The organism is Trichocoleus sp. FACHB-90, assembly GCF_014695505.1.
GTDB classification, from domain to species: domain Bacteria; phylum Cyanobacteriota; class Cyanobacteriia; order Cyanobacteriales; family FACHB-T130; genus Funiculus; species Funiculus sociatus.
On sequence record NZ_JACJOK010000028.1, the window covers coordinates 1 to 57,671 of the forward strand.

At 45.9% G+C, this 57,671-nt stretch carries 50 protein-coding genes, 2 tRNA genes and 1 pseudogene; 25 read left to right on the top strand and 28 right to left on the bottom strand.

Annotated features, from left to right (window positions below):
* Positions 1 to 131: 131 nt before the first annotated feature.
* The 3 genes from H6F74_RS08400 to H6F74_RS08410 all read right to left on the bottom strand — a co-directional run bounded on the left by H6F74_RS08400 (position 132) and on the right by H6F74_RS08410 (position 6,180).
* Entirely contained in the window at positions 132 to 1,523 is a 1,392-nt protein-coding gene (locus H6F74_RS08400; protein WP_190439241.1) for a DNA cytosine methyltransferase, read from the bottom strand.
* Between the two features lie 21 nt (positions 1,524 to 1,544).
* Positions 1,545 to 2,120 (bottom strand): Uma2 family endonuclease, encoded by a 576-nt coding sequence (locus H6F74_RS08405; RefSeq protein ID WP_190439042.1) that lies wholly within the window; start codon positions 2,118 to 2,120, stop codon positions 1,545 to 1,547.
* Between the two features lie 85 nt (positions 2,121 to 2,205).
* Positions 2,206 to 6,180, bottom strand: a complete 3,975-nt coding sequence (locus tag H6F74_RS08410) for a magnesium chelatase subunit H (protein ID WP_190439044.1) — start codon at positions 6,178 to 6,180, stop codon at positions 2,206 to 2,208.
* Between the two features lie 578 nt (positions 6,181 to 6,758).
* Here H6F74_RS08410 and H6F74_RS08415 point away from each other — a divergent pair.
* Entirely contained in the window at positions 6,759 to 8,039 is a 1,281-nt protein-coding gene (locus H6F74_RS08415; RefSeq protein WP_190439048.1) for a lipid-A-disaccharide synthase, read from the top strand.
* A gap of 15 nt (positions 8,040 to 8,054) precedes the next feature.
* Here H6F74_RS08415 and H6F74_RS08420 read toward each other — a convergent pair whose 3' ends face one another.
* Positions 8,055 to 8,438, bottom strand: coding sequence for a hypothetical protein (locus H6F74_RS08420; protein ID WP_190439050.1), 384 nt, complete (start codon positions 8,436 to 8,438; stop codon positions 8,055 to 8,057).
* A 194-nt stretch (positions 8,439 to 8,632) separates the two neighbouring features.
* On the opposite strand from H6F74_RS08420, the gene H6F74_RS08425 reads away from it, so the two are divergent.
* A complete protein-coding gene (locus H6F74_RS08425; RefSeq protein WP_190439055.1) occupies positions 8,633 to 9,352 on the top strand; it encodes a M23 family metallopeptidase in 720 nt (239 codons plus the stop codon).
* 204 nt (positions 9,353 to 9,556) lie between these two features.
* Here H6F74_RS08425 and ftsH read toward each other — a convergent pair whose 3' ends face one another.
* On the bottom strand, positions 9,557 to 11,491 hold the full coding sequence (gene ftsH / locus H6F74_RS08430) for an ATP-dependent zinc metalloprotease FtsH (RefSeq protein ID WP_190439066.1): 1,935 nt from the start codon (positions 11,489 to 11,491) through the stop codon (positions 9,557 to 9,559).
* Between the two features lie 335 nt (positions 11,492 to 11,826).
* Here ftsH and H6F74_RS08435 point away from each other — a divergent pair, with 335 nt between their 5' ends.
* Positions 11,827 to 12,372 (top strand): NADPH-dependent FMN reductase, encoded by a 546-nt coding sequence (locus tag H6F74_RS08435; protein WP_190439068.1) that lies wholly within the window; start codon positions 11,827 to 11,829, stop codon positions 12,370 to 12,372.
* Between the two features lie 156 nt (positions 12,373 to 12,528).
* On the opposite strand, the gene H6F74_RS08440 is transcribed toward H6F74_RS08435, so the two are convergent.
* Positions 12,529 to 13,707 (bottom strand): ferrochelatase, encoded by a 1,179-nt coding sequence (locus tag H6F74_RS08440; protein WP_190439244.1) that lies wholly within the window; start codon positions 13,705 to 13,707, stop codon positions 12,529 to 12,531.
* A 203-nt stretch (positions 13,708 to 13,910) separates the two neighbouring features.
* Positions 13,911 to 17,510 (bottom strand): diguanylate cyclase, encoded by a 3,600-nt coding sequence (locus H6F74_RS08445; RefSeq protein ID WP_190439075.1) that lies wholly within the window; start codon positions 17,508 to 17,510, stop codon positions 13,911 to 13,913.
* A gap of 369 nt (positions 17,511 to 17,879) precedes the next feature.
* On the opposite strand from H6F74_RS08445, the gene H6F74_RS08450 reads away from it, so the two are divergent.
* The 5 genes from H6F74_RS08450 to H6F74_RS08470 all read left to right on the top strand — a co-directional run bounded on the left by H6F74_RS08450 (position 17,880) and on the right by H6F74_RS08470 (position 20,997).
* Positions 17,880 to 18,422: a hypothetical protein gene (locus tag H6F74_RS08450; protein WP_190439078.1), complete on the top strand. Its 543-nt coding sequence runs from the start codon at positions 17,880 to 17,882 to the stop codon at positions 18,420 to 18,422.
* Positions 18,423 to 18,551: 129 nt separating this feature from the next.
* Positions 18,552 to 18,755 (top strand): ChaB family protein, encoded by a 204-nt coding sequence (locus H6F74_RS08455; protein ID WP_190439079.1) that lies wholly within the window; start codon positions 18,552 to 18,554, stop codon positions 18,753 to 18,755.
* Positions 18,756 to 18,919: 164 nt separating this feature from the next.
* Positions 18,920 to 19,663, top strand: coding sequence for a Uma2 family endonuclease (locus tag H6F74_RS08460; protein WP_190439247.1), 744 nt, complete (start codon positions 18,920 to 18,922; stop codon positions 19,661 to 19,663).
* Between the two features lie 248 nt (positions 19,664 to 19,911).
* Entirely contained in the window at positions 19,912 to 20,388 is a 477-nt protein-coding gene (locus tag H6F74_RS08465; protein WP_190439081.1) for a deaminase domain-containing protein, read from the top strand.
* Positions 20,389 to 20,523: 135 nt separating this feature from the next.
* Positions 20,524 to 20,997 carry an SMI1/KNR4 family protein gene (locus tag H6F74_RS08470; protein ID WP_190439083.1) on the top strand — a complete coding sequence of 158 codons (474 nt, stop codon included), beginning with the start codon at positions 20,524 to 20,526 and terminating at the stop codon, positions 20,995 to 20,997.
* A 127-nt stretch (positions 20,998 to 21,124) separates the two neighbouring features.
* Here the strand turns inward: H6F74_RS08470 and H6F74_RS08475 are convergent, their stop codons facing one another.
* The 3 genes from H6F74_RS08475 to H6F74_RS08485 all read right to left on the bottom strand — a co-directional run bounded on the left by H6F74_RS08475 (position 21,125) and on the right by H6F74_RS08485 (position 23,615).
* On the bottom strand, positions 21,125 to 21,757 hold the full coding sequence (locus tag H6F74_RS08475) for a hypothetical protein (protein WP_199301001.1): 633 nt from the start codon (positions 21,755 to 21,757) through the stop codon (positions 21,125 to 21,127).
* A 64-nt stretch (positions 21,758 to 21,821) separates the two neighbouring features.
* On the bottom strand, positions 21,822 to 22,226 hold the full coding sequence (locus H6F74_RS08480) for a hypothetical protein (RefSeq protein ID WP_190439086.1): 405 nt from the start codon (positions 22,224 to 22,226) through the stop codon (positions 21,822 to 21,824).
* Positions 22,227 to 22,238: 12 nt separating this feature from the next.
* On the bottom strand, positions 22,239 to 23,615 hold the full coding sequence (locus H6F74_RS08485) for a hypothetical protein (protein WP_190439090.1): 1,377 nt from the start codon (positions 23,613 to 23,615) through the stop codon (positions 22,239 to 22,241).
* A 243-nt stretch (positions 23,616 to 23,858) separates the two neighbouring features.
* On the opposite strand from H6F74_RS08485, the gene H6F74_RS08490 reads away from it, so the two are divergent.
* Both H6F74_RS08490 and H6F74_RS08495 read left to right on the top strand, forming a co-directional pair.
* Complete coding sequence (locus tag H6F74_RS08490; RefSeq protein WP_190439092.1) at positions 23,859 to 25,118, top strand: inorganic phosphate transporter; 1,260 nt, start codon at positions 23,859 to 23,861, stop codon at positions 25,116 to 25,118.
* Positions 25,119 to 25,343: 225 nt separating this feature from the next.
* Positions 25,344 to 27,107, top strand: a complete 1,764-nt coding sequence (locus H6F74_RS08495) for an EamA family transporter (RefSeq protein WP_190439095.1) — start codon at positions 25,344 to 25,346, stop codon at positions 27,105 to 27,107.
* A gap of 209 nt (positions 27,108 to 27,316) precedes the next feature.
* Here H6F74_RS08495 and H6F74_RS08500 read toward each other — a convergent pair.
* Positions 27,317 to 27,401 (bottom strand) — tRNA-Ser (locus tag H6F74_RS08500).
* 81 nt (positions 27,402 to 27,482) lie between these two features.
* Here H6F74_RS08500 and H6F74_RS08505 point away from each other — a divergent pair.
* The 7 genes from H6F74_RS08505 (at position 27,483) to H6F74_RS08535 (ending at position 32,909) form a co-directional block, all read left to right on the top strand.
* Positions 27,483 to 27,851, top strand: a complete 369-nt coding sequence (locus tag H6F74_RS08505; protein WP_190439098.1) for a 2Fe-2S iron-sulfur cluster-binding protein — start codon at positions 27,483 to 27,485, stop codon at positions 27,849 to 27,851.
* Positions 27,852 to 27,915: 64 nt separating this feature from the next.
* Positions 27,916 to 28,389 (top strand): thermonuclease family protein, encoded by a 474-nt coding sequence (locus H6F74_RS08510; protein WP_242021933.1) that lies wholly within the window; start codon positions 27,916 to 27,918, stop codon positions 28,387 to 28,389.
* A 73-nt stretch (positions 28,390 to 28,462) separates the two neighbouring features.
* The gene (locus H6F74_RS08515) at positions 28,463 to 29,311 is read left to right on the top strand and encodes an inositol monophosphatase family protein (protein ID WP_190439103.1); all 849 of its coding nucleotides are present in this window, start codon (positions 28,463 to 28,465) and stop codon (positions 29,309 to 29,311) included.
* A gap of 75 nt (positions 29,312 to 29,386) precedes the next feature.
* Positions 29,387 to 30,385: a J domain-containing protein gene (locus tag H6F74_RS08520; RefSeq protein WP_190439114.1), complete on the top strand. Its 999-nt coding sequence runs from the start codon at positions 29,387 to 29,389 to the stop codon at positions 30,383 to 30,385.
* 137 nt (positions 30,386 to 30,522) lie between these two features.
* Positions 30,523 to 31,731 (top strand): ATP phosphoribosyltransferase regulatory subunit, encoded by a 1,209-nt coding sequence (locus H6F74_RS08525; RefSeq protein ID WP_190439250.1) that lies wholly within the window; start codon positions 30,523 to 30,525, stop codon positions 31,729 to 31,731.
* A gap of 150 nt (positions 31,732 to 31,881) precedes the next feature.
* Positions 31,882 to 32,106, top strand: a complete 225-nt coding sequence (locus H6F74_RS08530) for a 4Fe-4S dicluster domain-containing protein (RefSeq protein ID WP_190439117.1) — start codon at positions 31,882 to 31,884, stop codon at positions 32,104 to 32,106.
* Positions 32,107 to 32,180: 74 nt separating this feature from the next.
* Positions 32,181 to 32,909 carry an ABC transporter ATP-binding protein gene (locus H6F74_RS08535; RefSeq protein ID WP_190439120.1) on the top strand — a complete coding sequence of 243 codons (729 nt, stop codon included), beginning with the start codon at positions 32,181 to 32,183 and terminating at the stop codon, positions 32,907 to 32,909.
* 432 nt (positions 32,910 to 33,341) lie between these two features.
* On the opposite strand, the gene H6F74_RS08540 is transcribed toward H6F74_RS08535, so the two are convergent.
* The 3 genes from H6F74_RS08540 to hisF all read right to left on the bottom strand — a co-directional run bounded on the left by H6F74_RS08540 (position 33,342) and on the right by hisF (position 34,564).
* Positions 33,342 to 33,414, bottom strand: a tRNA-Ala gene (locus H6F74_RS08540).
* Between the two features lie 63 nt (positions 33,415 to 33,477).
* Complete coding sequence (locus tag H6F74_RS08545; protein ID WP_190425742.1) at positions 33,478 to 33,690, bottom strand: hypothetical protein; 213 nt, start codon at positions 33,688 to 33,690, stop codon at positions 33,478 to 33,480.
* A gap of 106 nt (positions 33,691 to 33,796) precedes the next feature.
* Complete coding sequence (gene hisF / locus H6F74_RS08550) at positions 33,797 to 34,564, bottom strand: imidazole glycerol phosphate synthase subunit HisF (RefSeq protein ID WP_190439123.1); 768 nt, start codon at positions 34,562 to 34,564, stop codon at positions 33,797 to 33,799.
* Between the two features lie 98 nt (positions 34,565 to 34,662).
* Here hisF and ruvB point away from each other — a divergent pair, with 98 nt between their 5' ends.
* Together ruvB and H6F74_RS08560 are read left to right on the top strand one after the other, a co-directional pair.
* On the top strand, positions 34,663 to 35,751 hold the full coding sequence (ruvB, locus tag H6F74_RS08555; protein WP_190425736.1) for a Holliday junction branch migration DNA helicase RuvB: 1,089 nt from the start codon (positions 34,663 to 34,665) through the stop codon (positions 35,749 to 35,751).
* 81 nt (positions 35,752 to 35,832) lie between these two features.
* Complete coding sequence (locus tag H6F74_RS08560) at positions 35,833 to 36,654, top strand: tetratricopeptide repeat protein (RefSeq protein ID WP_190439125.1); 822 nt, start codon at positions 35,833 to 35,835, stop codon at positions 36,652 to 36,654.
* A 133-nt stretch (positions 36,655 to 36,787) separates the two neighbouring features.
* Here the strand turns inward: H6F74_RS08560 and H6F74_RS08565 are convergent, their stop codons facing one another.
* Entirely contained in the window at positions 36,788 to 37,072 is a 285-nt protein-coding gene (locus tag H6F74_RS08565) for a peptidoglycan-binding domain-containing protein (protein WP_190439128.1), read from the bottom strand.
* 142 nt (positions 37,073 to 37,214) lie between these two features.
* A complete protein-coding gene (gene cax, locus H6F74_RS08570) occupies positions 37,215 to 38,333 on the bottom strand; it encodes a calcium/proton exchanger (protein WP_190439130.1) in 1,119 nt (372 codons plus the stop codon).
* 556 nt (positions 38,334 to 38,889) lie between these two features.
* Here cax and H6F74_RS08575 point away from each other — a divergent pair.
* Entirely contained in the window at positions 38,890 to 41,526 is a 2,637-nt protein-coding gene (locus H6F74_RS08575; RefSeq protein WP_190439133.1) for a DUF3536 domain-containing protein, read from the top strand.
* Between the two features lie 145 nt (positions 41,527 to 41,671).
* Here H6F74_RS08575 and H6F74_RS08580 read toward each other — a convergent pair whose 3' ends face one another.
* Positions 41,672 to 42,646, bottom strand: coding sequence for a DUF2382 domain-containing protein (locus tag H6F74_RS08580; RefSeq protein ID WP_190439135.1), 975 nt, complete (start codon positions 42,644 to 42,646; stop codon positions 41,672 to 41,674).
* Between the two features lie 455 nt (positions 42,647 to 43,101).
* Between H6F74_RS08580 and H6F74_RS08585 the strand changes: the two genes are divergently transcribed.
* The gene (locus H6F74_RS08585) at positions 43,102 to 43,605 is read left to right on the top strand and encodes an S-layer homology domain-containing protein (protein WP_190439138.1); all 504 of its coding nucleotides are present in this window, start codon (positions 43,102 to 43,104) and stop codon (positions 43,603 to 43,605) included.
* A 254-nt stretch (positions 43,606 to 43,859) separates the two neighbouring features.
* Positions 43,860 to 44,357 carry an S-layer homology domain-containing protein gene (locus H6F74_RS08590; RefSeq protein ID WP_190439141.1) on the top strand — a complete coding sequence of 166 codons (498 nt, stop codon included), beginning with the start codon at positions 43,860 to 43,862 and terminating at the stop codon, positions 44,355 to 44,357.
* Positions 44,358 to 44,488: 131 nt separating this feature from the next.
* On the opposite strand, the gene H6F74_RS08595 is transcribed toward H6F74_RS08590, so the two are convergent.
* Positions 44,489 to 44,677, bottom strand: coding sequence for a hypothetical protein (locus H6F74_RS08595; RefSeq protein WP_190439144.1), 189 nt, complete (start codon positions 44,675 to 44,677; stop codon positions 44,489 to 44,491).
* An 84-nt stretch (positions 44,678 to 44,761) separates the two neighbouring features.
* Between H6F74_RS08595 and H6F74_RS08600 the strand changes: the two genes are divergently transcribed.
* A complete protein-coding gene (locus tag H6F74_RS08600; protein ID WP_190439147.1) occupies positions 44,762 to 44,941 on the top strand; it encodes a hypothetical protein in 180 nt (59 codons plus the stop codon).
* 387 nt (positions 44,942 to 45,328) lie between these two features.
* Positions 45,329 to 46,450, top strand: coding sequence for a helix-turn-helix domain-containing protein (locus H6F74_RS08605; protein ID WP_190439149.1), 1,122 nt, complete (start codon positions 45,329 to 45,331; stop codon positions 46,448 to 46,450).
* 205 nt (positions 46,451 to 46,655) lie between these two features.
* Here H6F74_RS08605 and H6F74_RS08610 read toward each other — a convergent pair whose 3' ends face one another.
* From H6F74_RS08610 to H6F74_RS08635, 6 genes and pseudogenes are all read right to left on the bottom strand, one after another.
* The gene (locus H6F74_RS08610; protein ID WP_190439153.1) at positions 46,656 to 47,921 is read right to left on the bottom strand and encodes an IS701 family transposase; all 1,266 of its coding nucleotides are present in this window, start codon (positions 47,919 to 47,921) and stop codon (positions 46,656 to 46,658) included.
* A gap of 150 nt (positions 47,922 to 48,071) precedes the next feature.
* A complete protein-coding gene (gene proB, locus H6F74_RS08615; RefSeq protein ID WP_190439262.1) occupies positions 48,072 to 49,181 on the bottom strand; it encodes a glutamate 5-kinase in 1,110 nt (369 codons plus the stop codon).
* 287 nt (positions 49,182 to 49,468) lie between these two features.
* Positions 49,469 to 50,017 (bottom strand): YqeG family HAD IIIA-type phosphatase, encoded by a 549-nt coding sequence (locus tag H6F74_RS08620; RefSeq protein ID WP_190439266.1) that lies wholly within the window; start codon positions 50,015 to 50,017, stop codon positions 49,469 to 49,471.
* A 166-nt stretch (positions 50,018 to 50,183) separates the two neighbouring features.
* Entirely contained in the window at positions 50,184 to 51,272 is a 1,089-nt protein-coding gene (mltG, locus tag H6F74_RS08625; RefSeq protein WP_190439155.1) for an endolytic transglycosylase MltG, read from the bottom strand.
* 121 nt (positions 51,273 to 51,393) lie between these two features.
* Positions 51,394 to 51,963: a DUF3727 domain-containing protein gene (locus H6F74_RS08630; protein ID WP_190421305.1), complete on the bottom strand. Its 570-nt coding sequence runs from the start codon at positions 51,961 to 51,963 to the stop codon at positions 51,394 to 51,396.
* A gap of 379 nt (positions 51,964 to 52,342) precedes the next feature.
* Positions 52,343 to 52,978, bottom strand: a pseudogene (locus tag H6F74_RS08635) (alpha-amylase family glycosyl hydrolase); the annotation flags it as partial.
* 484 nt (positions 52,979 to 53,462) lie between these two features.
* Between H6F74_RS08635 and H6F74_RS08640 the strand changes: the two are divergent.
* Positions 53,463 to 53,696, top strand: coding sequence for a hypothetical protein (locus H6F74_RS08640; RefSeq protein ID WP_190439158.1), 234 nt, complete (start codon positions 53,463 to 53,465; stop codon positions 53,694 to 53,696).
* Positions 53,697 to 53,823: 127 nt separating this feature from the next.
* Here the strand turns inward: H6F74_RS08640 and H6F74_RS08645 are convergent, their stop codons facing one another.
* The 4 genes from H6F74_RS08645 to H6F74_RS08660 form a co-directional block, all read right to left on the bottom strand.
* Positions 53,824 to 55,476, bottom strand: a complete 1,653-nt coding sequence (locus H6F74_RS08645; protein WP_190439172.1) for an alpha-amylase family glycosyl hydrolase — start codon at positions 55,474 to 55,476, stop codon at positions 53,824 to 53,826.
* A gap of 278 nt (positions 55,477 to 55,754) precedes the next feature.
* Complete coding sequence (gene ruvA / locus H6F74_RS08650; RefSeq protein WP_190439175.1) at positions 55,755 to 56,378, bottom strand: Holliday junction branch migration protein RuvA; 624 nt, start codon at positions 56,376 to 56,378, stop codon at positions 55,755 to 55,757.
* Between the two features lie 150 nt (positions 56,379 to 56,528).
* Positions 56,529 to 57,278, bottom strand: coding sequence for a sucrose-phosphate phosphatase (locus H6F74_RS08655; protein ID WP_190439269.1), 750 nt, complete (start codon positions 57,276 to 57,278; stop codon positions 56,529 to 56,531).
* Between the two features lie 192 nt (positions 57,279 to 57,470).
* On the bottom strand, positions 57,471 to 57,650 hold the full coding sequence (locus tag H6F74_RS08660; protein WP_190439176.1) for a chlorophyll a/b-binding protein: 180 nt from the start codon (positions 57,648 to 57,650) through the stop codon (positions 57,471 to 57,473).
* Positions 57,651 to 57,671 lie beyond the last annotated feature (21 nt).

The window sequence follows — 57,671 nt, forward strand, 5'->3', positions numbered from 1 at the left end:
ACCCAGTCTGGGGCTGCTTTTTTACTGCATCTACTTAATCACAATCAATCCCAGAATTCAAGCCCCGCAACAAATGTCACTTCTTATACCTATTCTGTTTCTGCTATTTTGATTAGCCATTTTTAACATTTTTACATAACAAGTTCGGTAGAGCCAGAACCTACTTCTATCAAAGCTTTGGTTAAATGGTAAATAACAGGAACTGACACAGCATTGCCGAACTGATGTTTAGCAGTGCTTTCATTCTTAGCAATTTCAAACCATTCTGGAAACCCTTGCAATCTGGCGTAATCTTGTGCAGTTAGAGGTTTGAATTGTTTCTTTTTATAAATTTTCTCAATAAAAGTTTGTTTGTATTTTTCAGGTTCTTGACATTCTATAGAAACTGTCGCGACAAAATCTCTAGTTCCGGTTGCGGTTAAAGTTGCGATCGCATCCGCATGAGGCAAGAAAATTTTAGAAATTCCATTAATTCCTGAAGATATTTTAGAATTGACAAATTCGTAGCCTTGTCCTTCTACGAGCCGCAAAATTTCTTTATCAACTAAAGTATCAATTTCTTCCTGTTTTAACCCAAATATCAGTTTTTCTAAAACTTCAAAACTTAAAGGATTCCCATCTTTTATACCGTAAATTTTCTTTCTTCTATTTTTTAAAATCGCTTGACAAATTACTTTTTCCCTTGATGTTGTCTCGATTAAATCCCAAGAATGAATCGTAGTGTGTCCATCTCTGATGTCAGCAAATAAGAAGAAATCATTTAATTCATCTATTTTTTGAAATTTGCCTCTCGAAGCAGGAATTTTACCATCAAATAAAACTTTTGGTGGAAATTTTTTCTTAACAAAATAACTGGGTTGAATACCGGGGATTACATCATAAAGTTTTGTCTGCTTATTTAAAGGTTTAGGGAAAGTAAATCCCCAGCAATTTTCTAGGTCATTCCTAATACCTACAATAAACATTCTGTCTCTATCTTGCGGCAACCCAAAATCGTATGAATTCAGAACCTGGTATTTAACTACATAACCAGATACGGTTAGATTATTAATTATATATTTCAGGCTTTCTATGTTTCTTGGCTCAGTTAAACCTTTGACATTCTCAAATATAAATGCTTTCGGTTGATTAACTTTTACTACTCTAAAAACATCAATCCATAGCTGACCTCTTGGATCATTCAACCCTTGTAACTTTCCGGCAATAGACCAAGGTTGACAGGGGACTCCGCCGACTAATACATCTATTTCAAAAGGCAGTTTATTTAGCTTAGTAATATCTCCCAGGTAGGCTTCTTCAGAATTGGCACCTTTAATAAAGTTTTTTTCATAAACTTTGATGGCTTCTTTATCAATTTCTGAATAGCCTAAACATCTTCCTCCTAGCTCTTCCAGAGGAATCCTAAATCCACCGATACCAGCAAATAAGTCTACAAAGGTAAATTTTGATTGGCAAGCTACAATATTAGTATCTTTAAATAATTGAAATAATTCTAGTTGTTGAGCATAATCACTTATATTCATTTGCATTGCTAGTGCCTCGATCTACCAAATCGATTCCATATTTAGTATAAACCCTGATAAAAAATCTTCTCCTGATAAAGTAGCAGGAGATTGCAGCACTTCTACTTCTTGACCTTGGCGATAAATTTCTACTTGCTTGGATTTGCGGTTAATTAACAAACTTAAAATAGTGCCATTGTCTCGGTATTCTTTCATTTTCTCTTGAGCTACTTTTAAAGTATCACTCGGTGAAAGTAACTCAATGACAAAATCAGGACAAAGAGGGATAAATTTCTCTTTTTGCTCAGATGTTAAATTCTCCCAACGTTCCAATTTCAGCCAAGCTGCATCAGGGGAACGATCTGCACCATTAGGAAGTTTAAAACCTGTGGAAGAATCGAAGGCAATCCCTAACTTATTTGTATCTGCCCAGTTAAATAATTGCTGCGTCAGTCTACCGTTTCGATTTCCTGTTTCTCCCCCTGCGGGTGACATAATGATTAATTCCCCTGTAGCCGTGCGCTCAAACCTTAGATTTTCATTTACTTGACAAAGCTGAAAAAATTGCTCATCTGTGAGCTTAATAATCGGGTTGAAGTTGACGGTTAGGGCAGTCATACCGACATTGGGGTTTAGATTTTGGATTATTTAACTCATGTAGAGGCGCGGTTTATCGCGCCTCTACATGGGTTTCAGTTACCGACTATTCTATTCCTTCAATCCGGTCTTCGACCTCCTGATACAATTCGCGCAGCATCTCTAAGTTGCTTTCACTGGTTTCCCAGTAGCCGCGACCATTGACTTCGAGTAAAGTGGCGACAACTTTGCGGAAAGAGTGAGGATTGAGGTTCATCAACCGCTTCCGCATCTCTTCATCTTGGATAAACGTGGTATTTGTATCCTCGTAAATCCAGTTATCGACAGCACCAGCAGTTGCAGACCAACCCATCGTATTTACTAGCCGCTTCGAGAGTTCGCGGACACCTTCGTAACCGTGACTTAGCATCCCTTCGTACCACTTGGGATTGAGTAGTTTGGTACGGGCATCTAAGCGGACGGTTTCTGATAGCGTGCGGACTTGGGCGTTGGCGGTGGTGGTGTCAGCAATGTAGGATGCTGGCGTTTTGCCGTCGCCGCGCAGACTGGCGACAACCTTGGTGGGGTCAGAGTCGAAGTAGTGGGAAACATCCGTGAGGCTAATCTCGGAGGAGTCGAGGTTTTGGAACGTCACTTCGGCAGTTTTGAGGGCGGTTTCAAAAATCTGACGTGACTGTTCCATTGTGCCTGGACTATCGGAGGTGAAGGCGAAGGATTTACGGCTGAGGTACATATCTTGTAACTCAGATTCGCTTTCCCAAGTGCTGTTTTCTACTGCCAGGTTGATATTAGAAGAATAAGAACCAGAGGCATTAGAAAAAACACGAGTTGCTGCTTGCCGCAGGTTGATGCCCATTTCCTCCGCCTGTTGTAAGGCGTGTTTGCGGACAAAGTTCATCGATAGCGGTTCATCGGCTTCTGCTGCCATTTTCACAGCTTGGTCGAGTAAATTCATCTGATTGATAAACAAGTCGCGGAAGACACCAGAACAGTTGATAACCACATCAACGCGAGGACGACCGAGTTCAGCCAGGGGAATCAGTTCCAGTTTATTGACTCGTCCCAAAGCATCTGGCACGGGTTTTACTCCGACCATCCACATAATTTGGGCGAGAGATTCCCCGTAGGTTTTAATGTTGTCGGTTCCCCAGAGGACGCAGGCAATGGTTTCGGGATAGGCACCCGTTTCCGCGCGTTGCCGTTCTAGAAGTCGGTCTACAACGACTTTGGCGGATTTAACTGCGGCTGCGGTGGGGATAGATTGGGGGTCGAGGGCGTGGATGTTTTTGCCTGTAGGCAGGACATCCGGGTTGCGGATGGGGTCGCCACCTGGCCCCGGAAGGATGTATTCCCCTTCTAAGCCTTTGAGTAATGCACCCAGTTCGTTGTCGGCACAAACTTGCTGGAGGCAGAATTCCAAATATTCAAACAAAGGCTTAATTTGTGCTTCGTCAATTTTGGGATACCCTGCTGCGTGCAATGTTTCAATCCAAGGCTGCTTTCTGCCCATGTTGAAGAAATTCAGCTTAGAAACGAGGGAAACGCGACCGTCAGCGTCGGTTTGTTCTTTGACGAGGGCGGAAACTGCGGCACGGGTGGCTAGGGTGATATCCTGCAATAGCTGAACATCTTCTAAGACACCTTGATCGTTGTTTTTGTAGATGTCGTCAATGTTGCGTCCGATGCTGTTGGCGATGATGCGGGGAAGGCTGAGGATTTCTTCTTCGGCGCGGTCGAGAGAGGCGATGTTGACGAGGGTAGCGATCGCTTCCTCTGCACTCGGCGGTTTCCCAACAACGTGCAAGCCACAGGGCAACAGCCGCGATTCAATCTCCATCAGCCTACGATACACCAAACCAATTAAGGTATCCCGTTCCTCGGCGGTCATCTCTTTAGCATCTTTCTCTGGCAAGGAGATATCCTTATCCAGATTCACCAAACGGCACTTGTCCACAATGGTGTTGACAATTTGCACGCCTCGCCCGGTATCTTTGAGAGTTTGGTAGGAGGCGATTAACTCGCTTAATTCCTTCAAACCCTTGTATAATCCAGCATTTTCTGCTGGTGGTGTCAGATAGCTAATCGTTTCCGCATAGCTGCGACGCTTGGCAATTGTGGCCTCGCTGGGATTATTCGCCGCATAGTAGTAAAGATTGGGAATAGAACCAATCAGGTTATCTGGGTAACAGTCGCCAGACATTCCCATCTGCTTACCGGGCATGAATTCCAACGATCCGTGAGTGCCGAAGTGCAGCACTGCGTCAGCTTCCCAAATACGTTCCAGATAGGTGTAGTAGGCGGCAAAACCGTGATGGGGGCTGGCAGAACGGGAGAACAGCAACCGCATCGGATCGCCTTCATAGCCAAAAGTGGGCTGAACGCCGATAAAGACATTGCCGAAGTGTTTGCCGTAAATTAGCAAATTCTGCCCGTCGCTGTTGAGATGTCCCGGAGGCGCGCCCCAGTTCTCTTCTAGGCGTTGCGAGTACGGTGTGAGTTCTTCATACTCCGGTACTGACATCCGATAGGCAATGTTAAGCTCAGGACTGGCGTACTGTGCTTGAGCATCGTGGATGACTTCTTGCATCAACGCCATTGCTGAATCTGGCAATTCTGGCAAGTCGTAGCCGTTCTGCTTGAGGGCTTTCATCACCTCATAAATTGAACCAAATACATCTAGGTAAGCAGCAGTACCGACGTTGCCTTTATCCGGTGGGAAGCTGAAGACGGTGATAGCAATTTTCTTACCAAGTTTTGGCTTGCGGCGCAGGTTAGCCCATTTTAAAGCGCGTTGAGCGATCGCTTCAATTCGGTCTTGGAGTGCGATCGCTTTCCCGGTCGCTCCATCCCTTCCCGATAATATAATCGGTTCAATCGCTCCATCCAGTTCCGGAATCGCAATCTGCAACGCCACTTGAATTGGATGCAGTCCCAAGTCGCTATCTTCCCATTCTTCCGTAGTTTGGAAGACTAAGGGCAAAGCCACCATGTAGGGACGATTCAATTTTTTTAGCGCATCAATGGCTTTCGGATGATCTTGTCTGGCGGGGCCACCCACGAGAGCAAACCCGGTAAGAGATATCACCGTATCTACTATTGCCTGGGGTGTCTTGGCAGATGGATCGTAGAAATAAGCCTCAATTGGCTTGGCAAAATCTAAACCTCCAGCAAAAACGGGAATTACCCGTGCGCCCATCGCTTCTAGTTCCTGCACCATTGCTACATAATGGGCATCGTCGCCTGTGACCAGGTGGGTGCGTTGCAGCACTAAGCCAACACAGGGTGCCAAAGGATCTTTGATATCGTTGGATATATCCCTGCGGCTGCTGTGCCAGTTAAGATACTCCTTGACATCCTCAAACATTTGTGGTGCGAGGGGATGCCAGATGCCCATGTCAGGATAGGTTACTGGTTCCTGAAACTTCAGCTTTTGCTCACCTTTGTAAACGTATTTATCCGCCAGCATCAGCAGGAAGTTCTCCAGGTTTTCCTGAGAACCGCCTAGCCAATATTGGAAGCTAAGCATGAAGTTTCGGGCATCCTGCGCTTTGTCCATTGGTAGGTATTTCAGGACTTTGGGCAGGGTTTGCAGTAGCTTCAGCATCCCGTCTTGGAAGCCGCTGCCGGATTTCTCCTTGCGCTTTCGCATGAATTGCGCGATCGCACTCTTCGATTGTCCCAGCTGCGCCATTGAGAAGCTGCCCATCTTGTTCAGGCGCATCACTTGCGGCATTGAGGGAAATACTACGGCAACATCAAGGTTGTCTCGGTGGGGTTCCACCGCCGCTACAACTTTATCGGCTAAGTCTTCTATAAAGATTAACGAAGCGATAAAGATATTCGCCGCAGCGATATCTTGCTTAAAACCCTCGTAGTTCTCAGGATCTCGCAGTTCTTCCAGCAGATATCCGCTGATTTCAACTGCTAAGTCGGGGTGGTTCTTGTTAATTGAGCGAACCGCTCCTGAGATGGCACTCTGGTACTGTGGCTCTAGCACGACATAGACCACCTTGAGTAGCGATCGCCCCCTCAGGTTGTCCGGGGAAATGTGGCGAATGGTGGACTTGACGTGAGTGAACATTCGCTTAGGCTCCAATGATACGGTGTTCTCTTCTTCAGGAATGCTCGATCTTTTAGCTCTAGGGCAGGATAGGCAATACTCCCCTCCCAGTCGCAAAATCGTTAATTGCTAAAAGTAGGCACATCAGCATTTTTAGCAGAAGATGCTTACACTGTGGGACTTTTGGCTCTCTATTGACACAATTTGATAAAAAAAAAGCCAACTTTATTTACATTAATTTATAAAAGTGCGAGTATCTGCTCCATCATGGTAAAATAAATCTACATATATCTAAAATGATTCCTGCTTCCTCCGGGCAAAATCACTCTTATTGAGTGTTTTTACCCTAGAAAAAATAGGTTTATAAATATGAAGCTGAAAAATTTAAAATAAAGATAAATAGCCCTTAAGCATTTTGATAGTTTAATGTTTTGCTTAGGATGTAAATATAAATATAAAAAACAGTTATTGTATCGGATTTGCAGATATTTTATTCTCTAAGTTTGTTAATACTAAAAAAGCGATAATTATAGTTTAAAATTGAAAATATAATTAAAGGCTTTGCTTTGATATTTAACTCATCAGCAGGAAAGCAATCGGTGCAACCCGTTGATATTTTGATTCTCTCAAATGGGCCTGGGGAGTTGGCAACCTGGGTGCGTCCAGTTGTGCGACGTTTAAGAGAACAGTTGGGAGACGACCGAGAAAAGGTGCGGATTTCTGTTGTGTTGTCGCCTTGTACTCATGCTACCGGAAAAGAAGCAGCGATCGCACTCTCATATCCAGAAGTAGACCGCGTACAGGGAGCAGATCATTTTTTAAAGTTTTTGCTTTGGGGAAAGACTGCCGAAAGTTGGGAATGGCGCGATCGCGGTGTAGTAGTCTTTTTAGGAGGCGATCAATTTTTTGCCGTAGCGATTGGCAAACGCTTAAATTATCGTACTGTTGTCTATGCGGAATGGGAAGCTCGTTGGCATAAGTGGATTGACAAGTTTGGTGCGATGAAACCAGAGATTATCGCCAAAGTCCCTCAAAAATATGCCGATAAATTTACCGTTGTTGGGGATTTAATGGCAGACGTATCTCAAGAAGGCAAAGAAGACTCTTATACTTCCTCATTTTTACTCAGTCCAGAACTTATCGGATTACTTCCGGGATCGAAAGCGGCTAAACTAGCTCAAGGTGTGCCTTTGTGTTTAGCGATCGCAGAAAACATTCACAAACAACGTCCCCAAACTCAGTTTGTAATTCCTGTTGCTCCTACTTTAGATTTGTCAACTTTATCTAGATTTGCTGACAAAGAGCAAAACCCAGTAATTGAACTGGTGAAAGGTTCGTCAGCCAAGCTTATCGTACCGGAACCGCCAGAGTTGCCGTATTTCAAGACAGAGGCTGGATTGCGGGTGCAATTGTGGACGCGATCGCCTGCTTACGAATTATTATCCCAATGTTCTCTATGTTTTACCACCGTGGGAGCAAACACTGCTGAACTGGGTGCCTTAGCAGTACCAATGATCGTCTTACTCCCAACTCAACAACTTGATGCCATGCGAAGCTGGGATGGTTTGCCTGGGTTACTTGCCAACTTGCCACTATTAGGTTCCAGTTTTGCCAAAGCGATCAACTGGATAATAATGAAACAGGTAATGAAACAGGGGCGTTTATATGCTTGGCCTAATCTCTGGGCAAAATCGCAGGTAGTGCCAGAATTGGTAGGCAGACTGCAAGCAACAGAGGTGGCAGCACTCGCTTTAGATTATCTTAACCACCCGGAAAAATTACAACAAATGCGCGATCGCCTGAAAAGTCTTCGCGGTCAACCTGGTGCTGCGGAAAAACTAGCAACTTTAGTTTGTCAAGAGCTAGGAGTTATAAGTTAATAGTTAGTCCCTATTTTAAGAAGATTTCCCATCTCTTCGACCTAGTTCATAAACGCCACAACTCATACAAGCTAGTATTCCCATACTAATTGCCCAGCTGCGTCCTAAACCGATTTCCACACCGTAATTGCAGGCAGCACCAACAATTAAAAAAGGTACAATGCTCAAAATGGAAGCATAAAAAGCGTTTTGTGATTCTCTACCCTTACGAGTTCTTTCAAATTCCTCATTGGAAGTGTATAGCGATCGCTCAGCAAAGTTAAACCAGCGATTTAGTTTTTCTGTAACCCATTCACTGGCTGGAGAGAAACCTAGATATAAAGCTAACGACCATAAAGCAGTGCCAGCGATCGCAGTCGCATCGAGAGCGAATCTAAAAGGTAAAATTTCAGTCAGCATGAGTTTTAAAGCATTATATTTTTCACTTTTAGGAATTTTAACAAAATTAAAGAATCTCGCGAAATAGCCAATACCCCTCTACTGGGAGGCTTGACAGAGCTGCCATCTAGAGTAAAATACACCACGATCTTTGATTTTTTTTGGCAAAATACACCGTTGTGTGTAACTTATTTAAGCAGTCGAGGAGCGAATTAATGCAGCAAGCGCCAACGCCACCAAATCTCCAAAACCGCTTTCTGCGTCCCATATTTCTTCTACTTTTTCTAGGGCTGAGTTTAATCGGGTTAATGCCAGCAGTAGAACTTCAGGAGGAGAAAGTTGAGGCGAAGGAAATTAGAACAAATTCAGTATTAACTCGCAGTAATTGGCAAGGTGCATCTTTCCCGGTCGAAAATTTTAAAGGCTACACTTCTGGCTTTGGCTACCGCCGTTCTCCCACTGACGCTTCTGGCTGGGAATTTCATCGCGGTTTAGACATTGCTGGGCCAGAAGGCAGCTACATCCGCAATTGGTGGGCAGGTTACGTGGTGGAAGTCTCCGACCATACCGCCTGCGGCACCTTAATTAAGATCCAATCTGGGCAATGGCAGCACGTCTACTGTCACCTGAAAGGGAGTGTAGGAACTGCCAATGGCAACCGTTATGTAATAGATCGTGGCGGCGGCATCATAATTTGGCAAGGTCAACAGCTCCCCGCAGGGGCGCGCATCGGTCGTATAGGTATGACTGGGCGTACCACTGGCCCCCACCTGCATTGGGGCTTAAAGTACGCTAATAACTATGTTGATCCTGCCCAGGTTCTCCGAGCCATGTACTCTCAACAACCAGGCACCACTCAGCAATTTGCTCAGGGTTTCTCTCAGCCATCCACAGGAAAGCAGTCTTGGGGTAGCTCTCAGGGCGACGCACCATAGATTAGTGAAGCGGCTCTCACGTGGATGCGGTACTACAGTTTTCGCGTGTCCCTAACCCTATCCTCACAGGAGAGGGAAAAGGAAAAATTTTTTCACGGGAGAGGCTTTAAAATTAGCCCCCTTCCCTTGAAGGAAAGGGAAGGGGGTTAGGTGTGTATTAGACTCAACTGCGAAAGAGAAATAGATTCAAAGAAAACCTTTTTTCTAAACGCTCTCTTTTAACGGAGTGGAGGGAAGCACTAGCTCTTGCTTACGCTTTTGGATGTATTCATCAACAATCTGACGGAAGCGATCGCCTTCAATGGTTTCGTGGTCTAACAGCAGATCCACGAGCATATCTATCAAGGCGCGGTTTTCCAGAATTATCTGGCAAGCTTCTTTGTAGCAATGGTCAACAATTGAACGGACATGACCATCAATCCGAGCAGCAATCTCCTCCGAATACTCGCTGCGGTTCCCCCAATCTCGACCTAAAAATACTTCTCCATTCGGGCTTTCTAGCGCCACAGGCCCAAGCTCGGACATTCCAAACCGTGTCACCATCTGTCGCGCTCGTTCCGTCACCTTCTCCAGGTCGTTCCCTGCTCCAGTAGTTACTTCATCGTTGCCAAAGATGATTTCCTCTGCTGCTCTCCCGCCCAAGGTAGCAGTAATGCTGGAGAGAATTTGAGATTTGGAGTCCAAACCTATCTCCTCAGCAGGAGTAAACCAAGTTAACCCCAAAGCTTGCCCGCGAGGCAGTATGGTGACTTTCTCTAAAGGGTTGTGGTGGGGACTCAGGGTGCCGACGATCGCGTGACCAACCTCGTGATAAGCAATCAGGCGTTTCTTCCTGCCATCTACCAAGGGTGTTCGTTCCATGCCAGCTACCACCCGGTCTATGGCATCGTTGATTTCTAGCTCTGAAACGGCATCTTTCCGGCGACGAGCTGTTAGAATGGCGGCTTCGTTGAGCAGGTTGGCTAAATCAGCACCTGTGAAACCTGGGGTACGACGAGCGATCGCTTCTAAGGATACTTCCGGAGCGATTTTTTTGTTGCGCGCGTGTACATCCAAAATTTCCCGTCGTCCTTTCAGATCCGGGTAGTCTACTATTACTTGACGGTCAAAGCGTCCCGGACGCAGTAATGCCGAATCTAGTACATCGGGACGGTTGGTGGCAGCAATAATAATAATCCCAGTGTTGCCTTCAAAGCCGTCCATTTCGGTCAGCAACTGGTTAAGGGTTTGTTCCCTCTCGTCGTTACCGCCGCCGATACCTGTGCCACGTTGCCGTCCTACAGCGTCAATTTCATCGATGAAGATCAGACAAGGAGCGTTTTCCTTAGCTTTTTTAAACAAGTCGCGGACGCGGGATGCACCAACGCCGACAAACATTTCTACAAATTCCGATCCAGAGATGCTGAAAAATGGGACTCCAGCTTCGCCTGCGATCGCTTTTGCCAATAAAGTCTTACCCGTTCCCGGAGGGCCTACTAGCAGCACTCCTTTGGGAATTCTCGCACCTATTGCTGTAAAGCGTTCCGGTTGCTTCAGGAAGGTGACAACTTCTTCTAGTTCTTCTTTTGCTTCTTCAATCCCAGCTACATCGTCAAATTTGATTCCTGTTTTCGCCTCCATCTGGAATCTGGCTCTAGATTTGCCGAAATTCATCGCTTGACCAGAGGAATTGCTAGAACGACGGAAAACGAACATTAAAACTGCCATTAAGAACAACAGCAAAAGTAAATTTGCCGCCACCCCCAAAACAGCCGCATTATCCCCAGACGGTTGTACATCCAAGTCAATGTTTTTATCGCGGAGTCTTTCAATCAACTCTGGATTTTGCTCAAACAGCATCACCTCTTGACGCGGAGCTGTGGAGCTTTGCCCCTTTAATGTCACCCTCGCAATCTTGGTTGCTGGGTCAATTTCTACTTTGGTGACTTGGTTGGCATCAATTTTCTGCAACAGGTCGCCATAACTGAGGGTGTTCTGCTCTACCTTGGCAAGGGCTGGGGAACCCAAAAACATCCCCTGAAAAATCATCAAACCTGCGGCAAGTTGCCAGAAGCGTTTCGGCTTCTTAGCACGATTCTCCTTAGAATTTTTTGGTTGTCCTTGCCCCGTCCATGCTCTCATTGAGGAACTGTTTTTCATACAAATGCCCTTTGCCTGCTGCTTTGACTGAACCTCTCACTTGCTGGATTTCCTGAGAAATATACCTGATTCAGCAGTTGAGTTAACCTTTCTACAATCTAGTTTAACTTTCTCTATTACAGCCGTGAGTGCTAACCGATCCGCCTTGTTTGACCGCCTCGTTGACAAAGTTCGCTTAAATCAGCTATTTTAAATGTAGTCATTACGACTTTGATTTATTTTATCTTGATCTTAGCGGTCGATATACAGATGGAATTTAATACAGCATATGCTGGAGTTTAGTTAAGTATTTTTGCTCTTATTCAAATCAGTTTTTAACCCTAGTAGAGGCGAATATGGTCAAAATAGTTGGAATTGGCGGGAGTTTAAGACCTGCATCCCAGAGCCAGCAGGCTTTGAATTTAGCAGCTCAGCGGGTGCAAGCTTTAGGAGCTTCAGTAGAAATTCTCGATCTGCGACAGATGCAATTGCCGTTCTGCAACGGGGAAAAAGAATATCCCGGCTTTCCCGATGTTGAGCGTTTGCAAAAGGCGGTAGCTGAGGCGGACGGCATAATTTTGGCGACCCCTGAGTATCATGGCAGTCTCAGCGGCGTTATGAAGAATGCCTTGGACTTGATGAGCTTCGACCAGATGAGCGACAAAGTTGTTGGTTTAATTAGTGTATTGGGTGGGCAAGTCAACAGCAACGCTCTCAACGATCTACGGCTGATTATGCGTTGGGTTCATGCTTGGGTAATCCCAGAGCAAATTGCGATTGGACAAGCTTGGAAAGCCTTCAGCCCAGATGGCAAGTTGGTGGATGAGAAACTATCGCAACGATTCGATGAGTTTGCTCAGAGTTTAGTAGAAAATACTCAAAAACTGCGAAACGTTGCCTAGCCTAAGAACCTCACCCTGCTCTCCGAAAAGCGGAGAGCAGGGTGAGGTTCTTTTGTGAATGTAATCAGCCAAACTACACAACTCTCAAAGCTTTGCAAGTGGAGCAGAGCTTAAGCTAAATCATTCCCAGGCTGAGCCTGGGAATGAGAGAATCGCTTAGTGGTGGTGATGGTCGTGATTATGACCGTGGTCATGGTCGTGATCGTGACCGTGGTGATGACCGCTATGGGTATGAGCTTGCACTGCTGCCATCTGAGGATTTACGGAAAGTGCTTGCTCTGAAAGTAAAGCCTCAATTTGAGGATTTGCCCAATCTGCCGCCATCTTTAAGAATTCGGGATTGTCGTTAACGCACTCCATTTGCACGTAGGTAACGTGCGGATGGCGACGACGCAACCCGTGCAGGATGTGGTCTACATCTAACAGGGTTTCGTGATTTTCTGTGGCAAAGCCTATCGGCATGAAGACCAGGGATGTTGCCCCTAGCTGAATTAGGTTAAGAGCCGCTTGCTTGGCATCAGGCTGAGTCCATTCAATCAGGGGCGTGTCGTGGTTGAGCCAGCCCACTGAAATCAGCGGATATTTGTTAATCAGTTTGTCGCGTATTTTGTCGTACAGGGCTTGACTTTCGACAATACCTGATGTAAAGCCTTTGGCTTTGTGGGGGCAACCGTGGTTCATCAACACGATCCCTGTTTGCGAGGGCAGATGCGCTACTGCCAAGTCGCGAACAATTTTCTCTTCTACGAGATTGGCTAGCAAATCGATGTAGGCGGTTTCGTTGTAGAAGGAGGGGATGTAACGCTGTCCTTTTACCCAGTGTTCGCTGCCATCAGCGAGATTGACTAGGGCGTTGTTGACTTGTTCGACGGCGATGCCACTGGTGAAGATGGAATCTACTACTAATAGGGGGTAGATCAGGATTTTGTCAAATCCTTGAGCTTTGATTTCTGTGAGAACTTGTTCGGGTAGGAATGGGGCGCAGAAGTTAAAGGCTTTGAAAACTTGGACGCGATCGCCCCATTTTTCCTGTAAATTTTTCTCTATCCCAGCCCGCTGTTTTTCAAAAATGGCGTTGTGGGGGGAAATAAAATTACCGTGCTGATGATCCCACTCGTGCAAGTCAAAAATTGCCAAAATCTTGGCAATTGGCGGATACATCCAGGTGGGAACTGGGGCAAATTTAGCGGTGAGTAGATTTAAAGCTTGTTCGTTGTAGTTGGCGAAATCTTCGTAACTCTCAACTTCTCCGTAACCCATTAGCAAGACGGCTACTTTGTCTGTACCTTGTTGAGCGTTCGGTGTTTGTTGCAGTTTTTCAGGGGTGGCAACCAAGTCGCATTCCTCCAAAGGAATATTTTCTTTCTTTAGAGTGGACTTTGGCAAAGCGCATTGTTTTACAGCTTCATTGCCCTCAAAGTGCCACTCATAATCTAGCTTAACATCCCCTAGGGGGGGATTGGCTTAAATAATTCAGTAATTAAATAATAATCCAGCAAGTTTTGCTGGGGCGATTCATCGTTGGGAAGATTTATGCTTTACGAGGCACAAAGAACGCGATCGCGTCCTTGTTGTTTAGCGCGATATAAAGCCGCATCAGCTGCTCGAATCACCGCCGAACCTGTCAAGCCATGTGTGGGGAAAATTGCTACCCCTATTGATAGGGTAATAGAACCAAGGCTCTGACGGCGATTTTGTAAATTTAGGTGCTTAACTCCTTCCCGGATAGTTTCGGCTCGTTCTCTGGTAGCCTCTAAAGATGCTTCTGGCAGAATCAGCGTTAGCTCCTCACCGCCGTAACGACAGGCAATATCTGAACCACGGGTATGACTTTTCAAAAATACGCCAAGTTCTCTCAGCACAGTATCACCTGCTTCATGACCAAAGGTGTCGTTAAAGCGCTTAAAGTGGTCAACGTCGATCATAATGATTCCCAGTGATTGCTGTTTGCGCTCAGCGCGGCTAATCTCCCGTTCCAAAGATTCCTCCAAGTAACGGCGATTATATAAACCAGTAAGAGTGTCACGGATACTCTGCTGCTTGAGAGCTTCGTGCAGTTTTAAGTTTGCCAACGCCAACCCAATGTGTTCAGCAACTGTTGTGGCTAACTGTTGTTTGGCTTGGGTGAATTGTCCCAAAGCTTGAGAACTCAAATACAGTACGCCCAAGGCTTCCCCCTGCGCCATCATCGGGACACACAGAGATGCCGGGGGGATTGGGGATTGGGAGTAATTCTCCTCGGCGTTGGTGCGCCTGGCTTGATCTAGCCCAATCCCCAATCTGTGCTTGCAGCGCAAACCACGATGATCGCATTCAAACAAATGCGATCGCCCGCGTCGTAGCGCCCAACATTCATTAGGCGTGAACAAAAGCTCGCTAGTAAACGTTGAATCTTCCCAGGTAGCAACAGCCTCAACTATTTGTTTTGAGGAATTAATCACAAATACCCCACCTGAGAAATTAGGAAATAAGGGTTGGACTAATCCAGCGATCGCGCTATAAGCTTCTTCAATACTTAAGCAAGTTTGTAGAATATGGCTCATTTCCCCAAGCAAGGCGATTTCTCGGTTGCGAGATTCTAATTCCTTTACCCAGCTACGTAACTCAGTGTTAGCTTCCTGCAAAGCTTCTTCTGAGGCTTTGCGTTCAGTGATGTCGCGCAGAATTACAGTAGATATTTTTTCACTGCCTAATTCCAGTTGGGAAATTGAAGCTTCAGCAGGGAACTCTGTACCATTTTTGCGACAACCAAAAATCTCGCGGCGATCGCCGATTTTCCTTGCCACACTCTCAGATTGGAAAAATTGCGCCAGGACTTGAGGATGAGCATCTGCAAAACTTTCTGGCAACAGCAAGCTAAGCGGTTTTCCCAAAACTTCATTAGCAGTGTAGCCAAAAATCTTTTCCGCGCCTTGATTGAATAATGTAATTTGCTGGCTTTGATTTACTGAGATAATCGCATCTTCAGCAATATCCAAAATTCCTGCCAGACGAACACCGGAAGCTATTAGCGCGTCTTCGCTTCGCTTAGTAGCTGTGATGTCACTGTTGATTTCCAGAATTTTTATCGGATTGCCGTGCAAATCCCGTTGAATTGCCAAACGTCCAGCAACTACGATAGTTGTACCATTCCGTTTGGTCTGGATAAGTTCACCTTCCCAGCGTCCTTCTCGTAATAGCTTGGCTTGGATTTCAGGCAACCCTTTGGGAAATTGCGTTTGCAGTAATTTATAGCTTTCCTTTCCTAAAGCTTCTTGTTTTGTCCAACCATACATTTTTTCTGCGCCACGATTCCAAAAGGTGACATTAAAGTTCAAATCTAAAGTTAGGATGGCATCGTGAGCCAGATCGAGCAGTTGTGCCTGATCTTGTAACATTTTTTGTGTGCGTTGGCGCTCGAAGAGTTCGAGTTGCAACTCTTCGTTGGCTTGGCTCAATTCCTCGTTACGCTTTATGGCTTTGAACTCTAGCTCGTCTTTGGCTTTTTGCTGATTCGATTCTGTCTGCTTTCGTCGGGTGATATCCATGACTGTGCCAACCATCCGCACCGCCTGGAAGCCGCTATCGTAGAAAAATTGTCCTTTGGCTTCTATCCAGTGGATGCTGCGATCGCGCCAGATGACACGAAATTCCTGTTCGTAGTCTGCTTTGGCTTTCACGCATCTGTTTAGGGCTTGGGTGATGCTTTCGCGGTCTTCAGGATGAACGCATTCATTGAAAGCTTCATAGGTGCCATTAAATGTTCCTGCTTCCAGCCCGAATAGCAGTGCATAATTATTAGACCAAGTAATTTTGTCGGTGAGGATATTCCAGTCCCAAATCCCTATGCGGGCTGCTTCTAGGGCTAATCTCAGCTGCTCTTCACTCTGTTGCAGTACGACTTCTGCTTTGGCGCGATCGCTTAATTCTAAATGCAGCAGCTGGTTACTCGCAACGAGTTGGTTTTCTTGTTCTGTGAACTTTTGGAGCAGTTGGCTCAAAGATTGCCAGAGCAAGCCAATTTCATCATTTCCTTGGCGTACTGGTATTTGGATTTTATCGCCCAGGCGGATGCGGTGTAAGGCGGATGCGATCGCTAAAATTGGATCGACAATCTTTCCAGCCACGATGCAGCCAAATATCGCCAACACGAGGCCAAACACCATGTCCCCGATCAATATCTGTTGTTGCAACTGACGCGCTGGCGCAAACGCAACATCAGTTTTCTGTCGCACCAGCACCACCCAACCCAAGCCAGGATAGTTCAAGTAGCCCTGAGAGCGAGCAAAACCAGTTATATAAGTTTTACCATCTGCCCAAGTTTCAATTAAATAGCGGTCACTATAACGTTCTACGTCAAAGCTTTTGGGTTTCATCTGTAGCCCTTGTAACTTTGGCGAACGGAACAACACGGTGCCATTTTGACTCAAAATCAGTATTTCTACCTGGGAACGGCTTTGTAGCGCCGAAAGCCAGTCGCCAGCTTCTTTAGCCCATTCCCAGCTTAGATGAGCGCACAATACACCTTTGAAATTACCTTCAAAATCGGTTACGGGTGCGACTACATCTACCACGCTCAGGGATTCGGCACTAAAGTTAGGTAGCAACTTCGGTAGTAGCACTGTTTTATGCAAATCGGCTACATCAGGTAATTTCTGTCCTTTGAGAAACCAAGGTTGTTGAGAGATATTTTTGCCTTCCAGCAATTTTCCCGTACTAACTTGGACAATTCCTAAGGTGTCAGCAAGACCAATCCAGGCATAGTTAGGATTGGTGCTTTGCAGCTTTTCTAGGAAACTTCGCATCTCCTCTGATGGCGTGGCATAATCGCGCAGTGTGTGGAGTGTGGCGATATTCTGAATATCCCGGTAGCGCTCGAACATCCCCCGATCCAGCTTATCTGTAATCTGGTGCGCTAACTCGACTAAGGCATTACCTGTCTCAGCTTCTATTTTAGCGGTGGTAAGTTGGCTGACGGTAACACTTTGCAACATCGACAGTATTAGGGTAATGCCACCAACTGCCAAACCCAAGCGGAGCCTAAGGCTGTATCGAGGATCGACAGCGATGCTAAGACGATCGGAAAACTTGGAGCGATCGCCTTTCTCCGGTGAAAACCCAGTTACTGCTAAGAGCCATTTGCGTACCACTGCACTCATTTCAGCCCCGCTACTTCATAATTACTTAATAGTATCTTCTTGAAATCTTTAATATTAGGGTTCCCACCTAGCCAGTAGCGCGATCGCAGCGTTAGCATTACTTAATAAATTGCGGCGTTGCTTCGATTTATTGCAGTTTATATAGCTAAAAAGCCGTGTATTAGGCTAGACATTGAAAAACCAGTATGAGAAAGAAAAAAGTGAAGAATTATTTTTTTCCTTTTGCTTTTTAATACTGTGTCTAGCGATATACGGAGTAATCGCCTAACAAACTACCCAGAGCAACCTCGCTGCAAATAATCTAAAAGTTTTATTCTTTTTCTATCTTAGGGTAGATGCTTTATATAAAGTAAATTTTAAATTAAATTAATGAGCCTAATCATTTGTCCCGGAATCCACGATCCAGAACTGACTGAAGGCTTCTTAAAAGGGTTGCGATGGGAAGGTTCAAATCAAAATTTATTGATTTTTCCGGCTCACGACTACCCACCTTATTCAGCTATTGACATATTCCAGTTTTTATGGAAAAGTTCGGTAAATTCTCCGGTAGTATTTATTAGTTTTAGTGCTGGTGTTGTAGGTGCCATTGGTGCAGCTTGGATGTGGCAGCTATCGGGAAGAAGCGTAAAGGCTTTTATTGCTGTAGATGGCTGGGGTGTTCCTTTAAGTGGCAATTTTCCGATTCACCGGGTCAGCCACGATTACTTTACTTACTGGAGTTCAGCTGTACTGGGAAGCGGGGAAGATAGTTTCTATGCCGATCCGTCAGTGGAGCATTTAGAATTATGGCGATCGCCTGAAACTGCACAAGGTTGGCGAGTAAGTTCAGGTAGTAGTACCCAAACGCGAAGATACACAACAGCAGCTGAGTTTTTAACTTGCTTGTTGCAACGTTACGGCAATGGAGAGTAATTTACAAGCAATTTGCTGACAGCAATACCTCCTCGCTACTACACCCTCTTGAAAGTAAGCCTTGAGAGGTATGAATTTTGGCTCTGATAAAATCAACCTGGTATGAGATTAATCAGGAAAGTAGTATCTATGCCTTATCAACAAATTGAGGAATTACCAGATTCCGTAAAAAATCACCTACCCAAACACGCCCAAGAGATTTTCTTGGCAGCATTTAATAATGCTAATGAAGAATACAAAGAGGAAGAAACTGCCTTTAAAGTTGCTTGGAGTGCGGTGAAGCGCGACTATGAAAAAGGAGACGATGGTAACTGGCACAAGAAGCCAGAATAGAAAAAAACCTGGCAGCGATCGCTGCCACTAATTTAGTATAAAAATATTAGCTGTGTAGCATATTTGGATAAAGTTATACACCCAAGAGATTGACTTTGACTAACACCAGTCGCTTACCACCACAAACCGATCCGCCTCTTTCTCCCAGGCTGACATTGCCGACAATGTACGATCTACCTAGCGAAGATCCAGAGGAACCGGGTTTGCCAGACGAATATCACGGATATCAGCCGCCGCTGTTGAGACAAACTTTCAAGCCTGCTAACTTTGACCCAGAGGAAATTTTCGTCGGTGCCGATCTGAATATTTATTACGATCTTCGCCATCCCAATTGGTATAAACGCCCCGATTGGTTTGCCGTTTTGGGAGTTTCCAGACTCTACGATGGGGACAAATTGCGCTTAAGCTACGTTCTATGGCAAGAACAGGTCAGTCCGTTTGTTGCCGTTGAATTGTTGTCGCCAAGCACCGAGGATGAAGACTTAGGGCGCACTGTTTCTCAGAGAGGAAAGCCACCTACTAAATGGCAAGTTTACGAACAAATTTTGCGCGTTCCTTACTACATTGTTTTCAGTGGATATACGAATGAAATGCAGGCATTTCGTCTAGTGGCTGGTGCTTACGAACGCACAGAATTGACTAATGGGCGTTTGTTAATTCCTCAGTTAGAGCTAAGTTTAGGTTTGTGGCAAGGTAGCTATGAAAATATCGAACGAACTTGGTTAAGGTGGTTTACAGCATCCGGTGAGTTAATTCTAACTCCGGGTGAGGAAGCCCAGCAGGAAGTAATCGCTATCCAGCAGGAAGTAGCCGCCGCCCAAGCTGAAGCCGCCGCCGCCCAGCAGCGTGCGGAACGGCTAGCAGCAAAACTGCGCGAGTTGAATATCGATCCAGATCGGTTGGAATAGGTAGAAGTTAGCGATCGCGCTTTTTCAAAAGCTATCATTTCTGTATGCCGAGCGAAACTGCGATCACCGCCACGACTTTAGGTCAAATCTGTTAATTGGCAAGGCTTTTGGGGGCGATTTCTCTTACCACCTTACATTTTCCTATGCAATCCAACTGAAATTTTATAAATAGGTTGACAATTTTACCTTTTAAAGACTAATATTATAGTATATATATTTTTATTTACTATAATAATTACACTAAAATAATGGGAAATTCAAGCCCTAAAAGCTCTGCTATTCAACTTCGAGAGCCGTTTAAGGACATGGAAGACAGTGATAATGCCAATCAGGCAGAATCACTCGATCGAGTTAATCAAATTCGACAACAGTTAGGGGTATCGCGGTCAAGAAACATTGCCTTTGCTGACTTCCAGATTGGCAGTGACAGTGGCGAACTGATAGCTATTAGCGGTCAGTCTACTCGTCTAGGGACAGTGGGCTTACCTCAGCAGCTTTTATTTGAAACTTTTGAAGTCCCACCTGGACATTCACGAGCCTATGATAGTGAGTACAAACTTCTTGAGGAACTGGCATCCCGATATGCTCCAACTCCAGAAGTTGAAGGCACCATCAATCTGTTCACAGAAAGACCGCCCTGTGATTCCTGTAGCAATGTTATAAAGCAATTTTGTAGGCGCTTTCCAAACATGATGTTGACGGTTAATTATATCGTTTCTGGTTGAACACTTATTATTAGGGGAGGGGGTAATGGCTTGATGTCCCCGCACCACCTTCCTACTTCCCCAATTTTAGTAATGAGTGGTTAAGAGGAAAAGATATTAATATTATAAATGCGAGGCTTTAAAGAGTTAATAGCCATGTACCTAGATAAGGTAAAAAAACAACTGATAGAACTAAAAATCGTATCGCCAGATGAACAGGTGGGCTGTACTCAAGATGAAGTAATTGAGCTTGAGCGGCAGTTGGGGATTTTTCTACCAAAAGCCTATCGAGAATTTCTATTATCTATGGGGTATGGTGCAGGTAAATTTTTACGGGGGTCGGACTGTTTCTTTGAACATCTGCTCCACCTGCAAAAATGGGCAATTGAGTTATTAGAGGAAAATAACTTTTGGGAATCTCTGCCAGAAGATGCCTTTGTTTTCTTGATGCACCAGGGGTATCAGTTCAGCTTTTTCAGACTTTCGGAAGGAGACAATCCGCCGACTTACTCATACTGTGAAGGAACAAATCAAACTTCTTTCATTAGAAGTCATGAAAGATTTAGTGATTTTCTGGCGACAGAGGTAGAAATTCACGCTCGGTATCTCTATTCATCTGTTAATAGATGAAAGCGATCGCATCCTCATCTCTTCTCAGCGCGATCGCTCTCGTTAATTGATTATCTACTCAAAACAAAATCCCCCAAATTTCACCCCTTTTTTAAGGGGCTGGGGGATTAAAATAATGAAATTGCGATTATCGGATTGGCGGACAGGGAACGGGTGGAAACCCTCCAGCCTCAATCACGAAGTCATCGAAATCCTCATCTTTTCCTGGCTGGGGTAGCCCTGCATCATCCCAAGCGATGCGAACGCCAGTAATTTCTTCGTTCGTACCACCATCCAATCTCCCATTAAAGGCAGCTGCTAAGTTGGTGGTGGATCTGACACTGCGGCGAGTTTGACCTGTAGGGCTAACAGATTCCAGGTAGAAAGCATACCGGGTATTCGCCTTGAAAGTATATTCACTGAGTCGATTTTGTACAGCGCCCCCATCAACTGTCCCCAGAAAATCGATTGCCGTGCCAATATTGTTTTGACCGGGCGAAGAAGGCTGAGGCTGTTCGCTTCCGAAGGTGTCATAGGGTTTGACTTCCTGAAACAGCACTGTCTGTTCACCCGTATCTAAATTGACAACGCCAAGCGTTGATAGATAAGCTCCGTGGGACTCTTTGAATTCAAATTCAACCGTCGTATCCACCGGGAACTGGACAGCTTCATTTCCAAACATATCTTCAGCGTGAACGGGCGTTCCCACCCCCACAAACCCAAGCGCGATCGCTCCCAGTAGCCACTTGAACCCGGCGGTTCTACCGTTTTTACGCTTCATCTGCCTCATCGTAATTATTGCTCCTGCTCACACTAGAATGACTGTGCAACTGACAACCAAACCTCTACCAAGTCCGCAAACCGGAACTGGCTCTGGAAATGTCTTTTTGCTGCAAAGTAGTTCTCAAGTTTTCTACTTCTGCCCTTAACTGCTCTAGCCGCTGACACGCCTGGGGAACAGAGGGTGGTGTTTGAGGCTGTCGCGTAAATCGGCGGCTAGTGGGAGTTTGTTGTGTCAGAGCAGCTCCGCAGGCTTGAAAGGCTGCTTGTGACTCCTGGTTAAGCCGGGTAATATTTGCGGTTAGTTCAGGATCTAACTTGTCATCAGTATCAAAAACGGGTGCCGTGTTGTTCCAGATATTAGTTCCCGTGATGTCAGAATAACTACGGTCGGCTCTAGCAGGCGCAGCAATACCCAGCGCCACAATTGATAAACCAACAACCCAACTCAGAGATTTTATGGTGTGCATTTGGCGTACTCCTTAAAACTTCAATGCTGTCCCAACACCTAATACAAACCGAGAGCCATCACCCGCACCTGCAATGTCGCGCAAGGCTGGAGTAATCACAAAAGGAAAGTTTTTGAAGGGAGCGATGGAAAGACCCAATGCTAAGTCCTGTCCTGTCCATTCCGCAATCAAACTAACAGGTCGGACAACTCGAACTGCCAAATTTCCAAACACGTTGATATTGTTTTCACCAGCATCAACCGCACCGTTGGAACGGAACTGTCCATCACCGACACCAACCGTAACAGCAACCCGACTGAAAGCATTATTGAGAGATTCTCGCGTTCGGAATACTTTGGTAACAACTCCATATTTGGATTGTTCAAAGTCGTTGCGACCAATATTTAGAAAGCCATTCCAGCCTAATGCTGCTGAGACATCTCCCCCAAATCGACGATGCAGCTTACCATTAAAACCACCTTCGCCAAAGCTGTCATTTGTAGCTAAAGCGTAAGATAGTTCTACCCCCACGGCTTTATCCGCATTGCCTAAGCCGATGCCTATCCCCGCAGCCCCTACAGAACCGCTATCTTCTCGCACGCTGGGTTGATAGGTGCCACTGATAAAGGCGGTGTTTCTATCTGCACCATAGCCAACTGGGATATAGATACTGAGGGCTGGCGAAGATTCAAATTCCTCGATTGGTGCTGGCAACGCTAGCGGCGCAACAGGTTCCGGACTCGGACAGCGTTCTGTAGCCTGTGTTGTCAATCCTTGAGCGACTTGATAAGTTGCAGATTCATTCCTTTGGGAGGCACAGGTATTCCCGGCTTTCGGTTCCGTTGCGATTAACTGGCTGGTTTGTTCCGTTGAGGAGTTAGCGATCGCCTCATCTGGACGAAGTGCTTCAGCCTTGGATGTAAATACACCTCCATTGGGTATACGTTCATTCACAGCCGCTTCGTTAACGGTTTCCCCCTTTTGGAAGGAAGCTAAGTCAGAAGCTTTCCTCGCGGATTCATCGGATGCAGGTTGGTTAACAGCAGAACCTGTTGATAATGTGACGATGTTATTCGGGGGAAGCGCCGCAGCTTCTGGAATTTCTGCCAAATCGGTTTGGGAGGCGGCTGTCAATGCCGGAAGTTGCCTTACAGCTAATTCTGGGGCATTCTGAGAAGGCAGCGGAAATTCCTGCCTGGATGCCAATTGTGGCTCTTGTTGTACTTCTGGTGCAGCGATCGCTGCCATACTCTTGGGAGTCACCACCGGGGTGACAACACTCCCCTCATCGGTTACGGCTTCCTGGTGAGAACCAGAACCTTCATAACTCGGACTTTCACTTGCTTGGGCTATCGTCGCTCCAGCCACAAGAGCAGCTAAAGTACAAACAGCAACACTAGGAAAACGCATAAATTAAGCCCTACTAAACTCACACCGCTCTGATCGAGAAGTCGGTCTTCCCACATGGTTGAATAGATACTTATACAGAGTTGGGCGCGTTTATCCGCAGCAATAAGGATGCAAATTTTACCTGGATCTGAATAAAAATCTTCGCTTCAAATTCCGACCTTCTATCCACAGCCCGAAGCGTTGCCTCTTTTCAGCGATGCTTCACCGATATAAACTAGCCATGTCGCTATCCGTATTTACGACATGATAGTTTTCCTCGCCTTACTAGCTTTCTACGTCGCCTGGAACTTGGGAGCAAACGACGTTGCTAACTCGATGGGAACGTCGGTAGGGTCAAAAGCTGTCACGCTGCGACAAGCATTGATAATTGCTGGTGTCTTAGAATTCACAGGTGCGGTGTTGTTCGGTCGTGCGGTATCCGAAACACTGGCGACGGGAGTTGTAAAGCCGGAAGTGTTCGCTGATGCACCCCAGATTTTACTAATCGGGATGGTTTCGGTGCTAATAACCTGTGGTTTGTGGCTGCAATTTGCTACAAGTAAAGGCTTGCCAGTAGCCTCATCTCATGCTGTAGTAGGCGCGATCGCAGGCTTTAGTTGGGTAGCGGTTGGTGTTGGTGCTATAGACTGGTCATCAATCGGGTTAATTTCCTTCGCTTGGGTAATAACGCCTGTGGTGAGTGGCGCGGTCGCCGCCTTATTCTACAGCGTGGTAAAACGTTGGATACTCGATCAACCCGATCCGCTGTTCCATCTACGCGAGTGGATTCCCTGGTTGAGTGCGACGCTGTTAGGAATCTTTGGCACAATCGTTCTACCGCCAGTAAGTAAACCTATAGACACTCTACTTACAAACAGATTCGGGATAAATCTTCCCACCCACGATATCCCCCTCTTAATAGGCGCGATCGCTACCTTTTCCCTCACCTGGTACAGTTGGCGACAATTAGATAGTGGCGGCTGGGAAACAGAAGAAAAGTCTAAATTCCCAAATCCTCTGGAACAACAAATGGCGCGGTTTCAGCTACTGAGTGCTTGTTTCGTCGCCTTTGCTCATGGTTCCAATGATGTCGGGAATGCGATCGCTCCCTTAGCTGTGATCGCTTACATCAATCGTACAGGTTCCGTTCCTGTAAATGGCTTCAGCGTTCCCCTATGGATTTTGGTACTCGGCGGCGCTGGTATCGTTGCAGGTCTTGCCGTTTGGGGTAAAAAAGTTATCGCTACCATTGGCGAAGGAATCATTCCCCTACAACCCAGCAGCGGCTTCTGCGCTGAACTCGCCACCGCTACCACCATCTTAGTTGCCTCCCGCTTCGGCTTACCCGTCTCCACCTCCCACGCCCTTGTTGGCGCTGTAGTTGGCATTGGTGCGATTCAAAGCTGGAAGTCTATCCGCTTGCAAACTTTGCAATCTATAGCTCTTGCTTGGCTGATTACCCTTCCCATTAGTGCTGGTCTAGGAGCGATAATCTTTTTGGGGTTGCGTCTGGTAGCGACTTGAGTGTTGCGTCTCTTAAAGCTGAATTTTGAGCTAAACTGCTTGCAACCTATACTAATACCAAACAAACAACACACCCAACCCATAGGCAAAATCCGGCCTTTGAGAGAAATTTACAATACTTTTAAGAGTATTTTGACAAAATAATGGGAATAATAAATAAAACTATAAGCAGACTAAGTTACAGACAAGCTTCCTTATAGCCAACAGCATCGAGGTTATACGCTAATGGTGCAACTGGACAACGATCAACCTGAAAAGTATGGCAAAGGGGATTCCACAGCTGCCGAAAACCTCCTGAGAGCAATGATTCAGGAACTTGAAAATTTACAGCAAAACCTCATCGTCCAGTTGAATCAAGACGTTGAGCGGCTACAGGCTGAAAAATCCCGCTTAATCGCTGAGATTGACAATTTGCAAACTCAGCGTCAGCAATTGCCATCTTCATTACCAGACCCTCCATCCCAAGAACAAGGCGCACAGCAGCAATATTTGGTCAGTCAACTCACCCAAGCCTTGGCAGAGCATCTACAAGATGTATTGATGCAGCGGCTGTCTCAGCAAGGCGGTAACTCCAATCGACCTTTGAGTGGCTCGGCTGGTGCCAATTTGTCCCCTTCGCCGAACGAATACAACGAGAATGCTTATCGCATACTCGCATCCTTGGATACAACGCTGAGGACGACCTTTAAGACGCTGCAACAAGACATCAGCAGCTATCAAAGTTCCTTCTCCCAGCAACTCTCGCGGATGCACAGCTTGGAGCAACAAGGAGAGGCGATTTTAGAGGCTCTTGTCAATCGTCTGAACGACCAACTGAAATTACAAGCGACTGCGCTGCCATTAATTCAGCCATCAGACAGAGAGAATGTAAGCGAACTTGAACGCGATCGCCAACGCTTACCAGAAAGTAATCCTATCGCATTACAGGTTCCGGCTACCCCATTACCACTTTCCCGCCAACCTAAACCAACTTCCCAAAACCAACTCGGTTTACTGCTGGTATTAATTTCTACTGTAGCGTTGTCGATTCATAATGTTGTTGTTCAGGTCGTCGGTAGAGAAAGCAACATCCTTGGCGCGTTCCTCTTTGGAGGATTCATCAAGCTGAATTTGGGGAACTCGCTGTTAATTTTGTGGCTCCGCATGATAGTAGTGTTGCCACTGATGGCAATATTCGCCACAGGACTTTATCCCAACGTTTGGAGGGATATCAGGAAGTTTTTATTCGACCCAAACCGTCGAGGACTGCTGACGGTGGTAGGGAGTGGCTTCTTCCTGTTTTTGTCCCAGGTGCTAATTTATATCGCCATCTCGCAAATTGGGCCTGGGGTTGCGGTGACGATTCTGTTTATGTATCCTCTTGTTACCGTCCCGCTAGCGTGGCTGTTTTTTGGCGATCGCCCGACTCTCCTCCGCGTTGGAGTGATGATTGCGATTTCTGTGGGTGTTATCCTCGCTGCATTTCCTAAAATCTTCCCGGCGGGTGGTTCTGGAGTGCCAGGTATTTCCCCGGTGGGAGTTGGCACAGCCGCAGTTTCAGGTATAGCCTTTGCTTTATACCTGATTTTCATGCAACTCGGCTTTAAAAGGCTTCATCCCGTACCCGTCAGCTTAATTCAGTTCTCAACCATCTTTGTCCTGTCTAGCCTCAGCTTAATGTTGCCGTTACCAGGAAGTTTCGCTGTCCAGCTTATCCCAGATCGGCGATTTGGTTTGATAATCGGCGGCGTGGTATTGGGTATCTTGACTCTCATAGGCTACCTGTTGAACAACTTTGGAGTCCGCTTCTTGGGTGCAGCAAGAGCCTCAATCGTCGCTTCTAGCGGCCCAGTGCTAACGGCTGTTTTGGCATTTGTCATTATTCCCAGCGCTCAGAATGCGTTGCAGCCAATATCAATTACGGGAATATTACTGGTTACATTAGGAGTATTTGCCCTAAGTTTTGAACGGCTACAGGTTCAGAATAAACCGCAGCAACCTGCCAAATAAATACAAAAATTTTAATTAGTAGGGTGGGCAATGCTCACCCTTTTTTATTAGGAGGATAGGCAGCGATCGCATATTATTTCTCTACATAAATTGGCAAGCGATCGCTTATTACGTAGATAGGTTATTAAAAGTACAATCAAATATTCCATACAAAGAGGTGTACAGAAACTGAAAGTTTTTGTACACCTTTTATAGGATAGATTGTAAAACGGAGAGGGTGGGATTCGAACCCACGTTAAGTTGCCCTAAACAGCATTTCCAGTGCTGCGCCTTCAACCACTCGGCCACCTCTCCAGGGGATTCACCTCTCCAGGGGATTTATTATTTTTGAGTTTAGCAGCTTTAAGCTGCGATTTTTAATAATACACTATTTTTATGACAAATTACCATACGATTCGGATACATCATCGCCAGAAGGGTACTTATCACGAGCTGCAAGTGCCGGAAGACCGCTATATTCTCAGCTTCGCGGAGCAGCAGGGCGTGGAGTTGCCTTTTTCTTGTCGCAATGGAGCTTGTACTGCCTGCGCCGTGCGCGTGCTTTCTGGGGAAATCCATCAGCCGGAGGCAATGGGGCTTTCTCCGGAACTGCGCGACAAGGGTTATTCTCTTTTGTGTGTAAGTTATCCTAGATCCGATCTGGAGGTGGAAACGCAGGATGAGGATGAAGTCTACGAACTCCAGTTTGGGCGCTATTTTGGCAAAGGCAAAGTCCGCGTCGGCTTACCTCTGGATGAAGAATAGAATCACGCAAAAGGTAAAAGAAAAAAAACTTTTCTTTTACCTTTTACCTTTGCTTGCTTGCCTTATGTTAGCGGGTTGCCAAGCGAAAGAAATCCCGACAGGAGTAGCAGTTAAGGTGGAGCGGGTCATCAGCGGCCAAACCCTGGAGGTAGTGGACACCAGCAGGCCATCAGCGTTGATTGAGAGGGTGCGGTTGCTGGGAATTGAGGCACCGGATATGAAACAGCAGCCTTGGGGAACGGCGGCGCAAGACAAGCTGAAGCAGCTGATTGGCGGGCAAATCGTTTTGTTAGAGTCGGAGGGGTCAACCAAAGATCAGTTTGAGCGCACCTTGGCTTATGTATGGAAAGATGGGATGTTGGTGAATGAGCAGCTGGTGGTAGAAGGGTATGTGTATGTACCGCGAAGTATTAACAACAAGTACGAGCAAAGGCTAACCAATGCCCAAGAATTCGCCCGACTTATGGGAAAAGGCATTTGGAACCCGGAAAAACCCATGCGCTTGACCCCAACTGAGTTTCGTCGGCAAAATCGGTAATGGCTAATGGCTAGTTCAACAGCCATTGGCCATTAGCTATTACCCACTAGCTATTAGCCAAAAACCCAAACAAATGAGCAACTATACCCCCGACCAATTACAAATTTTCTTAGATATTGCTACTGAGGCGGCGCTAGCTGGCGGTGCCGTATTGCAAGCCTACTGGGGCAATTTAGAAGCAGTTCAAGAAAAAGGACGACCAGGCGACCTGGTGACAGAAGCCGATAAAGCTGCTGAAACGGCAATTTTGGCGGTGATTACTCGCCATTTTCCCCAACATCAAATCTTGGCAGAGGAATCTGGTCAACTGGGAGATACAACCAGTGAATATCTCTGGGCAATTGACCCGCTTGATGGCACAACAAATTATGCTCATCAGTATCCTTTTTTCTCTTCTTCCGTGGGATTACTAATTGACGGAATTCCCCAAGTTGGTGCCATTTACGATCCGTTTCATAATGAGTTGTTTCGCGCTGCTAAAGGGTTAGGATCAACTTGCAATCGTCGGCCTATTCGAGTTTCCAAGACCGACCAGTTAAGCAAGAGTCTGCTTGTCAGTGGCTTTGCCTATGACCGACAGGAGACTATTGATAATAATTACGCTGAGTTTTGTCACTTGACTCATCTTACTCAGGGCGTAAGGCGTAGCGGTTCTGCATCCATCGATCTCGCTCATGTTGCCTGTGGACGGGTGGATGGTTACTGGGAAAGGGGTCTACAACCTTGGGATGTGGCAGCGGGGATAGTAATTGTGGAGGAATCTGGTGGTAAATTGACTGCCTACGATGGTAGCCCGTTAGTTATTAGTTCAGGTCGAATTTTGGCAACAAATAGTTATATTCATTCTTCACTCAGTCAAGAACTTTCGCAAGTTACTCCCTTAAGTGGATGGGAAAGTGCGGGAAATCAGTTAACTCGGTAAGCAAAGTCACACATGGTTTAATGAAGGGAAGTAAACTAGAAGAATTATTTGGCTTTGATGGTGGGATAGCGGGCTATGTCATTTCGCATCGAACGTGGACTTTTTAAGTTAGATTTTATCGACCACCACGCAGTTTTAGGGGTGCCAGTGGATGCGGGGGTCAATGACATCCGCAAACGATATCTCAAAATTGCTCGTAGCTTACATCCAGATAGTTGCAAATCGGAAAACCCAGCCGAAAAACAGTATGCAAGCCAGCTGTTGTCAAAGTTGGTAAATCCTGCCTATGAACAACTTTCTGCTGAGCGCAGTCGGGCAGAATATGTTGTGATGCTGGGGCGTATGGGTAAGCGCTTGGCTGGAGAATCGGCTAATATCCAACCCCAAAGTGAAATTGCCCAGAAATTAGCTGCTGCTGGTGGGGATTTAGACCACAGCTACAAAACTGCACTGCAAAATCTGGCACAAAAGCAGTATGAATCGCTGGGTCAAGTCAAGGAAGCGATCGCGCAAATCAGCGAACTCAATATGGTCTATCTGAGGCGCAAAGAAAGCAAAGGTGAGGGTGTTAAAGCCGGGACGCAGCCAGCTAAAGCAGCAGTAAACCCAACGCCCACGACGAACACAGCAACGGCTTCCACCACTGGAAATGCTGGTGCTGCATCTGGGAAAGCAACCGGGACTGCAACTGGAACTTCATTAGTAGATCCATTTTGCCGTCGCGCTGAAGACTTGATCAGTAAAAACCAGTTTGCTAAGGCAGAGATAGAATTGCGGGAAGCTCTAAAAATGGAGCCAAATAATAGCCGCTGTCACAGCTTATTAGGGATGGTTTATTTAAAGCAAGATCCGCCGAAGGTGACAATGGCTAAAGTGCATATCACCCAAGCTTTGAAATTAAACCCCCAAGACCCGATGGCGCAAGAGGTCAAGCAAACACTAGAGAAGCTGACGCAAAAAACTGCGGGTAGCAAGACAACGACACCACCCAAGCCATCAGGGGGTAAACCAGCTCCAGGCAAGCCAGAGGATAAATCAGGCGGCTTTTTTGGTATGTTTGGTAAGAAAAAGTAAATTAGAGACTGGAAATTGGGAATTGGGGATTAGGGATTAGGGATTGGGAAGCCTTGAATATTCTTCGCCTAGTAAAGAGTCCCCAGTTCCCAGTCCCCAGTCCTCAGTACAACCAGTCCCTATTCCCGAATTTAACAATGGTTTATCAACCCCCATCAGGCGCGAGAGATTTACTGCCCCTCGATGTCGCACAAAAACGCTGGATTGAACATCGCTTGCAGCAGGTGTATCATCGGTGGGGCTATCACCGGATTATCACCTCGACTCTGGAACGGTTGGATACGTTGATGGCAGGTGGAGCTATCCAACGCTCGACGGTAATCCAGATACAGGATGCTGAGGAGGGAACGCTGGGATTGCGCCCAGAGTTGACGGCTTCTATTGCTCGTGCATCTGTGACGCGCATGGCTGGTGTCGCCTATCCGCAACGTCTTTACTACAACGCTAATGTGTTTCGGCGATCGCTTGGAGGAAATTACGGGCGCAGAGAGGAGTTTTACCAGGCGGGAGTAGAACTGTTGGGGTCTGGGGGCGTGTTGGCAGATGCAGAAGTGCTGCTGTTGCTGCGCGACTGCATGAATTGTCTGGGTTTGAGTCAGTGGCGCGTAGTTTTGGGGGAAGCAGGTTTGACGCGATCGCTTCTTTCCCCATTTCCCGCCGAGCTGCAAGATAAAGTAAGACGCGCGATCGCTCATCTCGACCGCATCACCCTAGAAACTCTGCCTCTGTCCCCAGAATTGCGCCAAAGAGCTTTATTTCTCTTTGAACTGCGCGGACACCCAGCTGAAGTGCTACAACGAGTTTCCACCCTTGATTTAGCCCCATCTGAGCGAAATATAGTTAATAATCTCAAATCGCTCGTTGAACTGCTTGCTGACTCAAACTTTCCCCTAACTCTGGATCTCAGCTTGATCCAAACCTTTGATTATTACACGGGCATCGTGTTTGAAATCACCAGCGGCACAGATGGGCCAGCACGAATTTTAGGGCAAGGCGGGCGTTACGACGAATTGCTGGGATTGTATCATCCTCAGGGAAAAACTTTTCCCAGTATTGGGTTTGCGCTCAATATTGAAGATTTATACCAAGTCTTGCTTTCCCTCCCCGGAATGCCCCGCCAAACGCCTGCAAATGATTGGTTGGTCGTCCCTGAGACACCAAAAGCATACATGGCAGCTTTCGCCTATGCCCAAACTCTCAGAGATTCTACTCATATCGTGCGGGTGGAGATGGAATTAGGAGAGCGAAGCAAGGAAGATTTGCGAGAATATGCCCGTAGCCGTCGCATAAGTCATATTGCCTGGATAAAAGCTCAGGGTGCTGCTGAAATTGAGGCGGTAAGGTAGATTTTAAACGCTCTAGTACGCAAAGGTAAGCTCAGAGATTCGTAGAAAGTTTTCTCTTTTGCTAACCTTTGTGTTTAAAAAAGCTGTTTTGATTAAAGGACTTTGGTAGGCTATAGACAGCAGTCTGTCCATCCTAAGAAAGAGAACACCGTGCCGCATACTATTGTTACTAATATCTGTGAAGGCGTTGCTGATTGTGTCGATGCCTGTCCAGTCGCCTGTATTCACGAAGGCCCAAGTAAGAATACTAAGGGTACTGACTGGTATTGGATTGATTTTACCACTTGCATTGACTGCGGTATTTGTCTACAGGTATGCCCAGTAGAAGGAGCAATTGTTCCAGAAGAACGCCCTGATTTGCAAAAAACACCGTAATATTGCTAATGGCTAATTGCTAATTATTCTAAAGCCATTAGCCACTAGCCATCCTGACCTTAGCCAATCTTCCAATGATTAATGAACCTTTATTAGAAGTTGAAAATGTCCACGCTGGATATGTCAAAGATTTAGATATCCTGCAAGGTATAAATTTCAAGATTTATCCCGGTGAATTGGTCGCCGTAATTGGCCCTAATGGTGCTGGAAAATCAACTCTGGCAAAAACTATCTTTGGGCTATTAACTCCCCATAAAGGGAAAATTACTTTTAATCGTGAGAATATTGCTGGCTTAAGGTCGGATCAAATTGTTCAGCGAGGGATGTGCTATGTGCCTCAAATTGCTAATGTTTTCTCCTCGCTGACGGTGGAAGAAAATCTAGAGATGGGCGCGTTTACTCGTAATGTCCCTTTGCCGCCTCTGAAAGATAAAATATTTTCTATGTTTCCCGTACTAGCTAATCGTCGTCGTCAGCGTGCGGGAACTCTCTCTGGAGGAGAAAGGCAGATGTTGGCGATGGGAAAGGCTTTGATGTTAGATCCCAGTCTGTTGCTTTTGGATGAGCCTTCCGCCGCTTTGTCTCCCCTACTCGTAAACAATGTTTTTGAGCAGATTCAACTTATCAATCAAACGGGTAAAGCAATTGTGTTGGTGGAACAGAATGCTCGGAAAGCTCTGGCGATGGCACACCGGGGTTATGTGTTGGATACTGGACGCGATCGCTTCTCAGGCCCCGGTGCAGAATTATTAAATGACCCCAAGGTGGGAGAACTTTATCTGGGTGCGGGTAAAGCTCATTAAATTACGTCTATTCCAGTCTGGGGCTATACAAACGTAGTTCGCTTTGGCTGATTTTTGGGCGATATTTTTTTGTATTAAAGGCTATACAAATTTTGCTTTGCAAGGTATATTTATATAATGGGAATCTGTGCGCTCATATATACCAATTTTTAGATTAGCAAATACACTACTTTGTTATCTAAGTCTAGCCAAATCTATTGCTTGTCACCTTTTTCGCAGGCAAAAGTCCTAAAAATCTTTTTTCCTAGTTACGACCATTTTTGACAGAATATTGACAACCACATTCTGAATAAGTCGGCACAGAATCAAAAATTTTATCTTGGTTGTCTATCACTGCATATTTCTAAAGGCGCGATCGCATTTCTAATCTGTGTACCTAGGATTAGTTTGCCTAACTCCGCCTTTAGGGGTTCAGTTTCTATATTCTACTTATGGAGCTAAGCGGATTCGAACCGCTGACCCCCTCAATGCCATTGAGGTGCTCTACCAACTGAGCTATAACCCCGCGAGGTGCTTTATTATTATGCCTGAAATTCTGGTAACTCGTCAAGCTGTTTCGGAAAGACTTTTAATAAAATGAGCAGGGGTGCTGAGCAATATTGTTAATATACCCCATGTAGCTGTTCATCAAGAAATATACGACTAACATGGCAGCAGCCGACAACGCCACCAAAGTTCCAGCCAGCATCAGAGAAAATTCCTGTTGGTCGAAGGCTTCCTGCATCAGGTGCAGCGACCATGCCACTAACGCAACATCAAAAATTAAAATACCTATCAACATTTTTTAAGATTCGTAACACTTCATATATTCTAATTATATGCAAAAGGATTGATTGATGCTACAAAGCGATCGCTTCCTCTCCCTGAGGGCAGAGTTTGCAGTGCTATTACATACGCACTGGTACTTGATGGTTTGCTAAGTAAGTTTTAATTTCTGATACAGTGAGTTCTCCGTAATGTAACAAGGAAGCAAGAAGAGCAGCTTCCGCTTTACCTTCGGTTACGGCATCATAAATGTGGCTGCAATTTCCTGCCCCACCGGAGGCAATAACTGGAATCTGCACTTGCTTGGCAATAGTGCGCGTCAGTCCTAAATCATATCCAGCCTTGGTTCCATCAGCATCCATACTGGTAACAAGTAGTTCACCTGCGCCGCGTTGCTCAACTTCCTTCGCCCAAGCGATCGCATCTATTCCAGTATTTTCTCGCCCACCGCGCACGTAAACATCCCAACCGGGATTAACTGGGTCTTGCCGTCGTCGTGCATCAATTGCTACAACAATACACTGGTTGCCAAAGCGATCGCTTGCCCGGTTAATAAACTCTGGCTCTCGTACCGCCGCCGAATTTATGCTGACTTTATCCGCTCCCGCCCTTAACAATTGTTTAATAGTCTCTAAGGATTGAATTCCCCCACCTACCGTTAGGGGGATAAACACCTGCTCAGCAGTGCGGTATACGACATCAAAAATAATGTCCCGTTCTTCGTGAGAAGCCGTAATATCCAGAAACACCAACTCATCTGCACCCGCATCGTTATAAGCTTGTGCCAGTTCCACCGGATCGCCTGCATCTTGGAGGTTGACAAAATTAACACCTTTGACAACTCGCCCCGCTTTCACATCTAAGCAAGGCAGTATTCTTTTTGCCAGCATGACAATCCCCTACAGAATGTAATCATAATGAGAGCCTATCTAATGTAAACCTTTTGTGTCTTCCTGCTTAAGTGGTTTTTTTACAACAAATTTTAATCATGGCGATAATTTCTTCTAAACAACAATCTCAAGAACCCGAAAAGCAACCTAAACGCTCTCGCGAGTCATCTGGTAGCTATAAATCCCCCAAAGCACCGCCAGAAGAGATTTTGCAGCCAACAGCGATGCTAGACGAAACCGAGAAGCAGGAAGAAGGGCTACGACCAGGGCGACTAGCAGATTATATCGGGCAAAAAGACCTCAAGGCAGTTCTAGAGATTGCCATCGAAGCGGCGAAAGGTAGAGGCGAGACGATGGATCACTTACTGCTGTATGGCCCGCCAGGTTTGGGGAAAACAACCATGTCGCTGATTTTGGCGACGGAGATGGGCAGCAGTTGTAAAATTACCTCAGCACCAGCATTGGAGCGTCCCCGCGATATTGTGGGGATACTGATGAGTCTGAAGCCGGGAGATATTATATTTATTGACGAAATCCATCGATTGAGCCGGATGACAGAGGAATTGCTTTATCCGGCGATGGAGGACTTCCGGTTAGATATTACGATTGGTAAGGGTCAAACCGCTAAAACTCGTAGTTTACCGCTACCGCCATTTACTCTGGTGGGAGCAACGACGCGGGTGGGATCGCTGTCTTCGCCGTTACGCGATCGCTTTGGGTTAATCCAACGGTTACGCTTTTATGAGTTGGATGAACTGATCTTAATTGTGCAGCGGACTGCCGAACTTCTGCAAGCTCCCGTTACGCCTGATGGTGCGGAAGAAATTGCTCGTCGCAGCCGTGGAACTCCCCGAATTGCCAATCGCCTTCTTAAACGGGTGCGAGATTTTGCTCAGGTAAAGAAGCTTGGAGAAATTACGCAACCTGTTGCGGTGGAAGCTTTGGAAGTCTTCGGTGTAGATCCGATGGGTTTGGATTGGGCGGATCGTTTGATGCTGGGGGTAATGATAGAACAGTTTAATGGGGGGCCAGTCGGTTTGGAAGCGATCGCTGCCGCAACTGGCGAAGATTCCCAAACAATTGAAGATGTTTATGAGCCATATTTGTTGCAAATTGGTTATTTGCACCGAACGCCTCGTGGTCGCGTTGCTACTCCAAACGCTCGCAAGCATTTAGGGTATGAGTAGTCCTTAGCAATGGACAATGGTATTTAAGAGATTGGGGAGGCTCTGCCTCGCTTCAAGGAGATTTACAAGGGAAAATAATTTATGATGCGTCTGATTCTAGCTTTATTGAGTGTTCTGCTGATTTTTGTCTCCTCTGGGTGGGTAAATGTCCCGACAGCGATCGCGCAAGAACAATCTTCCACTTATACTGAGGCTCAGTTGCAGGAAGGAGATGAGCTGGCGGCTAAAGCTTTTACCGCTACGAATGCAGGCGACTTTGCTACGGCTGAAGGGTATTGGACACAATTGATTGAGCGATTTCCCGAAAATCCGGCTATCTGGAGTAATCGGGGAAATTCTAAGATCAGCCAGAATAAATTGGAAGATGCGATCGCAGACTTTAATAAATCTATTGAAATCGCTCCGAATGCACCAGACCCGTTTCTAAATCGCGGTACTGCTTTGGAAGGGTTAGGACAGTGGGAAGATGCGATCGCTGATTACAATCGAGTCTTGGAAATTGATCCCAACGATGCAATGGCATACAATAATCGCGGAAATGCCAAAGCAGGACAGGAACACTGGGAAGAGGCGATCGCTGATTATCAAAAAGCCGCCGATTTAGCGCCAAATTTTGCTTTTGCCAGAGCTAATTATGCGATCGCTCTTTATCAAACAGGTCAGAAAGACGAAGCGATTCGCACTATGAAGAATATAGTCCGCAAGTATCCGCAATTTCCGGATATGCGTGCTGCTCTCACAGCTGCTCTCTGGGAACAGGGAAAGCGAGGTGAAGCGGAGAGTAACTGGGTGGCGACTGTCGGACTTGATTCTCGCTACAAAGATTTGAACTGGGTGAAGAATGTTCGCCGCTGGTCTCCGGCGATGGTAGCAGCTTTGGAGAAGTTCCTGAAACTGCAATAAAGAAACCCGGTTTCTTTTACGAAACCGAGTTTCTTACTTTCGGTATAGAGCTTCGGTATAGCCAAGCATCGCTTTTAATGGTATTTTAGCGCGCTCGGTATTTATCTTAGCAGGTTTGAGGAGCAATTGGTTGTCAACAACCTGGTTCGATAGATACTTTGCTCAATTGTTTCCAGGTTTTGGCACCCACAATTCCATCTGCAACTAAGCGATGGTCTTGTTGGAAGGCTATTACAGCTGCATCTGTGCGAGAGCCAAATATGCCGTCTATCAAAAACTGGTCATAATAGCCATTGCAAGTTAGAACCCGCTGTAGCATTCTAATAGCCAGTCCAGATTGACCTAGACGCAGAGTGGGTAGATCGATAGTGGTAGTTGCTTCATTGTTGATGGGTTGAGACTGTTGTGTGGATGGCATGGATTGTTGCTCGTTGAAACTTTTCTACACTACCAATCTACTCAGAGCGATCGCGTTTCCCCACCGCCCATCCTGGTGAAAATGCGATCGCCCATTTGGGTTAGCCCTATCTGTAGAGACTCCGGAAACGTCTCTACAAAACCTAACCGATACCTTCAATAACGGGATGGAAGTAGAAGGCAAACCCCAAAACAACATAAGCCGCTAATAGCAGCGTACCCTCTAGCCAATTCGAGCGACCATCGGAACTAATCGAATTAGCAATCAACACAGACACAGCCACAGCTACCAACTCAAAGGGATTAAAATCCAAATCCATCGGTTTATGCAGTATCCAGCCTGCCAAAACCAAGACTGGAGCCACAAACAAGGCAATTTGCAAACTTGATCCCAGCGCCACGGATACGGAAAGATCCATTTTGTTTTTCATTGCCACGGTGACTGCTGTCGCGTGTTCAGCAGCATTGCCAATAATAGGAACCAAGATCACCCCTGTAAACAGCGCCGTTAACCCTAGTTGGGAAGTCGCTTCTTCCAGAGTGCTTACGAGTAATTCTGACTCTACAGCCACTAGCAGCGTCGCGCCTAATAGCACCCCAACCCACAACGGCAGGTTAACTTTGTGTTCCGGGGATTCTTCGGCTAGATTTGCCTCGGCTAACTCAACTAAATCCTGCTCAGCCAAAGCCACATCGTAGAGATAGGCGTGGGTTTTCATGGAAAATAGCAGCGTCAACCCGTATACGGCAATTAACACTACAGCGACAGCGACAGAAAGCATCTGGATGGTAGCCTCATCGATCCCAGTAGAGGTATAGTCCACCGCTGTTGGCAGCAGCAGCGCAATTACTGCCAAATTCATCGAGGAAGCATTCACCCGCGCCACAATCGGCTGAAATTCCTGCTCTTTGTAGCGTAAGCCCCCTAAGAGCATGGAAAAGCCCATAACTAGCAGCAAGTTGCCGATGATGGAGCCTGTGATACTGGCTTTGACGACATCCACCAGCCCCGCATTCAGAGCAACTAGGGCGATAATCAGTTCGGTAGCATTGCCAAAGGTGGCGTTTAACAAACCTCCCAGTGAGGGGCCTAGGACTACAGCAATTTCTTCTGTGGCTGTCCCCATCCAAGCGGCGAGGGGAATGATGCCTAAGCAGGCTGTGATGAAGATTAGCGCCGATCCCCACTCCAGAAAGTGACCTGCAATGGAGATGGGAATAAACAGCAAGAGGATAGATAAGATTGTGTTGAGAGACAGCATCTAAGGAATTTGGAATTTGGATTTTGGAGTGATTTTAGGGGAGATTCATTCTTCCCTAAACAGCGCGTGATTTTGGAGCGATTTTAGGGAAACCGGAGAAACTTCGCCGCCGATGATTGGCAAGGTGCCATTTTACTGGCTTTGCTTAGTTCGGTAGGATCGACTTTTTATCAAAGTCTCGTGTCTAGGATACTCGGTTGTTAAGCGTTCTGGGTTTTTGGTGGCTGGGTCTGTAACGGAATATAACTTTAGATGCAGGATTCCTTAAGAAAAATCAATTTAATATTCAATTACATGAATTTACTGCTCAAGGAATAGCGTTGTTGCGGTTGAATCATGTAAGTTGCAAGTTACACCCAAAGCTTTTCCAATTCATTCACTGATCCCCCATGAGGGGAACGCAAGTTGCTCATCGGTACGAGCGATCGCTATTTTCGGGTGGCTAATAACAGCTAAAGGGAGCTAAACGGAAAAAGCCAGCCCTCGATAGCTAAGGTTGTCTATCTTAGTGAGCCAATAATTGCTCAATAGTTTTTTACAAATTGGATGCGATCCCATGACTTCTGCTGCTGATATTCCAGCTTCAATGTATGCTGCCCAGGAGACAGTCGCCTTAGAAGCTACTGATCCCCTGAAAACTGCTAATGGCGTTTATGTGACTGTCCACGGTCATTTTTACCAACCGCCCCGCGAAAATCCTTATCTAGATGCTATTGAACGACAGCCGAGTGCGGCTCCTTTCCACGACTGGAACGAACGGATTCACCACGAATGCTATCGCCCGAATGCCTTTGCCAGAGTCTTGAATGAGCGCGGCGAACTCGTGGAGATTGTTAATAACTATGAGTATTTAAGCTTTAATATTGGCCCAACGCTGATGTCGTGGCTGGAACGCTACGACGTGGAAGTTTATCAGCGGATTGTGGAAGCGGATCGCAAAAGCTGCGATCGCCTCAACGGTCACGGGAATGCGATCGCGCAAGTCTACAATCACATCATCATGCCCCTCGCCAACGAGCGAGACAAACAGACTCAAATCCGCTGGGGTAAAGAAGATTTCCGTTCTCGCTTCGGGCGCGATCCCGAAGGAATGTGGTTAGCGGAAACTGCTGTAGACTATGCAACCCTCGAAGCATTAGTCGCTGAGGGGATCAAGTTTATTGTTTTAGCACCTTCGCAAGCTGAACGTTGTCGCTTGATCCCCACCGACGAGCAACCAGTAACTCAATGGCTGGAAGTCGGCGGCTCTCAAATCGATCCCACCCGTCCTTACCGTTGTTACCTGACAGGGAATAAGGGATTGGGAATCGGGGACTGGGAACTGGGGGATCATCTTCCCTCCCCAACCACCGATCCCCAATCCCTCCCCTACATCGATATCTTTTTCTACGATGGCCCGATATCACGGGATATGGGATTTAACGATGTACTCGGTTGGGCGGGTACATTTGCTGGACGCATCGGTTCAGCGGTGCGCGGCGACCATCGCCAGTCGCAATTAATTTCTGTAGCTACAGATGGCGAAACCTTTGGACACCACAAAGGCGGTACGGAGAAAACCTTAGCTTTTGCCTTTACCCACGAACTTCCCCGGCGCGGCTGGACTGTCACCAACTATGCCCATTACCTAAGCTTGAATACCCCTAAATGGGAGGTGGAACTTAAGCCTGTGACGGCTTGGAGTTGCGCTCACGGGGTAAATCGCTGGCAGGATGACTGCGGTTGCGGCGGCGAAGGCGGTGTTTGGCACCAAAAATGGCGTCGTCCCCTGCGGACTGCTCTCGATTGGCTGCGGGATCAGCTGGCTAAAGTTTATGAGGAGCATGGAAAGCACGTTTTCCGCGATCCCTGGCAAGCGCGGGATGAATATATCCAAGTAATACGCGATCGCTCACCTGCCAATGTCGAAAAATTCCTCACCCGCCACCGTTCGCGCAAACTTACCGCCGCCGAACAGGTAGATGCCCTGCGCCTGTTGGAAATGCAGCGTCACAGCTTGTTAATGTACACCAGTTGCGGTTGGTTTTTTGAAGAACTTTCTCGACCCGAAGGAACGCAGATTCTCCGCTACGCTTCGCGTGCATTGGAACTGGCGGGAGATGTCTCTGGTATCCAGCTAGAAAAACCATTTATCAAGCGCCTCTCCCAAGCTGCTAGTAATGTTGAATTGTTCAAGCACGGTGCCGAAGTCTACCGTCAGCTAGTCGTAACTGCCCAGATTACTATGGAGCAAGTGGCGGCGCACTATGCCATCAGTTCTCTGTTTACGACTTATCCCGCGCAACAGCGGATTTACTGCTACGATGCCCATCAGTTAGATTACCAATTGCAACGCATGGGATCGCTGACTCTGGCTGTGGGACAGCTGCGGCTGGTTTCAGAGATTACCTGGGAAAGCACTCATTTAGTCTTTGCAGTTCTCCATCTGGGCGGTTGGGATTTCCACTGCTGCATTCAACCATTTGCAGGTCGTCGCACTTACAGCCATCTCAAAGAGAAGCTGTTTACATCGCTGCAAGAAGCTAGTGCGGCTCACGCTATTCTGGCCATGAGTCAATTGTTTAACGGTCACTCGTTCAACTTGCAGAAGTTGTTTCCAGAGGAGCGTCACCGGATTATGCGGCTGTTAAGTCACAACACTCTGACTCGGCTGGATCAGTTATATACACAGGTTTACCGAGATAATTATGGTGTTCTGATGGCGTTCCATCGCGACGGGTTGCCTGTACCGCAAGAGTTGCAGGTAGCGGCAGAAGTGGCGATTTCTAACCGCGCCGTGATCGCACTCCAGGCGCTGGAGCAAGAAAACGGCGATCCCCAACAAAGTTTGAGTTACCTAGCAGAACTAGAAGCAATCGCTACCGAAGCCAATCATCTACACTGTCGTCTGAATATACCAGATGCAAAGCCAACTCTAGAGCAGTTGATATTGCGATCGCTCTGGCAAATCTTGCACGACTCTAACCCAGCTACTCTGTCAGCAGATGTCCAACGTTTAGAGCGCACGATTGAAGTTGCCAATAAACTCAACTTGGGCTTATCTATGTTCCGAGCGCAGGAGCTATACTTCAACTGTCTATACAATCAAATTGTGCCTCAGTTGTCATCAGAAACTAACTCAGATTCGTCGCACCTACATCAGTTGCTACGGTTGGGTCAAAAGTTAGCTGTTGATGTCAGCGCCTGGTTGTAAAAAGGTTTTCATGTAAAAAGTAGAGACGTTAAATTTAACGTCTCTACTTTTTAATTAGTGATTTTGTGGATAATTAAAAGCCCCTCTCCTAAAAGGAGAGGGGTTGGGGAGAGGTGTTTACCACCCCTGCACTAACTAAAAGCAATTAGATGCGATCGCGTCTGACGTTTGTATCATCTATCGGAAGACTTCCGGAATCTACATCTAACTCTTCACGGCGCAGCTGTTCTTCAGCAGTAACAGTGTCGTGTTCGACTTCTTTGTGGATTCTGACTTCCTCACGCACAAAGGCTTCCTTGTGAATGTCAGGAGTCTCTTCGTAAATTTCCATGTGTGCGACTTCGCCTTGACGGAAAGTAGCCTCGCCAGGAGCAACTACTCTTCCAGCGTCTGCTGGAGTCATGCGCTCAACAACTACTCGCTCTTTCTCAATGGGTACGGAAACTCTTGCAGTTTCGGTTTCAACGTGCTTACCAACCGCTACTTCTGCGGTCTTAACGCGCTTTTTATTTGCAACCAGCCGCTCTTCGTACAGTTTGAGAGTTTGATGATCCTGCTCATTCATATTGTACAAATGTGCATCTTGCTGATACTTGTAGCTGTCGCGATCGTAAGCAGCAGTGGTAGGCGTAGCAGGGATATTGCCTGTCATCGGAGCCGCATAGGGCATAGGAGCTATCGGTGGTGCGCCCATTGCAGCCGAAGCATCCAAAGGAGTTGTTGTGTTTATCGGTGCCGTTGTTTCCACAGACGTTTCTACAGATGATCCGCGATAAACTCCTCTCACCTGCTCTTCATAATCGTAATCAACCTTCAGGTCATCGCCGAACTCAGGTAAAGCCTCTGCTTGCTCTTTCGTCAGTCCTACAGCATAGACACGGCGATCGTCATAGTCGATCCGAGAACGGCCAACTGGTAGCAATACTTTCTTGCCAAAAACCCAGAAGCCTGTATCTACAACCAGATATCGAAAATTCCCTTCTTCATCCACCATGATGTTTTTGACACTACCAATCTTGTCATCATCTATGGATGAATAAACATCAAACCCCTTGATGTCATCACCGCCAAAAGTGTCCTGATAGTTTGTATCAAAGTCTTCGAGCTTGTAAAGAACCATAATTTATTTTTCTCCTTTTTTTTATTCACTTACTACCTAGCTTAAAATTATCTGCGATCGCTTCATCCGACTACGGGCTTACTTAATCAATTTGCATACATAATACTTACAGCAGATGTCGAAGTTCAAAATACTTCTATGTCTGATTAAGCAGTTATTTACTATCAAAATTTTATTAATTCCTAATACATTTAATACCTAAAAATCTTTAAGTTGATAAAATGCTTGTTTCATCATCCCTCTTAAGGTGGTTTTTTAACCAGCTACCCGATAGAACTGAGAAAACTTAAATTAGCTGCGCTATTAAGAGAGTAAAAAAATGAGCAATTTAGTTGATTTTTTCTACTTTTCTAATCTGCCTATAGACATACATTTTCCATCGTTAGGGGGAAAATTAAAATCATTCGACAGGTAGACTTAATTTTATAGAAAAAAAATATTGGAGGTATTTGTAAATGTCTAACTTCTCTCGTTGGTCATCAGCAAGTGTAGCTTTGCTCACCTTCGGAGTAGCCGTGGGTACAATTCTCCCCTTGGTAACTTCGGATTCACAAAAAGTAATTGCGGCTCCAGAATCAGCAACTAGCTTTCCTGACATTCAAGATCACTGGGCGAGTCCCTTTATTAAAGCGCTAGCTGAAAAAAACATTCTTACTGGATACCTTAATGGAACATATAGACCAAATAAAACACTCGCTCGCGATGAATTTGCTGCAATAATTCGTCAAGCTTTTAATCAAAACCAGGTAGCACAAATACCAAGTGGAAGCATATATAAAGATGTTCCTGTAGGCTACTGGACAGCTCCGGCAATTGAGGAAGCCTATCAAACTGGGTTTATGACTGGCTATCCTGGTGGTTTCTTTCGTCCAAAAGAAGAAGTTTCCAAGGTTCAGGCAATAGTTTCCTTAGCGGAGGTTCTGGATGGTTCTTCTAGCCCTCCCACCGCATCTAAGTAGATAGACATAATTAAACTAAACATCTGATGTAGGTTGGGTTGAGGCATGCAACCCAACATGGACATGGGTTTGATGGGTTTCGCTTACGCTCTACCCATCCTACAAATAATTAGATCCATCTACTTACAACTTCAACAACTCCCGCTCAAGGAACTACTCCAGCAACTTCCACTCAGGCAACTACTCCAGCAACTTCCACTCAAGCAACCAGAAGTCCCGCAGTCAGACGTCGAGCAGCCAAGAAGCGTTTATTTATGCCCTTGGCAATGACTTCCTTGATGTACCCAGTGTTTATGAACCAACAGAAGGCTCAGGCTGCCCCGGATAGCAGCGCCGTCCCCGCGGTGGCGAATAACGAAACTACCCCGGCTAGCAGCGCCGTCCCCGCGGTGGCGAATAACCAGGCTACCCAGGCTAGCGGTGCCTCATCAACCGTAGCTGCGGGTCAAGGTGTGTTTCTTAACCGCCCTGCATCAGTGATTATTAGCGAATATTATGCAGACGCAGAGCAGATTCCTTACTACGCTATTAATGGTGTAGCCGAAGCCACAAAAGCAAATATTGTGGTTAACTATCCCGATCCAAGGGTTATCAATCCTAATCAACCTGCTACCCGTGGGGAGATTGCTGCTATTATTCATCAAACCTTGGTTCGTCAGGGAAAGATACAACCTCTTGCTGGCAATGTAGAAGCTTCTAAGTATATTGTTCGCACTCCTAGTAGTAACCAAGCTACCCAAACTGCACAATAACTTGAAAAGCAGTAAGGTGGGTAATGCCCACCTTACTAATGTCGTTGCCTAGCTGATATTTCAAAATTTATATATAAAGTTAATATTATTTTACTTACAACGTTTTTTAACTTTAGTAGGAGAAAAATAAACTAATTTTGATGAGTATAGTTACCTAAAATTATCTGACTCGCGTGTGATAGCTTGGCTGAAAATAGCTGATGGCGGTGGGCGATCGCTTGGGGATAGGCGATCGCATCCGTGAAAATACAGGCTTTGGCAAAATGCTTCTTCCAGATTCCGTAATCTAACCCAAGAAATAGTGTAGTAGTTTCTGGCAAAGTTATATTAATCCACCAAATATCACCTAAGATAGATGCGTGGTGACAGCAATCCTTATTACTGCTATCTGGAATTCTCTAACTATGGCTCCACGATACAACAAGATTAAGTTCCCCCTCTGGCAGTTTCTCAACCAGCCAATCTTCAGTTCCAAAACCAAACTGGTACTTAATCCCCGTCGCTTCTTGTACCTTTATAGCATTCACTTACTCGAACGCTGCTTGGCGAAAGATTACGAGCCAGGAAAGCGATATCCTCGCTAAATATCTATATTGCATTAAGTTGTCAGGAGTCAGCTATAGAAAGTACGTCTTTATAAAGAGTTAGGAGCCAAGCTGATGATAAGTTCTGGCTCCTTAATTCTGGGTGCTGAATCAGGCAACGATTAGCCACATTAATACATAAAAGCTGAAAACTGGCAAGCTCCCCATAGCCAGAGAAAATTGACTATTGACTGATCCGGAACCAGTGCCAACTTGCCGAAGAGATTACTCAGATAGTCCAAGCAGCTTGTGTCACCGTCAGTTATCGGTAAGTAAATCACTGATAATAGGCGCGGGGAGTAGCCAAAGCACTCCCTTGAAAAGATCATGCCTGGGCGATCGCGTTAAGTTTTGTTCTACAACGATCGCGTTCGACAAGATAAAGTCATGGCATTACAATCGGCATATGGTATCGGTATTACCGAAAGCCCCACCATTGAAATTTCCCAAGAAGTGTTGCGGTCTATCCTCAGCCGAATAGAAGCTGAACTTTATAGCAGCGAAGTCTATAACCGTTCTTTGGCTGGGTTACAGACGATCCTGGGAGAAGCTGCGGGGAATGCCCAAATTATGGTTAAGGCAGTGGGGCGAGAAGCTATCCGACTAGCGTTCCAGCAGTTTGCCAAGACTTACAAAGTCGTTCCCGTCGCACCAACAGAAATCAGCAACAATCAACAAGAACAGCAGCTTAGTAGTCCGTCGTCAGCCGTTACAGAAGAGTTGTCAAGTTGTCCAGTGGAAACGTTGTTAGATTCTAACAACCTGACAACCTTCCAACCTGACAACCTGACAACGCCCACGGACAACCAACAACCAACAATCAACAACAAATCGAATAACTCACCTGCCAATTCCGAAGAAGCTCTACCACCCCTTAGTAGCAGCAGTATAGATCCGATTTTTCCCAAACCAACTAAAAAACTCTCAAAGGCTCAACTGGCAGCGCAAATGGCGGCTCAAGAGCGGGAGGAGCGTCTGCGGCAAATTGGTCAGGAACTACGGCAGGCGCGTCATGCTCAGTCACTGACTATGCGACAACTTCATAATTTAACATTGGTGCCGCCCCACCACATTCAGGCTTTGGAAATTGGTCGTTTGGATCAATTGCCGGAAGATATCTATGTCAGAGGCTTTATTCGCCGGATGGGAGAGGCGTTGGGGTTGGATGGGGCAGCAATGGCTGCTTCTTTACCTGCACCCGATCCTGTAAAAACTGTGGTGCCATCTTGGTATCGACCCGCATCAGCATCGGTATTTCAGCTTAGCACGCTACATTTATACGTCGGCTATGCGGCTCTTGTGGCTGGGGCAGTGGGAGGACTCGCTGTGACATCGAATCAGTCACAGTCCTCAGCAACAGTTGAGCCTCTGCCAGATGTTCCCTCGAATCCTTCTGTTTCAGAGTCTCAGCAAATTGCGAAACCTGCTAAACCAGGCTTAAAGTTGGGTAAAAAGGGGGTGGCAGTTGGAAACGATATTGCGCCGCCGGAAGCAATTAGTAGTAATTAGTTAAGTAGGCGGATGCGATTAAATTGAAGATGTTTGGAGGTTGGGTTGAGGCCGGAAACCCATCCTCTGCATGGGTTACGCTATCGCTAATCCATCCTACGAATAATTTAATCCCACCTACTTATTAGCTAATGGCTCCTAGACCGTTTCTCAGTTGGGTGGAATATATCGCGGTTCTAACTCCATATTGGGACTTAGACAAAAACTAAGCCCAAATAAAGCCCAAACTGGCTTTATAAGAAGCAAATACGTCACGATGAACGGTTAGCCAATCGAAAAATCGAAAAGACATAGCTGTTCTAAAGGCTTCTAAAGCTTCAGTAAAGCTATGCAAAGGTTTGGTTGCCCACCTGCGTCTCAAGCCCCCAGTTAGCTGATGCCAAAGAATAAAAGTATAGGCACAAAAAACCAAGATAAAATGCCGCATTAGGCTCCTTTTATCTCGGACTTGATATTCTTTTAACCCTAACCATCCCTTGGCTTCTCGGTAGAAAACTTCTACCCAATTTCTTTGAGAATAGGTGCTAACTATCCATTCTGGGTTGACAATTGATGAGTCGGCATTGGTCATAAAATAGTCGATATCAGTTGCTTGTGCGAAAGTCGAAGCATTCATGACGATAGCTATATTTCGCTTTCCTGACAAACGCTCTATCTCTACTTCTAGAGTTGCTACCCATACAGCTCTGGGTTTATCTAAATCTAGTTGAATTTCTCTGAAACTCGCCAGCGGCAAACTTTGGGCTAACTCATCCAGTCTAATTGTTTGTTGGCTATTAGATTCTTTACTAATAGTTACTTTGCGATTTTTAGCTAATCCTCCTAAATACTTTAATCTTCGCTTTTCTAGTTCCATTAGAAAGCCTGTATTGTTGCCATAGCCAGCATCCACTATCACTATTCCTGGTCGATACCCTCTTTTGAGCGTCTGGTCTATTAACTTTAGAGCTAACTCGGTTTTTTTCTTAAATTCTGGGTCTTGTTTCCCTTGTGACAAAGAATTTGCGTGCTGATATAGCTCTATATCTAAGGGCAAGCTTTTTCTTCCATCATATAGATGAGTTGTTACCACTACTACCCCATTATCTGTTTTGCCGATTTCTCCGATATACTGTCGTCCTACCCCGGAAGTAAAATTACCACTTTTTCTATGACCCGAATCATCAACTATGAGACTAAAGCCTCTGCTGATTCTAGTCTGACTACACTTGTTCATTACCTGCAAACGTCTTTCATTGACTTTTGTCGCTGACCAGGTTGACTCGGTTAAAAAGTGGTGTAAACGATGGTAAGCCACCCCTACAGCATTCTCTGCCATCTGAGATAGGTTTTTTCTCTCACTTTCTCCCAATAATCTTCCCAAATAGTGCCTAAATTCTCTTTTTTGGGCTTGATGAGTAAACACATCATCAAACCTTTGACACCATTTGTCAAAGCACGGCGGCATGGCTGCCGGAGTTGTCTCTTTCATGGGAGGTTATATTGATGTGAAACCTATTCTAAACAAGCATTATAACCTTTTTATCTCTTCTTTTTTGCCTAAGTCCCGTTAGCCCACGTCTGTAAGGACATGGCAATGCCATGTCCTTACAGACGTATCTCACCCATTAGCCATTAACTACTAACTAATGACGAGATTATCTCGATGAATGACGGTTTCGGCTCCGGTGTAGCCTAAGATGGTGGGAATTTCTTCTGAGCGGTGTCCGCGAACCAGCTGTAGCTCGTCACTGCTGTAGTTCACAAGCCCCCTGGCGATTTCCCGCCCTTGTTGGTCACACAGCTTTACGGCATCAGATGCCTGGAAGTCTCCTTCAACTGCGGTAATGCCAGCAGCTAAGAGGGATTTTCCGGCTTGAGAAATTGCCGCGATCGCTCCCTCATCTAGCATCAGTTTGCCAGAGGGAATCAAACCATGAGCTATCCAGCGCTTCCGGGCATTTCCCGCTGTGTCGCGGGGTTCAAACTGGGTGCCGATGGGTTCCCCCTGCAAAATTTTCTGGATGTTACCGGGAAATCGTCCTTCTGTAATTACTGTCCGCACGCCTGCGCTGGTGGCAATGCGGGCAGCAGTAATTTTTGTAACCATGCCACCAGTACCCCACGCAGAACCGCGATCGCCTGTTTGCACTTGTAATTCTTCTAACTCATCAATGTGGTTCACCAGAGTTATCGGCTGCGCGTCGGGGACTTGGCGCGGATCGGCAGAGTAAAGTCGATCTACATCGGTCATTAAAAACAGCCAATCTGCTTCTATCAAGCTGGCTACTAAGGCTGAGAGGGTATCGTTATCCCCAAATTTCAGTTCATCTACTGCTACGGTGTCATTCTCGTTCACCACGGGAATCACGCCCAGCCGCAGCAGTTCCCGAAAGGTGTTGGAGGCGTTAATATACGCCGTGCGTTCTCTAAAGGTACTGCGGGTGAGGAGAACTTGGGCAATAGGTTGTTGCAATGTGGTAAATAAATCATCGTAAACGCGCATCAGCCGTCCCTGACCTACCGCTGCTACAGCTTGTTTTAGTGCCAGCGTCCGCGGGCGATCGCGTAGTCCCAATCTAGCGCAACCAACTCCCACGGCACCGGAAGATACCAGCACTACGTTATGACCTTGCCGCCGCAACTCCGTGAGGCTTTCTACTAAGGAGGCTATTGTGGAAAGTGCCAGATTACCTGTTTCTGGCGATGTCAAGCTGGAAGTACCAATTTTTACAACAACGGTTTGAGACACTGGGGGCTGGGGACTAGGGGCTGGGGACTGGGGACTGGGGACTAGGGGCTGGGGACTGGGTAAGATTCCTTGCAATTCCCAATTCCCTATCCCCAATTCCCAATTCCCTATCCAAAATTGTAAAACGCCAGTTCCTCTTACAGGGGGAACTGGCGTTTTACGCAGGTATTTACGGGGATTTATTTTTAGGGTCTTTATATCGGCTGACCCCACTTGAACCATACTTATAATCTCAGGAAAATTTGACAATAATGGATTTCGTAATTATTTTTTTATATTTCCCTTTCTCATGATTTGTCAGGGTTTTTAAAGTTTTGTTGCTTTGCGTGGAGAGAAACGCCCAAAGCTTGAGATATCCAGACTTCAACGGTGCGGACTGGGTAGTATTTCGCGGCAACTGAGGGGTCAACCATCGGCTCGACGAGAATAGTAAACATACCTAGTCTGTTACCTGCTAGGACATCTGTGAATAAGCGATCGCCTACCATCGCCACCTGTTCAACTGGCAGGTTCATGGCAGTGACAGCTTGCCTCAACTTGCGTCGAGAAGGTTTGGCTGCACTGGTAATATAGGGCAAGTTTAACGACTTGGCGATGCCGCTAATCCGGCTTTCGCTGAGGTTATTACTCACCAGCCACAACGTTGCCACATTTCTAATTTGTTCCACCCACTGCACGAGTTCTTCAGAGGCTTGCGCTACCGAGAGTGGTACAAGGGTTTCATCGACATCCAACACTAAACCTTTGAGATGATATTGATGGAGGATTTCCGGCGTGAGACTCAAAATTGGTTTACCCAAAATTAAGTCAGGTTGTAACGGTGCTATCAAGGACATAAAAGTATGGGGGCTGGGGACTGGGAACTCTTCAGACTCCACGAACAATCCAGGAAATTTAGACTTATAGAGGTATGGGTGAGTTGTTAGATTTTTGTCAGTGGCTAATCGCTAAAAGCTGATTATTCTTGATATTAGCGATTAGCTTATAGCCAGTACCCAATGACTATTGATTTTGTTGTTGTCGTTGTCTGCGAATGGCATTTTTCGCGGCTTCGTGTTCTTGTACTGTTCGACTAAAAACGTGAGTGCCATCGTAACGAGCCACAAAAAATACGTAATCTGTTTTTTCCGGATTCAGAGCCGCTTTCAGACTAGCTAAGCCAGGGCTAGCGATGGGAGTAGGAGGTAATCCTGGGTTGAGGTAAGTATTGTAAGGAGAGGCAGTTTTTACTTGAGCAAAAGTCAGTGGCTGATCCGCAGTTTGCCGAATCCCCAATCCGTACTCAACAGTGGGGTCGGTTTCAAGTCTCATTCCCTCTTTGAGGCGTCGAGTGAAGACACCAGCAATCAGACGGCGTTCCGTAGGAATTACCGCTTCTTTTTCGACGATGCTTGCCAATGTCACCCACTCAAGAAGGGTTAGCGCTGGTTTCTGTTCGCCTTGTTGATAGAGGGGGAGTGCGACAGACTCAAACCGATCGAGCATTTGTTTGATAATTGCCTCTGGAGTGACGCGATCGCCATTTAGCTTGTAGGTATCTGGGTACAAAAAACCTTCCAGATGAGGCACCTTATTTGGAAGCCAGGGATATTGGTTTAGAGGAATCTGAGTAACGGCTGCTAAGAAATCTTCGCTTTTGAAAAATCCTTGTGATTCAAAGTATGCAGCCATTTGATTTAGCGACCATCCTTCCGGGATGGTGAAACTTCGCTGTACCACTTCGCCAGTCCAAATTTTATCAGCGATCGCAGATAGCGGCTCACTAGGTGAGAGTTGGTAAGTCCCGGCTTGAAACCCACCTGGTCGCTTTTGCCATCGCAACCAATAGGCCCAGAGATCCCAAGCTTCAGCCGAGCGAATCAAACCTGCTGCTTCTAAATCCTTGCCTATTTGCTGGCTCGAAGTTCCTTGTGGTATGCGGATTTGCAGCAATGCGTCTTTTTGTTCAGCAGAGGAAGGTGATTGAGTTTGAGTCACAGGAGGCGCACTCGCCCAACTCCACCATGCCCAGCCCTGCCATGTACCGACTCCCAGTATTACAGGTATGAGGGCGAGAAACGTCCATTTGGAGATGCGTTGGATTGCTTTCATTTTGATTGCGGGTAACAACACCTGTGTGAAGAAAAGTTATGAATTTTGAGTGTTGAGTTTTGAATTTTAAAATTCTAATTTAACTCCTCACTCATTACTCATAACTCATCACTTTGGGTGTTTATTCCATGTCATCAAACAGTTGATCTTCTAGTATCGGTTGCACTTTTTTAAATTCCTCTGGAGAAAGTAACTCTGGTTCACCCGCTTCGTTAATGCGAGCAAACAACAACAACGGATCTAAAGGAGTGTAAATTGTATACTCTTGTTCCTTGTGGTAGAAGCTGGCGAGTTTCTGAAATTCCTCTGGTTCCAACTGAGTATCTTCATCCTCAATTTCCAATGTGAGGATTTCGTCCTCATCAACAGCAGGCAATTCCCCGGCTACAGTCAGGGCAAATGCTGTCCGCTTTAAGTCCAGATTTCTTTCTGCCAAGACTGCTTGAGCCGTAGAAAAGATTTCGTCAATTTCGGCTTCGTCTTCGACCAAGGTGGCTTCTTCTTCCTCCTTGTCCTCGTCCCAGGCAACAATTTCTACAGGTGAATCTATCGGCAGGAGGATGACGTATTCTTCACCTTCTACCTCTATGGAATGTTCAATGTAACAACTAAGCGATCGCCCGGATTCATCGGTCAGCGAGACGGCTGGCACTGAAGATCCATTCTCGTCAGGGGGTTGGGATGAGAACATTGCAGATATGCTGCTATCGACTCTGGATTGTGGACTTTGAAACTGCACTCCCCAAAGTTTTTACACATTGAGGAAGCAGCTTGCAAAAATCAGGATATCACGACGTTAGTAACCAAAAGTTAGAAGCTACTAAATACTCGCTGATTAACCTGTCCAATTTTATTATGTGAATAGACGTATCTGTAAATGGGTGTAGAAATTAAGCAGGACAGGGATCTAAATCCCTCTTAGAGATTTAAATGACTAACACCTTCGCTGCGTACTCTGGCAGGTCGATGCTCAAGCCATCTTCACTGGCTTCGACCTGGGTGTCACCCATCCAATCTTGCCACGTCCCAGAGGCAGGGAAGTTAGGAAGGCGACACCCCGACAGAAATTTATCTGAAAAATTTGCCACGATGAAAACGCGAATACCTCTACCATGACACTCGTCAATAAACCGCTTCAAATCTTCTGTGGAGCCATAGCTGGATTCTGTAGCGAAGAAGTGGCGGACTTTATAGCCCCAGCTATAATCACCAGGATACTCGTTCACTGGCATTAATTCAATGGCATTTATTCCCAGTTCGGTAAAGTAATCTAACTTAGCGATCGCGTCCACATATTTCCCTCGCTTGTGAGGATCGTCCTCACCGCCAGAAAAGTCCGCAACGTGCATTTCATAGATGACTATTTCGTGATTATTAGGCAAAAGTGTATCGTCGTTTTGCCAGACATAAGTATCAACTATCCTATTGCCATCTTTTATCCGCACTACTCCCTGTTTTCGCCCTTCATCCACATCTGTCGCGTAGGGATCTATAACATCCACCCATTGATCCGTTTCAAAATTCGGGCTTTTGGTTTGGACGCGGAATTTATATTGATAAACCCCATCCTCCAGTTCTACATTGGTGCGAAAATAACCATCCTCACCTTTTTCCATCGGTATTTCTTTCCATTCAGAGAAAGAACCAATCAAAGCGATCGCTTTGTTCCGAGGAGCAAACAAGTTAAATTCAATTGAGCTTGCCATGTAACCTTTTCTTGATGTAAATCAGTTAAATTAAAATTTGCCATCTTTTTCTAAACTTTTTAACTTAAGTCACAGTATTTGTTTAAGTTAAATTACATTTTAATAATGATTCAGCTTATCTACCCAAAGAAATACTTATTGTTAAAGCAAATTGTAATTATGAATACAATATTATCTAGTACCTGGATTATTATCGCAGTGTTATATAAATACAAAAGCTTTTAAAACTTTAGACAGAGCTATTCAAAGAGAATAAATAACGCTCTAGAGAGAGGTGATTTGACGATTGAATGGAGAGTATTGGGACATCAATCTCAGCTCAAAGGAGCTGAACTATGAATAAATTACAATGGATTCCTCTAATCTCTACACTTAGCATTGGTGTTGGTTTCATCATCCTTGCTCACCGCTTTGCAGCACTTATTGTCCAGTCGCGACTTGTTTAAAAAGTAAAATTTACCTGATTTAACTTAAGGAGTGTCCTGTGATGAAACAAATGTGCTGGTTGCCTGTAATGGGAACGAGTGGAGAGAAAATATTACACTTACGAACCGCACCTAATCAACCGTGGCGACCTTATACAGCTTTTCCTGAATATTCTGTACCAGACTACGAAATACCTGGAGGTTCTAAGGGCTGGGCAACATACCAGAAATTAATGTCCGCGGGATGGAACTTAGTAGCTAGTATGCCGGGGCAGCAACTGAAAAGTGCTTAAAGTCATCCGCTGATTTTAACCAAACGGAAAAAGCGAGTGTAAGATTTTTTATTGTAATCTTAACAGCCGCCTTCAGAAGTTTTTTTAAGACTTATTTCAGGCGGCTGCTTATTTACAATTGGCTAGGTTACTGCCAAACAAACACCTTGGCTTCGTAAGAACCCAAGTCAGTTGTAATGCCTTCTTCCCCAGCTTCAACATCATAATTACCCGTCCACTCGTGCCACGTTCCAGCTTCTGGGAAGTTAGGGACGTGATACCCACCAAGGAAGTTGTCGGAGAAATTTGCTACGACAACTACACGGGAACCTTCACCATTCCAGCGACTGTAAGCTAATACTTTAGCTTCTGGGTTTTCATGGATGAAATCAATGTTCTCGGTGTAAAGGGCATGATTGTTTTTACGAAGATGAATTAAGCCTTTCATAAAATCAAACAGGCCACGATTTTCGTCATGCCCTAGTAGAGTCCAATCAATCTTTGCTTGTTCGGTTGTTTTGTACTTGTACTCGCCAAACTCTTCACCCATCCAGAGGAGAGGGACTCCAACTGCGGTCATATTGATGACAGATCCCAACTTTCTCCGCTTAAACGCTTCCTCACCCAAAATGCCGCGATCGCCTAATTCTGCTAATACATGATTATGGTCATGATTGGTTAAGTAATTAACGACATTGGTGGCACCCATAAAGCCTTGCCGTTTGCAATCAATCACATCTTTGAGGCGTTCTAAATCAAAGGTGTCGCCGCAGATATGCTCAAGAATGCAGTGATAGAAGCTGTCGTGCCAGCAACCATCCATCGGCCCATCTGCATTTGTGATGCTGGTAGTTTCCGGAATGTGTTCGGCAACGCTGTAAAACGGTTTCATCCCAGCAGCTTTTTTGGCTTCTTGAACTGCCCAGTGCATAAAGTCGTAGTTAGCAATTTGTCGGGCAGCATCAAAACGAAGCCCATCGATGTGATACTCTTCAATCCAAAAACGTATAGTGTCACCAGCAAATTTTCGGGCTGGGAAGGTGTCGAGATTTTCGTCGTAAAATTCGTAATTAAACTCTGGCCCCCAGTTATTATCTGGGTCACGCGGCGAGTGGTGATACCAATAATCGTGGTCAATTTGTGTTAGCGGACTTTCGGCTTCTGAGTGGTTATAAATCCCGTCCATGATGACGCGGATTCCACGGGCATGACACTCATCAATCAGATGCTTTAAGCCTTCCGTCGTGCCATAGCTAGATTCTGTGGCAAAAAAATAGCGGGGGTTATAGCCCCAGCTATGATCTCCCGGATATTCTTTTACTGGCATCAATTCAATGGCGTTAACTCCCAGGTCGGTGAGGTAATCTAACTTCTCAACAACGTGTTTATATTTGCCTCTGGCGTATTTGTCATCTTCCCCGCCGGAAAAATCGCCTACGTGCAGTTCATAAATAACTAATTCTTTATCCGCCGGCAGTGGTTTATCGTCATGCTGCCAAACGTAGGTATCGACAATTCTTTCACCATCTTTAATGCGTACAACACCGTTTTGGGTAGGGTTATCTATATCTGTCGCGTAGGGGTCAACAACGTCTATCCATTGATCCGGTTCAAAAAACCATGATTTTGATTGGACGCGGAATTTGTATTGATAAACTCCATCTTCTAACTCAACCTTGGTACGAAAATAACCATCTTTACCTTTTTCCATTGGGATGTCTTCCCAATTAGAAAAATCACCTATTAAAGCTGCTCCTTTGTTATAGGGGGCAAATAAATTAAATTCAATGGAAGTTGCCATATAAGTGTCTGGAATTTCTGGTAAAAATTGCTTACAACAATATTTTCCACGTCTTCATCTTGCTTGGAAATCAATCTTGAGATAGAAAATGGCTTTATCGGGAATAATAATTAGGGAATAAGAGGTAATAGAAAGTAAAGGGGATTTAGGATAGATTTTGGCGATTAATGCTAAATATGGCTAAATAAAGGAGCGATCGCGCCATAAAAAAAAGCCGGACGACTAGAAGTCGCGGCTAAATAAAGAAAGCCAGCTTGCATAGGCTAGTGGGTTATATGTTACAAACTCAACCACGCGATCGCGTGTCTGATCCAATCTTCTGCATTTTGGCTTTTAGCCAGCAGCGCGTCTTGACTCACAGCAGAAAGTGCTTGCACAACCTCACTGCTGCTATATCCCAAGGCAAGTAGTGTCATCTCCACATCTTCTAAAATTCCTGGTGGAGGCCCAACTCCGGCGCTGGCGGCACCAGCAGATTGTCGCCATTCTGCAAGTTTGGTTTTGAGTTCCAATGCTAGACGTTCTGCGGTTTTGGCACCGATACCGGGAGTTTTGGCTAAGGCGCGAGTGTTGCCATTGACAATCGCTTGCACTAAGTCTTGCAGTCCCAAAGTGTCTAAGAGGGCGATCGCACCTCTGGCACCAATGCCACTCACGCTTAAGAGGGCGCGAAACAAATCCCGTTCCGCTGCCGAGGCAAAGCCATACAGGGTGATTTGGTCTTCCCGAATTTGCTGGTGCGTAAAGACTTGAACGGTTTCTCCTGCTGCTGGTAACTTATTCACCAAGGTCGGCGGGACTTGCAGTTCGTATCCTATTTGATTAACTTCCAGAATTAGAATAATGCGATTGGCGGTGCTTTTCTGGATGCCAGCTACCGTTCCTTTGAGATAAGCGATCATGGGGTTGTATCCCGACGACTAAAGTCGCGGCTTTCGCGTACAAAGTCCGCCTGCGCGGACTTTTAATATTAGCCGATGCCAGTCTGCTCTCGCTACGGCTTGGTTTATGTAGCGCCTGACTTTAGTCTGAGGGGCATTTTTTGCAGAATTTTATCCTAAAAAGCCGAAGTTCTTCAGACCTTCTAGAATACCTCCAGCACAATAGGCTTTAGCAAAATAGCGATTTTCAGAAGGATTGGCTTGATGCCACTTCAGCAGTTCTGGCTGAGCATTACCGACAATGATTCCCCGTGTTTCACCTGACTCAAACATAGATAAATCGTTGCCGGAGTCACCGCAAACAACGGTTTGAAGCGGAGGGATTCCAAAGCTTTCCCGCAGAAAAGCTGTTGCAGCTCCTTTGTTACCGTAGCGAGGTAGAATGTCTAAGTCTTTGCCGCTGCTATACACGAGTTTGACATCCAGCCCCCGCTGTTGCAATAAATCTTCAAGCTGGGGGAGAACTTCAACTGCGGCTTCCGGGCTGAGGAAGTAGCTAGCTTTGAAAGGGCCTTGTTCTGATTGTGGTTGGGGAACTAGGTCAGAAAAGTGTGCAGTGGTGGCGACGACGCGATCGCGATCCCAATTTTGCGAAAGGCGTTTTATCCAATCGGGATCTGGCTTATCGCTGCCGTTATGATAAATTTCCGTACCCACAGATAAAACTAAAACATCAGGTTCTATTAACTCTCTTTCAGTTGCGAGTTCCTGGTAGAGAACAGGCGATCGCCCCGTGGCATAAACAATCTTACTTCCGCATTCTTTACGATGCTTACTCAGGTGGCGGTTCAATTCTGCCAGAGCGTCGTCATCACCCACTAAAGTATTGTCTAAATCGGTCACAAATAGAAATGGCTTCACATTCACATCGCTCATGGCTACGGATTTGATTTTTGGATTATTTTCCTATGCAGGCGCTATTAATGGTGCTGTGCGGTAAAAATCGCACTATCCATCTTTGTCAATTAACAATAAAAAAGCCTGGAAGTATTCAAAACACTCCCAGGTTGGAAATTGAGGTTACATGATGTCAGACATTAAGCAAAATTGATTCTAGATCAAGCCCCAGAAGTGCAGAAAACCTTGACCTGAAAAGATTTCGATAAGAGCAGCGGCTAAAAAGCCAATCATAGCTAGTCGCCCGTTCCAAATTTCGGCTTGAGGATTGAAGCCATATCTCCAAGCGTTGCGGTCATCCATCACGGGAGGTGTTATTTTCTTTGTCTCTTGCATGGTGGAAACTCCGGTTTCGCT

What these genes read in the sequence shown, in the direction of transcription:
- H6F74_RS08610 (WP_190439153.1), bottom strand. Translation starts at nt 47,921, where the DNA reads ATGAAAGAGACAACTCCGGCAGCCATGCCGCCGTGCTTTGACAAATGG.
- H6F74_RS08400 (WP_190439241.1), bottom strand. Translation starts at nt 1,523, where the DNA reads ATGAATATAAGTGATTATGCTCAACAACTAGAATTATTTCAATTATTT.
- H6F74_RS08560 (WP_190439125.1), top strand. Translation starts at nt 35,833, where the DNA reads ATGATGCGTCTGATTCTAGCTTTATTGAGTGTTCTGCTGATTTTTGTC.
- H6F74_RS08470 (WP_190439083.1), top strand. Translation starts at nt 20,524, where the DNA reads ATGTACCTAGATAAGGTAAAAAAACAACTGATAGAACTAAAAATCGTA.
- H6F74_RS08565 (WP_190439128.1), bottom strand. Translation starts at nt 37,072, where the DNA reads ATGCCATCCACACAACAGTCTCAACCCATCAACAATGAAGCAACTACC.
- H6F74_RS08435 (WP_190439068.1), top strand. Translation starts at nt 11,827, where the DNA reads ATGGTCAAAATAGTTGGAATTGGCGGGAGTTTAAGACCTGCATCCCAG.
- H6F74_RS08450 (WP_190439078.1), top strand. Translation starts at nt 17,880, where the DNA reads ATGAGCCTAATCATTTGTCCCGGAATCCACGATCCAGAACTGACTGAA.
- H6F74_RS08405 (WP_190439042.1), bottom strand. Translation starts at nt 2,120, where the DNA reads ATGACTGCCCTAACCGTCAACTTCAACCCGATTATTAAGCTCACAGAT.
- H6F74_RS08485 (WP_190439090.1), bottom strand. Translation starts at nt 23,615, where the DNA reads ATGCGTTTTCCTAGTGTTGCTGTTTGTACTTTAGCTGCTCTTGTGGCT.
- H6F74_RS08535 (WP_190439120.1), top strand. Translation starts at nt 32,181, where the DNA reads ATGATTAATGAACCTTTATTAGAAGTTGAAAATGTCCACGCTGGATAT.
- H6F74_RS08495 (WP_190439095.1), top strand. Translation starts at nt 25,344, where the DNA reads ATGGTGCAACTGGACAACGATCAACCTGAAAAGTATGGCAAAGGGGAT.
- H6F74_RS08460 (WP_190439247.1), top strand. Translation starts at nt 18,920, where the DNA reads ATGTACGATCTACCTAGCGAAGATCCAGAGGAACCGGGTTTGCCAGAC.
- ruvA (WP_190439175.1), bottom strand. Translation starts at nt 56,378, where the DNA reads ATGATCGCTTATCTCAAAGGAACGGTAGCTGGCATCCAGAAAAGCACC.
- H6F74_RS08545 (WP_190425742.1), bottom strand. Translation starts at nt 33,690, where the DNA reads ATGTTGATAGGTATTTTAATTTTTGATGTTGCGTTAGTGGCATGGTCG.
- H6F74_RS08475 (WP_199301001.1), bottom strand. Translation starts at nt 21,757, where the DNA reads ATGAAGCGTAAAAACGGTAGAACCGCCGGGTTCAAGTGGCTACTGGGA.
- H6F74_RS08455 (WP_190439079.1), top strand. Translation starts at nt 18,552, where the DNA reads ATGCCTTATCAACAAATTGAGGAATTACCAGATTCCGTAAAAAATCAC.
- H6F74_RS08425 (WP_190439055.1), top strand. Translation starts at nt 8,633, where the DNA reads ATGCAGCAAGCGCCAACGCCACCAAATCTCCAAAACCGCTTTCTGCGT.
- H6F74_RS08465 (WP_190439081.1), top strand. Translation starts at nt 19,912, where the DNA reads ATGGGAAATTCAAGCCCTAAAAGCTCTGCTATTCAACTTCGAGAGCCG.
- mltG (WP_190439155.1), bottom strand. Translation starts at nt 51,272, where the DNA reads ATGAAAGCAATCCAACGCATCTCCAAATGGACGTTTCTCGCCCTCATA.
- H6F74_RS08600 (WP_190439147.1), top strand. Translation starts at nt 44,762, where the DNA reads ATGGCTCCACGATACAACAAGATTAAGTTCCCCCTCTGGCAGTTTCTC.
- H6F74_RS08445 (WP_190439075.1), bottom strand. Translation starts at nt 17,510, where the DNA reads ATGAGTGCAGTGGTACGCAAATGGCTCTTAGCAGTAACTGGGTTTTCA.
- H6F74_RS08575 (WP_190439133.1), top strand. Translation starts at nt 38,890, where the DNA reads ATGACTTCTGCTGCTGATATTCCAGCTTCAATGTATGCTGCCCAGGAG.
- H6F74_RS08585 (WP_190439138.1), top strand. Translation starts at nt 43,102, where the DNA reads ATGTCTAACTTCTCTCGTTGGTCATCAGCAAGTGTAGCTTTGCTCACC.
- ftsH (WP_190439066.1), bottom strand. Translation starts at nt 11,491, where the DNA reads ATGAAAAACAGTTCCTCAATGAGAGCATGGACGGGGCAAGGACAACCA.
- H6F74_RS08630 (WP_190421305.1), bottom strand. Translation starts at nt 51,963, where the DNA reads ATGTTCTCATCCCAACCCCCTGACGAGAATGGATCTTCAGTGCCAGCC.
- H6F74_RS08605 (WP_190439149.1), top strand. Translation starts at nt 45,329, where the DNA reads ATGGCATTACAATCGGCATATGGTATCGGTATTACCGAAAGCCCCACC.
- H6F74_RS08525 (WP_190439250.1), top strand. Translation starts at nt 30,523, where the DNA reads ATGGTTTATCAACCCCCATCAGGCGCGAGAGATTTACTGCCCCTCGAT.
- H6F74_RS08505 (WP_190439098.1), top strand. Translation starts at nt 27,483, where the DNA reads ATGACAAATTACCATACGATTCGGATACATCATCGCCAGAAGGGTACT.
- H6F74_RS08620 (WP_190439266.1), bottom strand. Translation starts at nt 50,017, where the DNA reads ATGTCCTTGATAGCACCGTTACAACCTGACTTAATTTTGGGTAAACCA.
- H6F74_RS08420 (WP_190439050.1), bottom strand. Translation starts at nt 8,438, where the DNA reads ATGCTGACTGAAATTTTACCTTTTAGATTCGCTCTCGATGCGACTGCG.
- H6F74_RS08645 (WP_190439172.1), bottom strand. Translation starts at nt 55,476, where the DNA reads ATGGCAACTTCCATTGAATTTAATTTATTTGCCCCCTATAACAAAGGA.
- hisF (WP_190439123.1), bottom strand. Translation starts at nt 34,564, where the DNA reads ATGCTGGCAAAAAGAATACTGCCTTGCTTAGATGTGAAAGCGGGGCGA.
- H6F74_RS08515 (WP_190439103.1), top strand. Translation starts at nt 28,463, where the DNA reads ATGAGCAACTATACCCCCGACCAATTACAAATTTTCTTAGATATTGCT.
- H6F74_RS08510 (WP_242021933.1), top strand. Translation starts at nt 27,916, where the DNA reads ATGTTAGCGGGTTGCCAAGCGAAAGAAATCCCGACAGGAGTAGCAGTT.
- H6F74_RS08580 (WP_190439135.1), bottom strand. Translation starts at nt 42,646, where the DNA reads ATGGTTCTTTACAAGCTCGAAGACTTTGATACAAACTATCAGGACACT.
- H6F74_RS08480 (WP_190439086.1), bottom strand. Translation starts at nt 22,226, where the DNA reads ATGCACACCATAAAATCTCTGAGTTGGGTTGTTGGTTTATCAATTGTG.
- H6F74_RS08490 (WP_190439092.1), top strand. Translation starts at nt 23,859, where the DNA reads ATGATAGTTTTCCTCGCCTTACTAGCTTTCTACGTCGCCTGGAACTTG.
- ruvB (WP_190425736.1), top strand. Translation starts at nt 34,663, where the DNA reads ATGGCGATAATTTCTTCTAAACAACAATCTCAAGAACCCGAAAAGCAA.
- H6F74_RS08660 (WP_190439176.1), bottom strand. Translation starts at nt 57,650, where the DNA reads ATGCAAGAGACAAAGAAAATAACACCTCCCGTGATGGATGACCGCAAC.
- H6F74_RS08590 (WP_190439141.1), top strand. Translation starts at nt 43,860, where the DNA reads ATGCCCTTGGCAATGACTTCCTTGATGTACCCAGTGTTTATGAACCAA.
- cax (WP_190439130.1), bottom strand. Translation starts at nt 38,333, where the DNA reads ATGCTGTCTCTCAACACAATCTTATCTATCCTCTTGCTGTTTATTCCC.
- H6F74_RS08410 (WP_190439044.1), bottom strand. Translation starts at nt 6,180, where the DNA reads ATGTTCACTCACGTCAAGTCCACCATTCGCCACATTTCCCCGGACAAC.
- H6F74_RS08520 (WP_190439114.1), top strand. Translation starts at nt 29,387, where the DNA reads ATGTCATTTCGCATCGAACGTGGACTTTTTAAGTTAGATTTTATCGAC.